Here is a 56,309-nt window from a genome sequence, read left to right on the forward strand (position 1 = left end):
CCCTGCACCACGCCTCCGGTCCCAACCGGCAGGTGAAGGATCAGACGCATACCCGCGGGTGTTTTCCTTCGTGTGCTTTGCGTCCTTCGCGGTTGAAATGTAGTTTTTAGGATAACCGGGCGGCCGCGCGGCGGCGCCCACTGGAATTAAGACAACACCGAGGTTGAAGACGCTATGTATGTGGAACAGATCATGACCCGTGAGGTGGATACCGTGACGGCGGATATGAAGCTCAGCCATGCGGCCCAGGTGATGCGGGAGAAGGGCCGGCGNTATCTGCCGGTGGTGGATGACAAGAACCACCTGGTGGGCCTGTTCAGCCAGAAGGAGCTGGACCGGGCCGAGCCCTCGGCCATCACCACCCTGTCGGTGGGCGAGGTGAACTATCTCACCTCCAAGATCACCGTCGGCGAACTGATGGTGCGCGAGGTGATCACCTGCGCCCCCGACACCCTGGTGGAGGAGGCCGGCCAGCTGATCCGCGACAAGCGCATCGGCAACCTGCCGGTGATCGACAACGGCGAACTGGTCGGCGTGGTCAGCGAGACCGATATCCTCGACTTCTTCCTCGATATCATGGGCTGCGGCCTGGATAACACCACCCGCATCGCCGTCAGCCTGCCCAACAAGGCCCGCGCCCTCGGCGGTCTGCTGCACCAGATCAACGACGCCGGCGGCTACATCGCCACCGTCGTCTCACCCGTCTCCCAGATGGGCAGCCCTCAGCGCGTCGCTATCGTGCGCTATGCTGCAGACAATCCCCAGGATGTGGATGAGAAACTGCGTCAGGACGGTTACACACTGCTGTCGGAAACACTGGCACGGCCGTGACTTTCCGGGCACACTCCGTCCCCACTGAAACGGTATCCCTTGCAACAGAAAGGACTTGGTCATCCCTGGTCCCGCGTTTAGAATAAGGTTTTTTATGTCGACAGAAACAGCACAACAGGCCGAGGCGATCGGCCATTGGATGGAGCAGCAGGACAAGTTTGCCCGACTGCTGGATATCAAACTGGATTCGGTCAAACCCGGATACGCCCGCGCATCCCTGACCGTGCGGCCGGACATGTTGAACGCGGTCAAGGTCACCCAGGGCGGCGTCACCTTTACCCTGGCGGATTTCGCCTTTGCGGTCGCCTCCAACTCCCACGGCACCACATCGCTGGCCCTGTCGACACAACTCAGTTTTCCCGGATCGAGCCGCGAAGGCGACCGTCTGATCGCCGAAGCCCGGGAGGAGAGCTCAACCAGACGCACCGGCCTCTATACTGTGGAGGTGAAGACCGGCGAGGGCCAGTTGGTGGGCCTGTTCAGCGGCACGGTATTCCGTCGATCTGACAAGATCGCGGAGTGGATGGAGAAAAATTCTTATCCCGGAGGATAAACAATGATACTGCATTCCGATTTCGAGACCATGCCAAGGGAAGAGCTGGAGGCGCTTCAGCTCAGACGCCTGAAAGCCACGGTGGAGCGCTGCTACCACACGGTTAAGTTTTATCGGAATGCGATGGACGAGCTGGGGGTGAAACCCGAGCACATCCAGCAACTGGGTGACATCCGTCACCTGCCCTTCACCAAGAAAGAACATCTGCGGGAGAACTATCCGTTCGGACTGTTTGCCGTACCCACCGAACAGGTGGTGCGGGTGCATGCCTCCTCCGGCACCACCGGCAAGCCCACCGTGGTGGGTTACACCAAGCGGGACATCCGCACCTGGGGACAACTGGTGGCACGCTGCCTCTCCGCCGCCGGCCTGCATCCGGGTGACCGATTGCACAACGCCTACGGCTACGGGCTGTTTACCGGCGGCCTGGGACTGCACTACGGCGGTGAGGAGCTGGGCGTCATGGTCACCCCGATGTCCGGCGGACAGACCCAGAAGCAGCTCATGCTGCTGCAGGATTTTGCCCCCACCGCCATCAGCTGCACCCCCTCCTACGCTCTGAACCTCGCCGAAGCCGCCGAGGAGATGGGGATCAATATCCGCAAGCTGCCGCTGCGGGTGGGTGTCCACGGTGCCGAGCCCTGGACCGAGGAGATGCGCTACGAACTGGAGTCCCGCCTGGGCATCGACTGTGTCGACATCTATGGCCTCTCCGAGGTGATGGGCCCCGGCGTCGGCAACGAATGTATCGAGGCGAAGAACGGCCTGCACATCTGGGAAGATCACTTCCTGGTGGAATGCGTGGACGTGAATACCGGCAAGGCAGTGCCTTATGGCGAAGAGGGCGAGATCGTCTTCACCTCCCTGACCAAGGAGGCGTTTCCGATCATCCGTTACCGCACGCGGGACATCTCGGTACTGGACAAGGCCCCCTGCAAGTGCGGCCGCACCCATGTGCGCATGCAACGCATCACCGGACGCAGCGACGACATGCTGATCATCCGCGGTGTCAACGTCTACCCGACCCAGGTCGAGGCGGTGTTGATGCAGAGCGAAACCCTCTCGCCCTTCTATCAGATCGAGCTGTTCCGCGAGGGCAGCATGGATACCATGGTGGTCAACGTGGAGGGCAGTCCGCCGCTGATGGAGCAGCCGCAGGAGGCCAGGGACCGCACCGCGGCGAAGGTAGTGCGTGACATCAAGGACTTTATCGGCGTCTCCTGTAAGGTGGTGATCAAGGACGTGGGCGAGGTACCCCGCTCCGAGGGCAAGGCGGTGCGGGTGATCGACCACCGAAAAAAGTGAATTCATCCTGCTTTGTAGTAGGATAGAGCGATTTCTGGGGGCTGGCTGATATGGCAGCCCCTATTGTTTCAAGCGTTAGAGGTGAACATTGTGAGTGCTGTCCCCCCATTGGCCGGTTCCAACCGGCGTTTCATGTCGGGAAACGAAGCCGTGGCACGCGGCGCCTGGGAGGCCGGCTGTAATCTCGCGGCCGCCTATCCCGGTACCCCGTCAACCGAAATCCTGGAGTTTGCCGCCCACTACCCGGAGATGTACACCGAGTGGTCGGTGAACGAAAAGGTCTCCCTGGAGGTCGCCATCGGCGCCTCTTTGGCCGGCAGCCGGGCGTTCTGCGCCATGAAGCATGTGGGCCTGAATGTCGCCTCCGATGCCCTGATGAGCCAGACCCTGGCAGGAGTCGGTGCCGGCCTGGTGATCGCCGTGGCCGATGACGTCGGCCTCTCCTCCTCTCAGAATGAGCAGGACTCCCGCTTCTGGGGCCGCTTTGCCCATGTGCCTTTGCTGGAGCCGGCCGACGCCCAGGAGGCCTACGAGTATACCCAGCGGGCATTCGAGCTCTCCGAACAGTTCAATACCCCGGTGATCCTGCGCCTGACCACCCGGATCTGCCACGTCAAGGGCGTGGTCAACTTCGGGGAACGCCGTGAGCATGAAAATGCCCAGGGCTTCGTCAAGGACCCCGGCCGCCTGATCATGACCCCCGGCGTGGCAAGACAGCGCCTGCCGATGATGTTTGAACGCGAGGCCGAAATTCAGCGCCACAGCGAATCCAGCAACCTGAATATCATCATGGACGGCAGTGACAAGCGCGTCGGTTTTATCACTTCGGGCCCCACCTACATGCATGTCAAGGAAGCCTTCCCGCATGCACCGCTGGTCAAGCTGGGACTCAGCTATCCGGTCCCCTTCGACAAGATCCGTGCACTGGCCAGCCAGGTGGACCAGTTGGTGGTGGTGGAAGAGGTGGAGCCGATCCTGGAGACCGAATTGAAGGCCGCCGGGATTGCCTTACTGGGCAAGGAGATCCTGCCCCGCATCGGCGAGCTGTCACCCAATGTGCTGCGTCCGGCCATTGCCGAACTGCTGGGCGAGGCGGTGCCGGAGACCGTGCCGGTCAAGGCGCCCATCGAGATCAAGCCACCGGCGCCGCGTATCGATCCGGCAACCGGCATCAACGTCTTTCCACGCCCGCCCACCATGTGCGTGGCCTGCCCCCACCTGGGCATCTACTACTGCCTGTCAAAAATCCGTAACACCACCATCTCGGGCGATATCGGCTGTTACACCCTGGGTGCCGGACACCCCTGGAATGCCCTGGACACCACCGTCTGCATGGGTGCCTCCATGGGTATTGCCCACGGTCTGGACAAGGGCCGGGTCGAGGCGGACAAGGATAAAAAGATTATCGCGGTGATCGGTGACTCCACCTTCATGCACATGGGCATGCAGGGACTGCTCGACATCACCTACAACAACGGCAACGTCACCATCCTGCTGCTGGACAACCGCGCGGTCGGCATGACCGGCGGCCAGGACAACCCCGCCAGTGGCCGCGACATCCACGGCAAGGAGTCGACGAAAGTCGATTTCCGCAAGCTGTGCGAGGCCCTGGGGGTAAAACCGGAGCGGATTCATGAGGTGAATCCCTATGAACTGCCGACCCTGTTTACCGCACTGCGCGACGAAGTGAAGATTGCCGAACCCTCGGTCATTATCACCAACCAGCCCTGCGTACTGATCGACTACTACGGCGCCCAACCGGCCCTGACGGTGGATGACGACAAGTGCACCGGCTGCGGCAACTGCCTGGATATCGGCTGCCCGGCGATCCTGGTCACCCGGCGCGAAACCGTGGTCAAACCGAACGGCAGCGAGAAGGAGCTGGCCTTTGTCAAGATCGAGAGCGGCGCCTGCACCGGCTGCAATCTCTGTCCCAAGACCTGTGGTCCGGACGCCATCCTGCCACTGGCCGACTACATTCGCCAGTGACCCGGAATCGATCAAAGAATTAACGAATCAGAATCGAGAACCTATTGTGAGCGAAAATACTATCACCAATATCCTGGTGGCCGGCATTGGCGGCCAGGGCGTCATGACCGCCGCGGAAGTCCTCTCCCAGACCGCCCTGTCACAAGGCTTCGATGTGAAGAAGACCGAGGTGGCGGGCATGGCCCAGCGTGGCGGCGTGGTCACCTCTCATGTGCGCTTCGGCACCCAGGTGCTGTCCCCGGCCATTCCGCCCGGTGAGGCGGACATCCTGGTGGGATTCGAGCCGGCCGAGGCGCTGCGCTGGTGCAGCCACCTGCGTCCCAGCGGCGTCGCCATGATCAACACCACGCGCCAGGAGCCACCGGTGGTGAGTCTCGGACTGTACGACTATCCGGAAGATCCGATCGGCGAGATCGCCAAAACCGGTATCGAATATCACGCCTTTGATGCCGGTGCCATCGCCAGGGAACTGGGCAATTTCAAGCTGGTCAACACGGTGATGCTCGGCGCCATCTCGGAGCTGCTGCCGTTTCCGGCCGAGGCACTGAAGAACGAGATCCTCGATCGCTTTCGCGGCCGCAAGCCGGAGCTGGTGGAGATTAATGAAAAGGCCTTCGAACTGGGCCGTCTGGCCAGCGCGGCGCATTAGGAGATGTCTGATCAATCTCCATCATTGTGAATAACCGCAAAGGACGCCAAGCAACGCGAAGCTGGTTGCGTTGGATCGGATTGATAATTCAGTCCATAAGCCAGTTGTCTGCATTTCCTTGGCGCTCCTTCGCGATCTTCGCGGTTCAGGCTTTTCTTCCGAATACCCAGGTGGCGCGTAGGTTGGGATGCGCGGAGCGAATCCCAACGCATACCGGCTCGTACAGACCGCCCCACTCCCCAAGCTGCTCGATTTCCGCTATGCTGGCCGGTGAAATGAACCGGTCGCGCAGCATCCGCACCCATCCGCTCCACCTGAACCCCGAGTCACATAGATGAATCATTGGCACCCCAAATCCTGGCAGGAGAAACCGGCCAAACAGCAGGCCAACTATCCCTCGGCGGACGCGCTCGATGCCACCCTGGAACAGCTCTCGCTGCTGCCGCCCCTGGTCACCTCCTGGGAGGTCGAGGCGTTGAAGAGTCAACTCGCGGCGGCGGCCCGGGGCGAGGCGTTCCTGCTGCAGGGTGGCGACTGCGCGGAAAACTTCAGTGACTGCAACGCCCAGATTGTTACCAACAAACTGAAAATCCTGCTGCAGATGAGCCTGCTGCTGATCCACGGACTGAACAAACCGGTCATCCGGGTCGGACGAATTGCCGGTCAGTTCGCCAAGCCCCGCTCCGCAGATACCGAGACCATCGACGGTATTACCCTGCCCAGTTATCGGGGCGATCTGATCAACGGCCCGGAGTTTACCCCGGAAGCCAGGATTCCTGACCCGGTTCGACTGCTGCGCGGATATGGACGGGCCGCCATGACCCTGAATTTTATCCGCGCCCTGTCAGACTGCGGCTTTGCCGACCTGCACCACCCGGAGAATTGGGACCTGGATTTCATGAGTCACTCCCCGCTGGCCGAGGAGTACCACCAGGTGGTGGCCGAACTGTCCCACTCGCTCAAATTCATGGAGACCCTGGGTGGCGCCAGAAACAGCGAACTCAACCGGGTGCAGTTTTTCACCAGCCACGAGGGCCTGCATCTGCACTATGAGCAGTCCCTGACCCGTCAGGTTCCCAACCGTAGCGGTTATTACAACCTGACCACCCACCTGCCCTGGATCGGTTTTCGTACCGCCGCCACCACCGACGCCCATATCGAGTACTTCAGCGGCATCCAGAATCCGGTCGGCGTCAAGGTAGGACCCGGTATGTCGGCGCAATGGATCGAGGAACTGGTGGAACGGCTGAACCCAGAAAACCAGGAGGGCAAGCTGCTGTTTATCCATCGCTTCGGTGTGGACAAAATCGCCGACGGCCTGCCGCAGCTGATCCAGGCAGTCAAACGGACCGGGCGGCATGTGCTCTGGGTCAGCGACCCGATGCACGGTAACACCGAATCGACCCAGAGCGGTTACAAGACCCGCCGTTTTGACAATATCCTCGGCGAACTGGAGCAGGCGATTGCGATCCATCAGAGCGAGGGCAGTATCCTCGGCGGCGTCCACTTTGAACTGACCGGGGATGATGTGACCGAGTGTATCGGTGGCGCCCGCGGCCTGGATGAGGCGGGGCTGAAACGGGCCTACAAAACCCAGGTAGACCCGCGCCTCAATTATGAACAGGCGCTGGAGATGGCCCTGGCAATTACCCGCAAACTGGGGCGCACATAAAGGCGGGCCTTCGAGTCTGTCCGACTCATGATCTGTAGGTTGGGGCGAGCCCGCGAACCCCAACATTTGGCATCGGGTGAAACCGGCTGTTGGGATTCGCTCCGCTCATCCCAACCTACACTCTGACCATTCCCGCAAACAACGGCCCCCGCAGGGGCAGGCCCCCGTGCCTCTCCGCGGCATAAGTCCATCCCTTCCCAAAGCCGCTCCCGGCTATCCATGGCCTCCACGGCATAAGTCCATCCCTGGACAAAAAAACAGGCCGCGTTGCGAATTCGCAATGCGGCCTGTTGCTGTTCCGTGGTCAAATCTGTCCATGGTCAGGGTGATGGGCCAAAGGCAGTATCGAAGTAGCGCGATCGCCCTGATCAACTCCTCCTTTTGGATTAAGGCCGCAACCTCCTTGCGGCCTCTTTTTTGTCATGACAATCCGATGTCTGGATCGCCAGTGCAAGCTGCCCTAGGAGTCTGTCGGACTTGACCGATCGTAGCGAGGGAAGGCCGATTTGAGACAGATTTTTTGATCTTTCGAGGCAAATAGTGGACCTATTTAACGAGGAAGATCGGAAAATATGGCCAAACCCGGCTTTTCCGCAGTAGATCAGTGTTAAGTCCGGCAGGCTCCTAGGATTCGAGCCGGGCAGGCAACGCATCCTTCAGCTTCGCCGCCATACTCCGCAGCAGCTTCTCGTTGGTTTCCCAATCGATACAGGCATCGGTCACCGAGACACCGTATTTGAGCTCACTGAGATCGGCCGGGATGGACTGGTTGCCGAACTCCAGGTTGCTCTCCAGCATCAGGCCGGTGATCGACCTGTTACCCTCGACGACCTGGTTAACCACGTTTTCCGCCACCAGTGGCTGCAACTCGGGTTTCTTGCTGGAATTTCCGTGACTGCAGTCGATCATGATGTTTTCGGGCAGTCCGGCCTTGCGCAACGCCTCTTCACAGAGTGCCACGTTCACTGAATCATAATTGGGCCCGCTATTGCCGCCACGCAGGATCACATGTCCACAGACATTGCCCTTGGTCTGGATCACCGTCACCTGCCCTTTCTGGTTAATACCGAGAAAACTGTGGGGGTTGGCGACCGACTCCAGGGCGTTGATCGCCACCGCCAGTCCACCATCGGTGCCGTTTTTAAAGCCGACCGGCATGGAGAGTCCGGAGGCCATCTCACGATGGGTCTGGGATTCGGTGGTGCGCGCGCCAATCGCCGCCCAGGAGAAGAGATCGCCCAGGTACTGGGGATTGAATGGATCCAGCGCCTCGGTCGCTACCGGCAGATCCAGTTCAGCCAGCCAGACCAGCAGCTCGCGTGCCTTGTGCAGCCCCTCCTCGATATGAAAACTGTCGTCCATGCGCGGATCGTTGATCAGTCCCTTCCAGCCGACGGTGGTTCTGGGCTTCTCAAAATAGATGCGCATCACGATATAGAGGGTATCCGCCAACTCATCATGCAGTTTTTTCAGCCGCAGGGCGTAATCTTTGGCCGCTTCCACATCATGGATGGAGCAGGGACCGGTCACCACCAGCAGGCGGTGGTCCTCCTTGTTGAGGATCCGCTTGATGGTCTGCCGCGCTTCGATGACGTGGCGTTCCCCTTCGGCTGACAGGGGCAGGTGGCGTTTCAGGTCAACGGGCGAGATCAGTACCCGCTCGGCCAGCAGATTGGTATTTGTCAGGCTGTCTTTGAACATTTTCGAGCTCGATTGTACAAAAAAGGTTCTGAAGAATAGGAGATTCGCCGGCCTTTTGCCACCTCTGGCCGGCAGAATCTGCTGCAGTCGCAGCAAAAAACCCTGGAAAGGCATTATAGTGTCGCGTCTGGCCTGTTGTGGAGCGACATGATTGCAGTATAAATTCACCCCACCGCCTCTCTCGCATGGGAAGCGCACAGCGGGTCTAATCGGCGAATTCAGCGCTCCATCACATCCACCACCCGGCCACCGGTGACCTGTTGCAGCTGTTCAAAGGTGAGCGGGACACCGGAGGCGTCGTTTCCCGCCGCCGGATAAACCAGTGGATAGTCGGCCAGACCGATATCCAGCAGCGTCTCCACCCCTTCGACCCCGAACGGACAGACGCCACCGGGACGAAAGCCGGTCACCGCCTCGGTCTCATCCCCCCTGGCCATGCGCACCTTGGTGCCGGTCTCGCTCTTCATTTTTTTGCTGCAGACCCGCCGGTCACCCGGGCAGACCGCCAGGTAGAACATGCCGTTCTTGCCCTTGAACAGCATCGATTTGGCTATCTGGCCCACCGCCACGCCAATACGCTGTGCCGCCAGCTCGGAGGTGGGCGTGCTGCCCGGTTCGAACTCCAGTGCCTTGAGGCCGTGGGTTTTCAAGATGTCACTGACTCTGTCCGGTATCACGGTCGATTCATCCGCTCCTGTTGTTGTACAAACACTATCAGTTCCGGAAAGAACTGCCTGAAATCCTGCGCCAGTTCAGGATAGTGCCGGCGCACCTCTTCCATTGCCCCGGCCAGCCGGTTTGGTTGCCGCATGCGCTGAGACATGCGCTGGTAAACCTGCCCGATCACCTCAAACTCCGCATAGGAACCGAGCCAGTCCTCCCGCTGCATGCGCGGCGCCAGAGCACGCAGTCGTGCCGGCAGGTCATTCCGTCGCCGGTCCAGGAGCCGGTAAATCTCCTGGATGAAACTTTGCCGGTCCTGCCCGCTGAACTCAGACCAGTAACTGCTGAGGAAATGGTCGTACAGTATATCGAGAATGATGCCGCTGTAGCGCCGGTAGGGGGCTGCTATACGCCGTCGGCTCTGTACGACCCAGGGGTTGTCATCGGTAAAGCGGTCCACCTGACGGTGCAGGGCGATCCCCCACATCACCCCTGGAGAATAGTCCTTGGCCAGGGTCTGCAGGCGTCCGCGGGTGAAGTCGGCGATCAGACTGCCGAGTCGTTCGTCCGGATCCTCGGATGCCAGAAACAGGTGCGCAAGATAGTTCACCGCCCAACCCGGCCGATCAACGGTAAAGTACAGAGAGCAGCTGTTCCACCACGCTCTCAAGCTCCGTTCTAGGCGGTCGGGTCTGGCCATAGAGGCGCAATCCCCGCACACCCACCAACAGAAAACGCGCCAGCGCGGCCGGATCTTTCTCCTTCGCCAGCTCACCGCTGGCCTGGGCAGCGACCAACGCATGCTGAAACTGCCGCTCATGACTGCGGAACATCTCGTCCAGGCGCCTGGTCAGCGCCTCGTCCTCCGCCTCTTCCGCCAGTTCGGTGGCGGTATTGATCATCAGGCAGCCCTTGATGGAGCTCTCATCCCCGATCTGATCCAGTAGCTGGCCAAAGAAACAGCGGATGCCCTGTAGCGGGCTGTCTCCACTCTCCAGGGCTTGCCGAATCGACTGGCTGCTGCGCTCGAAATAGAGCTCCAGGGCCGCCATGAACAGCTGACGTTTATTTTTGAAGGCGCCGTACAGACTGCCCGGGTGCAGGGCCAGCTGGTCGCTGAGACGCTGAATGGAGGTACTCGCATAGCCGTAGCGCCAGAAAATTCGCATCGATTTCTCCAGCGCCGCTTCACGATCAAATTCTATTGGACGAGCCATGACTTTACTTTAACAAGATATTGAGCGATCATTCAACTAACAATTATTGAACGATTGATCAATAACTGATCTGCCACCATCCAACCAGGAACACATCATGGGACTACAGCAGCAACTTGAAGAACAGAAAAAGAGCACCATCAACAAGGCCTCGCCGGAGATTCTTCAGACCATGGCCCAGGCAACCGCCGACCTGAAGGCATCGGGGATAGAAAACCAGGCCCTGGGAGCGGGTGATCGGGCGCCGGAATTCACCCTGCCCAACGCCCGTGGCGAGGAGATCCGCCTGACCGATCTGCTCAGTCGCGGCCCGGTGGTAGTCAATATCTATCGTGGCGGCTGGTGCCCCTACTGCAATCTGGAGTTGCGCGCACTGAAGGAGAAATTGCCAAAGATTGAAGCATTGGGCGCTTCACTGGTCGCCATTGCACCGGAAAAGCCGGACAAGGCGGCAGAGACCTCGACCCGTCATGATCTTGAATTCGAGGTATTGAGCGATCAGGGCAACCAGGTATCACGGCAGTTTGGACTGGTCTTCACGCTACCGGAATCGATACGCGCCATCTACGCCAGCTTTGGCACCGATCTGCCGGCCTACAATGGCGATGAGCGCTTTGAATTGCCCCTGCCGGCTACCTACGTGATCCGGCCGGACGGACAGATAGCCTATGCCTTTGTCGATGCCGACTACACCCGGCGCATGGAACCGGCGGAGATTATCGAGGTGCTGCGCGCACTGTAACAGCGGATACGAACAACGCTACCGGGTCGATCAAAAGTCCGCCGGCAGTTGCAGGCAGTCGCTGACCGCTTGCGGGGTCAGTGGCACCTGCCAGGGCACCAGCCCCAGGCACGGGATGTCGAGTCGCTGTTTCAGGGTTTCGATATTGGCGTCCCGTTCTTGCATAGCCGGATCCACCTGGTTGCCGATCCAGCCGGCCAGACGGGCCCCGGACGCCCGGATCGACTCCGCACTCAGCAGGGCATGATTGATACAGCCCAGTCGCAACCCCACCACCAGGATAACCGGCAATCCGAGTAACACGGCCAGATCCGAGATGCTCTGCGCCGGGCCCAGCGGCACCCGCCAGCCGCCGGCCCCCTCCACCAGCACCCGATCCGCGCCAATCGCCAGTTGATTGAAACAGCGTCCTATCTCAAGAAAGTCTATTGTCTGTCCCGCCCGCTCCGCCGCCAGGTGGGGTGCGATCGGGGGTTCAAAGCAGTAGGGATTGATCTGCCCGTAGGCAATGGCGCGTGAGGCCTGCGCCTGCAGTTGCAGGGCATCACTGTTTCTCAGGCCCGCATCGGTCTGCTCGGCACCCGCAGCCACCGGCTTCATCCCCAGCACCTGCAGCCCGCGGGATTGCAGCTGGGCCATCAACCCCAGGGTCACAACCGTCTTGCCGCTGTCGGTGTCGGTACCGGTGATGAAATAACCGCTGGCCATAGCGGTTCAGCCGCTCCGGCCGGCCCGATTCAGATCACGGCCGATACTGTCCAGGGCAATGGACGGGGCGTTGGAGCGGTGGCCCGCTTCGGGCGCCCAGGCGTGGCCGTAGACCACCTCATAGCTGGCCGGCAGCAGGCCGTCCTGATCACGGCGAAACGCCTCGTACGCGGACTGCATCGCCTGCAAGCGTCCCTTGCCGGTGAGCCCCCTTGGCCGATCATGGTTGACATTGTGGGCACCCAGGATCTTCAGATCTTTCATCAGCCCGCTGACCCGTTCGTAGGTGAGGGTCATGCGATCCACGTCCATCACCGGGTCCGCCAGCCCGGCACTCAGCAGGGCGTCCCCCACATCGTGCATGTCCATGAAGGTACTGACATGGGCGCCGCTGTCCACGGCCGCCCAGGCCGCCCGCAGCTCTTTCAGGGTGTCCGGCCCGAAGGTGGTGAACATCAGCAGCCCACCCGGCCGCAATACCCGACGGAATTCGGCAAAAGTGGTATCCAGGTCATTGCTCCACTGGATGGCGGCATTGGAGTAGATCAGATCAACACTCTGTTCCGCCACTGGCAACTGCTCCAGGTCGCCACAGATACAGCGCGGCTTACGCAGCCAGCCACCACGCTTGCGCGTCTGCAGCAGCATGGGGAAGGCAAAATCGAGTGCCAGTACCCGGGATTTGCGATAGCGCGCCGCCAGGGCGGCGGTGGCCACCCCGGTACCGGCACCGATATCCAGGATCACCTGCGGTTGCAGCCGCACCAGTTCCAGCCGCTCCAGCATGCGTTGACCGATCTCCCGCTGCAGCACCGCCACCTGGTCGTAGCGTTCGGCGGCACGGGAGAAGGCGCGACGCGCCTGCCCCTTGTCTATACGGTTGTCGATGCGGTGTTGTCGGTCAGGCATGGTCCGGTTCCAGGAAGTGATTCAGCGCTCGCAGGCACTGTCGCGGGTGGGAGAGAAACGGGGCGTGGGCGCAGCCCTGCAGGATCAGAATCTCGGCCGCCGGCATCAGCCGCTCCAGTTCGTCACAGAGATCGGCCGGCACCAGGGTGTCACGCTCGCCGAACAGCCACAGCGTAGGGCAACGGATATCCCCCAGCCCGGCCCGCAGGTCCACCGTGCGCAGCAGCTCCAGGCCATGCTCCAGCGCCAGCGGATCGGCCTCGGGGCGCAGGGCTATGTCCTGACGCAGCAGGCGCAGGGTCTCGCGGGCCGCCTCATCCCCCTGCACCTGCAGGTAGAGAAAACGCTCCAGGGTCTGATGGTGATCCCGCCTTAACGCCCGGGCAAACTGAGTCAGGGTAGCCAGCGCCATGGCGTGAGGCCAGCCGTCTCCCACCACAAAGCGGGGGCTGGCGGTCACCATCACCAGGCCACTGATCCGTTGCGGATCCCGCAAGGCCGCCCGCTGGGCCAGCTGACCGCCCAGCGACCAGCCGATCCACACCGCCCGTTCCGGTGCTGCGGCCAGGCAGGCAGTGACCCAGTCATCCAGGGTCGAAGCAGCCGGGTCGTAAGCACTCGCCCCGTGTCCCGGCAGCTCGATGACGGTGACCCGAAACGCCTGGGACAGCTCGGCAACCACCGGCGACCAGACCGCCGCATTCATGCCCCAGCCGTGCAGCAGCACCAGTTCCGACCCGTCTCCGGTTGTCTCGACGAACAGCCTCAAACACCCATCTCCCGATTGAGTTTTCCGAGCGCCTCCAGCAGCCGGTCCAACTGATCGACCGTGTGGCTGGCCGAGAGGGTCACCCGCAGGCGGGCGCTCCCTTCCGGCACGGTGGGTGGGCGGATCGCAGTCACCAACAGGCCCTGATCCTCCAGCCCCTGGCTCCAGGCAACGGCCTGTTCGGCACTGCCGGCCAGGATCGGCTGGATGGCCGTCTCCGACGCCATTAACTCGAGGCCCAGCTGAGCCGCCCCCTCCCGAAAGCGGGAGATCAGCTGCTGCAGCCGCTCACGCCGCCACCCCTCCGCCTGCACCAGGCGCAGGCTGGCGCGGGTCGCCTCCGCCACGGCGGGTGGTAGCGCGGTGGTATAGATATAGCTGCGGGATTGCTGAATCAGGGTCTCGATCAAGGCCTCGGAACCGGCCACAAAGGCGCCAAAGGTGCCGAACGCCTTGCCCAGAGTACCCATGAGAATCGGCACCGCCTGATCATCCAGACCAAAGTGATCCACGCTGCCCCGACCATCTCGCCCCAGCACGCCGATGCCGTGGGCATCATCGACCATCAGCCAGGCCTGCTGCTCCTGGCAAATTCGCGCCAGTTCCGGCAACGGGGCCAGGTCGCCATCCATGCTGAACACACCATCCACCGCCACCAGGGCGTCACCGCCGCTCTGGCAGGCCATGCGGGCAGCCAGGGCGGCCAGGTCATTGTGGGGATAGCGCTTCAGCTCGGCCCGGCTGAGCAGCCCGCCATCGATCAGCGAGGCGTGATTCAGCCGGTCCTGGTAGAGGGTATCCCCACGCCCCAGCAGGGCGGTGATGACCCCCTGGTTGGCCATGTAGCCGGTGGAGTAGAGCAGCGCGCGCGGCCGCCCGGCGAAGGCCGCCAGCTCCTCCTCCAGGGCGTGATGGGCGGCGCTGTGACCCGACACCAGATGGGCCGAGCCGCTACCGGCGCCGTACTGACCGGCGCCGCGCTGCAGGGCGGCAATCACATCGGGATGATTGGCCAGTCCCAGGTAGTCATTGCTGCAGAAGCTGAGCAGGCTCTTGCCGTCCATCTGCAGCAGTGGCCCCTGGGCACTGTCCAGCACCCGGCGTCTGCGGTAGAGATGCTCGGCCCTGCGCCGCTCCAGTTCCGGTTCCAGTGGTCGCATGGGGATTGCGTTGTCTTGTGACAGGGCTGCGATCAGGAGAACTCGGCCGCCAGGCGCACCTTACGCTTGCTGTCACACTCCTTTTCGGTGGCCTGCAACTCCCGGGTCTCCTCGAAATGGAGCCCAAGGCGTTCAAACAGCTTGCGATCGGCGTCGGCTTCCGGGTTATCCGTGGTCAACAACCGTTCGCCGTAGAACATGGAGTTAGCCCCGGCCATGAAGCAGAGCGCCTGCATCTCATCACTCATCTCGGTACGTCCGGCCGACAGGCGCACATAGGACTGCGGCATCAGGATGCGGGTTACCGCAATGGTGCGGATGAATTCGAACGGATCCAACGCGGCCGTGCCATACAGGGGCGTCCCCTCCACCTGCACCAGCATGTTGATCGGCACCGATTCCGGGTGCTTCGGCAGATTTGCCAGCTCCCGCAGCATGGAGGCACGGTCACGGCGCGACTCGCCCATGCCGAGGATACCGCCGCTGCAGACGTTGATCCCCAGATCGCGCACCCGCGCCAGGGTGTCCAGCCGGTCCTGGTAGGTACGGGTCGTTACCACGTTACCGTAGAACTCCGGCGAGGTATCCAGATTGTGATTGTAGTAGTCGAGACCCGCTTCCTTGAGGCTTTGCGCCTGCTGTTCGGTCAGCATGCCCAGGGTGACGCAGGTCTCCATGCCCATATCGTGCACGGTGCGTATCATCTCCACCACACGCTGCAGATTCTTGTCGGTGGGATTGCGCCAGGCCGCCCCCATACAGAAGCGGGTTGCCCCCTTATCCTTCGCCTCCTGGGCCGCACGTTTCACTTCATCCAGCGGCAGCAGTTTCTCCTTCTCCAGGTCGGTGGCATGCTTGGCGCTCTGGGAGCAGTAGCCACAATCCTCGGAGCAGGCGCCGGTCTTGACACTCAGCAGGGTACTCACCTGCACCCGGTTGGGGTCGAAGCGCTGACGATGAACACCCTGCGCCTGAAACATCAGGTCATTAAACGGCAAATTGAGCAGAGACTCGATCTCTTCCAGGCTCCAGTCGTGTCGTGTCGTCATATCGTTCATCTCGGACTCTGTCGGTAGTAACGGGGATAGTGGATAATGCACCGCTGGCAGGAGACACCCGGCCAGCCCGCTATGATACCGGAGCAGGAGTGCTCGTCAACCAAAACGGATTTGCATGGTTTACAACTGTATTAATAATATACTATCCCTGATCTATCCGGATTACTGTCAGCTCTGTAACGCCCCCGCGACGGACGGTATCTGCGCAGGCTGCTGGCAGGAGCTGCCACACAATAGCCACGGATGCCGGCAGTGCGGATTACCGCTGACGACAAACCGGGAAGCGGTGTGCGGCCACTGCCTGAGGCACCCACCGGCCGTTGATCGCAGCCTGATTCCATTTCTCTACACCACACCGATTGACCGGCTGATCGGACAGTTTAAATTCTCCGCAAAACTGCCCCATGGCCGCATGTTGAGCCGACTGCTGCGAGTGCATCTGGAGCAGTACGCCACAATGCCCGACCTGCTGATACCGGTTCCCCTGCATCCCAGCCGCTTGCGCCATCGCGGTTACAACCAGGCACTGGAGCTGGCTAGGCCCCTAAGCCGCCACTTTGGCATACCGCTCGATTTTCGGAGCTGTCGCAGGATTCTGCATACCCAACCTCAGAGCGAGCTGAAAAAACGCCAACGCAAACGGAATATTCATGGCGCCTTCCAGGTCACCGGCCCGCTGCCGGCAACCCATGTCGCGCTGGTGGACGATGTGGTCACCACCGGCAGTACCGTCAACGAACTGGCCAGACACCTGAAGCGGGCGGGGATAGCACGGGTGGATGTCTGGGCCGTGGCGCGCACCCCTTGAACCGATGGACTGACCGGGGGAGCGGTAACGTCAATCAGTTGCCGTGCATCATGTTATGACCGGCGTCGCCCCCTATAATCATAAGTGGTGTAACCAGACACCGAACCCACAACGACATCTCAATACCTGACACAAGGAGATAGCCATGCTCGGAGAAACACACGACATCCTCCACGAATTTCCCAACCTGGAGGAGACCATCAGAAATCTTCGCCATAACGACGTCCAATTTGCCGGACTGGTGGAGAAACACGACAACCTGGACAACGAGATCCGCAACCTGGAAGAGCTCAATCAGCCGATTGATGATTTTGAAATGGAAGAGATGAAGAAGACCCGGGCGCTATTGAAAGACCAGATCTACCAGTACCTGCGCGACAACAGATAACTTGGCGTACAAAAAATAATATCCATTTCCCCGGCTGCCCCGGAACCGGGGAAAAGCCGGTGGATACGTGGCACTTTTCGCCCCACCAGGGCAGCCATGTTGGCGCGCGGAATGGTGCTGGGTGGATAAACGTGAGCGTTTCCACCCCGGCACTGTTGTCAGTGCCGGTCAGCCGAATGGATATTCATCCCGATAACCGGGTAAAATCACCCCCGCATTTTTCATCACTGACCAAATAAAGAGCCCTATGTCACAACTGAAACTCGGTATCCCCAAGGGTAGCCTGGAGAGCGCCACTCTCTCCCTGTTCAAACAGGCCGGCTGGAATATCACGCCCCGATCACGCAACTACTTCCCGTCCATCAACGACGCTGATATCAGTTGTGCCCTGGTGCGCTCCCAGGAGATGGCACCCTATGTCGCCAACGGCACGCTCGATCTGGGACTCACCGGACACGACTGGATTCTCGAGACCGAGTCGGAAAATGAGCTGCAGGAGATCTGTGAACTGGTCTACTCCAAGAGTTCCGACCAGCCCTGCCGCTGGGTGCTGGTGGTGCCCAAGGAGTCACCGATTCAATCCATCGAGGACCTGCAGGGCAAGAAGATCTCTACCGAACTGGTCTCCTTTACCAAGCGCTATCTGGCAGAGCGGGGAGTTCAAGCCCAGGTGGAGTTTTCCTGGGGTGCAACCGAGGCCAAGGTGGTGGAGGGACTGGTCGATGCGGTGGTGGAGATCACCGAAACCGGCAGCACCATCAAGGCCCACGGCCTGCGCATCGTCTGTGACATACTGCACACCGAGACCCGCCTGATCGCCAACAAACAGGCGATGCAGGACCCGTGGAAGCGGGAGAAGATCGAACAGATCGCCACCCTGCTGCAGGCCGCGCTGACCGCCCGCCAGAAGGTGGCCCTGAAAATGAACGTGCCGGCGGACCAGCTGGAGCTGGTGGTTGGCATGCTGCCCAGCCTGCACGCCCCGACCGTCAGTCATCTATACGACCAGGAGTGGCTGGCAATAGAGACCGTGGTTAACAGCGGTGAGGTTCGTGATCTGATCCCGCGCCTGAAGGCGGCCGGTGCCGAGGGAATCCTGGAGTACGAACTGCGCAAGATGATTTGATTGCCGCGCTTGCCTCAGCCGGATTACCCACAAAGCTCAGCCAAGGTCGGAAACCGTTTATACTGATCCTGTCCCAATTGTGTGCGGGTGTTGTTTTAGCTTCGGCATTCACCCCGGATAGGGTGGCGCCTCGCCGCGAATTCAGCCCGGAGCGGGCCTCCTACAGCTCCACTCCTTAACCAATAGGTTAGGGTGAGCCTGCGAACCCCAACATGTGGCATTAACATGGAGCCGCCGTCCGTTGGGGTTCGCTCCGCTCATCCCAACCTACCCTTGCTGCTTTATCGATATTTGCGCGTATTCGTTCATTCGCGGCTTGATTTCCCGCTTTCCAGATCAGCGCGCATCCAGCCACTGGCCGATGTTGGAAGGAATCAGCGCCTGGGCCTTGCCGCTGACATAGATGCCGATATGGCCGCCGGGAAACGCCAGTTCGCTGTAGTCCTTGCTCGCGGTCAGCCCCTTCAGGGCCCGGGAAGCGGCCGGGGGCACCAGATGATCCTGCTCGCCGTAGATATTCAGTACCGGGCAGGTGATATTCTTCAGCTTTACGGTCTTTTCACCCAGGGTAATCTCGCCCCTGACCAGTCCGTTCTGCTGATAGAACTGTTTGATAAACTGGCGGAAGGTCTCACCGGCCTGGTCCGGGCTATCGAATATCCACTGCTCCATGCGCAAAAAAGTCTCCACCTGAGCATCATCCTCCAGGATATCCACCAGGTGCACGTACTTCTGGCCGGCCAGTGTAAACGGCCTCAGTGCCAGGAAGGTCCAGTTGAGGAAATCACCCGGGATATTGCCCTGCACATCCACCAGCAAGTCCACATCCAGATGCTGGACCCAGGCGCTCAACATATTGTCCGGGGTATGGAAATCGACCGGCGTCACCATGGTCACCAGATTGCGGATCTTCGGCTGGTGCAGCGCGGTATAACAGAGACTCATCGCCCCGCCCTGACAGATGCCGAGCAGATTGATTTGATCGACTTCATGCCGCTCCCGCAGATGGTCGACACAACGGTCGATATAGCCATTGATATAGTCATCCAGGGTCAGGTACCGGTCGACACTGTCCGGATAGCCCCAGTCGATCAGATAGACCGGCTGCCCCGACTCCAGCAGGTTCCTGATGGTTGAACGGTCCGCCTGCAGATCTGCCATGTAGGGACGATTGACCAGGGCGTAGACAATCAGCAGCGGCACCGGATTGGGCGTGTCAGGGGCAGTCGTGACGGGCAGATAGCGGTACAGGGTGAGCTTGTCCTCGCGGTAGACCACTTCGCGGGGAGAACTCCCGGTCCCACCACCACCGGTCGCGCACAGACGCTCGGCACCCGCCTGCAGCTTGCGACTGTAATCCACCACCTCTTCAATCAGTTTTTCCGGATTTAACTCGATGGGCGCCATACTATTTTTCCACCGGGGCCGCTTTTTTCCGGGTACCGGGTCGTTTTTTTATCGGCACCATGGCCTGCCGCATGGCAGCAACTTCGGCCCGCAGTGACTTGATGGCCTGCCGATCCTGATGCGCCCGCTGTTCCAGTGCACGTACCGCCCGGGTGGTGGGCATACCCAGGGCCGTAAAGGTCTCATCCAGCATGTCACGCATCTGCTGCTTGACCGCCATCTGGCTGTTGATCAGCTCCCCGTAGAGCTTGACGTATTCCGCTGTCATGGCCTGTTCGGCATACACGCCGTCACAAGCTGACACCCAGATATCGTAGAGCGTACGAGCAGAATCGATCCGTGCTCCCTGCCCGTCAAGACTCGCTATCTCATCCTGCAATCGACTGATAGAGCGATTACCCAGATCAGTCAAAAACAGCTCATAGGCCTGACGCGCCTTCTGATAACGCAGCAGACGGGAGATCATCTCCCGCTGCTGGGTCTGACCATGGTGTCCCAGGCCCAATCCAGGCAAGGCAAACAGCCGTTCCATATAGTCACGGGAACTGTCTATCGTCGCCTCGGACAGCAGCTCTTCCGGCAGCGGATTCATGGTGCCGGTAATAGCGGCGATAATCCCGCGCAGATCGCCGAACGTCTGCTGAACCGCCGACTGCCAGCCCGAGCCAGCCTCCGGCCCTTTCTGAGCCTCGACAAACTTTTCAGCCAGCTGGAACAGTTGACGACCCTGGGCCAGCGTCTTCTCCAACAGCTCCTGGATCTGCAGTGGTGCGGTGGGTGCCAGGGTCTGCCACCACTGATTGAGCGCCTGCTCCCAGGGATTTGCGGAGGATTCTCCTGCGGTACCTTCCTTTCCGACACGCGCCGACCACTCAGCCCAGTAGTTACGCTGAGCCTCGAGCCAGTCATCGTTCAAGAAGCCACCGTCTCCCATTAACCATTAACCCTACTATCATTACAACGCTGCATACTAGCACGCAAACCGGTGTAGTGCGGTGCAGCAATTTGCATTACACTGGAGCGTATGTAGTAGAACTGAATACTCCGGGCGCCATCCGGCGCAACCATCCAAGGGGTGTCGGCTGCACCAGGATTTCGCGGCCCCCCCTGCCCATGACAGCAAAAGGTAATGCGTATGAGTGATAACATCGTAATCGTCGCGGCAGGCAGAACCGCTATCGGCAGCTTCTCCGGAACCCTGTCCGGCATCCCTGCCAGTGAGCTGGGCGCCAAAGTGATCGCCGGCCTCCTGGAACGCACCAAACTCTCACCTGAGCAGATCGATGAAGTGATCCTGGGTCAGGTGCTGACTGCCGGCTGCGGACAGAATCCTGCACGCCAGGCCACCCTGGGCGCCGGCCTGCCGCAAGAGGTTCCCGCCATGACCATCAACAAGGTGTGCGGCAGCGGCCTGAAAGCCGTGCATCTGGCCATGCAGGCGGTCGCTTGTGGCGACTCGGAAATCGTCATCGCTGGCGGCCAGGAGAACATGAGCCTGGCCCCCCACGTGGTACCCGGCTCCCGCAAGGGCCAGATGATGGGCGACTGGAAACTGAAAGACAGCATGATAGTCGACGGCCTGTGGGACGCCTTTAACCAGTACCACATGGGCGTTACCGCCGAGAATGTTGCGAATAAGTTCAAGTTCAGCCGCGAGGCCCAGGACCAGTTCGCCGCCGCCTCACAGCAGAAAGCCGAAGCCGCACAGAAGGCCAATCGCTTCCAGGACGAGATCATCCCGCTGGAGATCCCGCAACGAAAGGGCGATCCGGTCATTTTCAGCAGTGACGAATTTCCACGCCACGGCACCACCGCCGAGACCCTGGGCAAACTGCGTCCCGCCTTCGATCGTGACGGCACGGTCACCGCCGGTAACGCCTCAGGCCTTAATGACGGTGCTGCTGCGGTGATCGTCATGAAGGAGAGCAAGGCCCTGGAGTTGGGACTGACCCCGATGGCGCGCATCAAGGCGTTTGCCGCCAGCGGCGTCGATCCCGCCATTATGGGTACCGGGCCGATCACCGCTACCACCAAATGCCTGGAAAAAGCCGGCTGGTCGGTCAGCGACCTGGATCTGGTCGAAGCCAATGAGGCGTTTGCCGCCCAGGCCATGTCGGTCAACAAGGAGCTGGGCTGGGATGCGGAGAAGATCAACGTGAATGGTGGCGCCATCGCGCTGGGCCATCCGATCGGTGCATCCGGCGCCAGAATCCTGGTCTCCCTGCTGCACGAAATGGCTAAACGTGACGCCAAGAAGGGGCTGGCAACCCTGTGTATCGGCGGCGGTATGGGTGTAGCCCTGGCCGTTGAACGCGCCTAGTAAATCGCTGGAACCGCGGGGCTGACCTGGGATCTCTCCAGATCAGCTCCGCTTTTTCCCCTTCCCTGCCCACCGAGAATGATTTAAACGGCCGTGACGGGCATCCCCTCAGCTATTTTTCAAACCACACAGACCAAAGAGTTTTCCCTTTGCCAATATTCCCGGGTAAACTGTAACTGCAGATGTGATTTCATGTTGAGGATCCCGCTTGATGTCTAGTACCAGAATTATAAAAAAGTACCCTAATCGTCGCCTCTACGATACGGAATTGAGTCGCTATATCACCCTGAGCGACATCCGGGAACTGGTTATGAAGGGAACGGATTTTCAGGTGGTTGACACCAATACCAACGAAGACCTTACCCGCTCAATCCTGCTGCAGATCATGCTGGACGAAGAGTCCGGCGGCGAGCCGCTGTTCAGCGCCAAGATGCTGTCCCAGATCATCCGTTTCTATGGCGGCACGGTACAGGGCATCCTGGCCCGCTACCTGGAAGAGAGCCTCTCCATGTTCGTGCAGCAGCAGGATCAGCTTAACAACACCGTCGGCACCGATCCGGTGAAGGCGATCACCAACATGGCTGAACAGAACATGCGCATGTGGGCCGACATGCAGAAGAATTTTTTCAAAGCAGCCGGTCTTGCCGGTGCCGGCAACAGAAAAAAAGAAGAATAATCCTCAAGCCATCCCACATTAACCATCTAGTAAGAGCTTCTCCGCCGTCGGTCCGGCCTGCCACGGCGCTGATCCAAGCGATACGGATTGTGCGTCGCACAATTTTTTTCGGACCCCCTATTGACACGACCCCCTCCACCTTTTATGCTGCAATGCAATATTATTGCAACGCACAATTCCTGGAGAGCGCGCAATGAAAGATCCAAAGGCAAATCTTGAACTGATCAAAGAGTTCGGTATCAACGGCTACGAAAATATCCGGACCCTGGCGGAAATCAACCTGCGCACCTGGGAAAAATTGATCGAAAAACAGATGGATACTTTCGGCCTGTTGGTGGATACCGGTATCGAGCAACTCTCGGTCAACAGCAAATCCAGTGACCCAAAGGAGCTGTTCAACAGCCAGGTCGCCTTGAGCAAGAGCCTCAGCGAAAACCTCGCCGGCAAGGGTCGTGACGCAGTCAACCTGGCAACTCAGGCCGGAAATGAGTATCGCAGCTGGCTGGAAAACGGCATCAATACCTTCAACAGCAAAGTAACTGCCGCGGCTGAAGAGGCGTTGAAACAGTAACTATTGTCCGCATCCGCCGTTGCGGATGCGATGAAATCCCGAAGGCCTCTGGCGGCCTTCAGGCAGAAATCCTCCTCTCTCTGAACAGTGCATAGAGAGATTTTCGCCCGGCTCCCCGCCGGGCATTTTTTTTAAAACCTCATTAATTACCGCCAAGCACGCAAAGAACACAAAGGAAAACAGTAGCTTGTATTCGTGACATCCTTCCTCTACCAGGCGGGACAAAAGGAATACACGCCATTGCATCGCTTGGCGTACTCTGCGTTCTTCGCGGTTGAATCAAAAAACCAAGGGTCGCGGACAGTTCACATCCAGCCACCGCTCGCATACCCCAATTACCCAGTGGTTTACTTGGTATTGGTTTGATCTATCATCATCGTCAAGCCCCCATAGATAGGCGGGCCACACTCTAAAGGCAGTCCCGGAGCGACATCTCGACTCAATATTCCGGGTGACTGGTAATTTTGGGAGGAGCAGTATGACAAAACCAATGCATGATACCCCGATGCTGGATCAGCTGGAGGGAGGTCCTTGGCCGAGCTTTGTTACCGGCCTGAAGCGTCTGGCAAAAAACAGCGACATGATGGTCGACCTGCTGGGTCAACTCGAAACCTCGTACGAAACCCGAAAAGGCTACTGGAAAGGCGGCACCGTCGGTGTCATGGGCTACGGCGGTGGTATTATCCCCCGCTTTACCGAATTGAAGGACGCCAACAACAAGCCGCTGTTTCCCGCGGCTGCCGAGTTCCACACCCTGCGCGTCATACCGCCACCCGGCATGCACTATGACACCAAGACCATCCGTCATCTTTGCGACATCTGGGAGAAATACGGATCCGGCCTGATCGCCTTCCACGGCCAGTCCGGCGATATCATGTTCCAGGGCTGTACCACGGAAAATGTGCAAAAGGCGTTTGATGAGATCAACAAGGCGGGCTTCGACCTGGGTGGCGCCGGCCCGGCCGTGCGTACCGGCATGTCCTGTGTCGGCGCGGCGCGTTGCGAGCAGTCCTGTTATGACGAGGCGCGGGCCATGCGCACCTGCGTGAATGCCAATCTGGACGACATGCACCGTCCGGCTCTGCCTTACAAGCTCAAGTTCAAGGCATCCGGTTGCGCCAACGACTGCATGAACTCGATCCAGCGGGCCGACGTGGCGATGATCGGTACCTGGCGTGATGACATGAAGGTGGATCAGGCGGAAGTCCAGGCATTCGTGGCAAAGAAGGGTCGCAAGTACACCATCGATAACGTGATCACCCGCTGCCCGACCCAGGCACTCTCCCTCAACGATGACGACACGCTGGTGGTGGACAACCACAACTGTGTGCGCTGCATGCACTGTATTAATGTCATGACCAAGGCGCTCTCACCCGGTGACGACAAGGGTGTGACCATCCTGGTGGGCGGCAAGCGCACGCTGAAAATTGGCGATCTGATGGGCACGGTAGTCGTGCCGTTTCATAAGCTGGAGACCGACGAGGATTTCGAGTGGCTGGAAGAACTGAGCACCAACATCCTCGACTTCTTTGCCGAAAATGCCCTGGAGCACGAGCGTACCGGTGAGATGATCGAGCGTATCGGCCTGATCAACTTCCTGGAAGGCCTCGGTCTGGAGATCGAGCCGGAGATGATCTCCCAACCACGCACCAACCCCTATGTCCGCACCGACGACTGGGATGAGCAAGCGGCGAAATGGAACGAGCGTAAATCAGGGGCTATCTGACCCTATCCCATCTCATGGAACGGATACCCGACCTTCATGTCGGGTATTCTTACTTTGGCGTTATGTGCAGTTCCGTATTGTCGATATGGGCGATCAGCACCATCAGAAACTTGAACAGGTATTGCAGCCGGGCACGTACGTCGATGGCGGCGGAATTGAGGTTGAGCTTCTTAAGCACCGCCACCCGTTCATAGGCTTTATGGATCAGCTGTCCGGTTGACCACCCATGATATTTCTCAAACTCTTTCACGCCACCATAGGTACGTCGTGCAAGGCACTTCTTCTGGATCGAATCGAGAGGGGTGCCCTTTTCATTGGCTCGCCTGTACTGCCCCTCTTCCAGACCGGCAATAATCGTTGAATCATCCAGTCGCTCCGCCAGCCCGGCACGCAGAAAGGCAAGATTCTGCCTCAGCTCCATCACCAGCAGGTTTTTTGAGGAGCGCCGGTCCAGGTGTCTGGCGTATTCATTATCGAAAATATGGTACAGGTCCTGAATAATAGTCACGATCTTTCGTTATTCCGCCCCTGGCTCCGTCACGCCAGCAGATAATCCAGCAACAGCCCAAAGAAAATCACCATGCCGACACAGTTGTTGTTCAGGAAGGCGGTGAAACAGGCGGCAGGCTCGCGATTCCGGATCAAGGCCTGCTGCCGCACAAACAGCAGGCCCGCCACGACCAGGCCCAGGTAGTAAGCCAGACCCAGCCCCACCTCTACGCCGACCAGAACCAGCAGTACCAGCATGGTCAGCTGCAACAGACCGATAATCAGACGATCCTGCCGGCCAAACAGGATGGCGGTGGATTTGACCCCGATACGCAGATCATCTTCCCGATCTACCATGGCGTATTCGGTGTCATAGACCAGCGCCCAGATGATAGCCGCCAGATAAAGCAGCCAGGCAATGGCCGGGATGTTACCCAACAGGGCCATGTAGGCCATCGGTACCGCCCAGCCGAACGCCATGCCCAGAACCAACTGCGGCAGATGGGTATAGCGCTTCATAAACGGGTAGAGTGCCGCGAGCAGCACGGCCACGACCGACATCAGCACAGTCTGCCGGTTGAGCAGCAGCACCAGACCGAAGGCGACCAGACAGAGCGCGCCAAAGACCCAGAGCGCCGCTTTTGGCGACACTGCGCCGGTGGCAATTGGCCGACCACAGGTCCGTTTTACCTGGCCGTCGATATGCCGGTCGGCATAGTCATTGATGGCACAACCGGCGGAACGCATTAGCGCCACACCCAGAATGAAGACCAGCACCACCCCCCAGCGCGGCTCACCGGCGCCGGCCAGCCACAGGGCCCAGAGTGCCGGCCACAGCAACAGCAGGATACCGATCGGCTTGTCCAGCCGCACCAGACGAATGTAACCATCCAGTTGTTGGCGCAGGGTACGGGGCGCCGTGACTGCCTTGATATCAAATTCCGAATGACTCATGAACTACTCGTTGGGATATCGGGTAAAAACAGTTCATTCACCAGCAGTGGCTTGCCTGCCAGGTGAAACAGGGTCCGCCGCCCCCAGATCGCCTCCGCGGTTTGCAGATTCACCATTGCAGATGAAAACAGGGCGTGTCCAGGCAGCAGGCGCGCGATTTGGGTGACCCCACGCCGCATGGAGGGATCGGTAAACAGCACCTCACCCAACGGCCGTTCCCCCAGCACGGCCAATCGCCGGGCCGGCCCCTTCAGGCTGCGGACCGGAATCAGGGTGCGGGCGAATACCCACGGCACCCCGCCACAGAGCAACTCCACCTCGCGCAGCATGGCAATCCCGCCCCGGCGCATGCCCAGCAACCGACGTTCGCTATCCAGCGGCCTGGCCCAGCCCTGACGCAGCAGATTGACCCGAAAATCACCCTGCGCGGTTCGCTTCAGGCGCGCCGTCAACGATCCGCCATCCCGCAGCCACTGCTCGATTTCCGCAGGCACCTGATGGTGCCGAAACCGGCACCAGGGGGTCCAGTTGGGTTCACCACGGCTGTAATAACGCTTCAATGGCCACTTCCGGTGACGGCAAAGCTGCCATTATCACCGATTTTTAGCCCGGTTTCCCCTCTAAATGCATTTCGCCGCACTCATGGACTGTGCCCGCCGACGGCGCCCACGGGGCGCCCTATGACGTTTTTTCGGGGTAGGATCAGGGGCGTTTATGGCACTGTCACCTCAGGCATTGATATAGTGTTGCCGATCACCGATCCAGCGCCGCACCAGCGGCGTGACCCGTTCCGGATACTGTTCCAGCAGCAGTTGGGCAGCCTGCTGCACCTCTTCCAGCAGGGGCTGATCACGCAGCAGATCGGCAATGCGAAACTGCATCTCGCCGGTCTGGCGAGTACCCAGCACTTCGCCGGGACCCCGCAGTTCCAGATCCTTGCGGGCAATCAGAAAGCCGTCATTGGTCTCTCGCATGACACCCAACCGCTGCTGCGCGTGCTGGGACAGCGGCGGGTGGTACATCAGGACACAGTGACTCTCCACCGCCCCACGGCCAACCCGTCCACGCAGCTGATGCAGCTGGGCCAGCCCCAGGCGTTCCGGGTTTTCAATAATCATCAGGCTGGCGTTGGGCACGTCAACCCCGACCTCGATCACCGTGGTGGCCACCAGCAGATCCAGTTCAGCCTGCTTGAAAGCAGCCATCACAGTCTCTTTTTCCAAGGGTTTCAAACGTCCGTGCACCAGCCCGATACGCAGCTCCGGCAGTACTTCCTGGAGCATACGCACCGTATCCTCGGCCGCCTGGCACTGCAGCGCCTCGGACTCCTCGATCAGGGTGCAGACCCAGTAAGTCTGACGTCCGGCCACACAGGCGCTGCGCACCCGCTCCACCACTTCAGCACGCCGGCTGTCCGGTATCACCACGGTCGCGACGGGGGTGCGTCCGGGCGGCAGCTCATCAATGATCGACAGGTCCAGATCAGCGTAGGCGGTCATCGCCAGGGTGCGGGGAATAGGCGTGGCGGTCATGATCAACTGATGGGGTAAGGCGCTGCCACTCCCCTTCTCCCGCAACGCCATACGCTGGTGCACACCGAAACGGTGCTGCTCATCAATAATAACAAGACCCAGCGCATGGAAAGTGACATCAGCCTGGAACAGGGCGTGCGTGCCCACCACAATGCGGACCCGCCCGGCTCGCAGATCATCCAGCAGCTGTTCCCGCACCTTGCCCTTATGCCGTCCCGTCAGCCAGGCCACCTCCAGACCCAGTGGCTCCAACCACTCCTGGAATACCCGCAGATGCTGTTCCGCCAGCAGTTCGGTAGGCGCCATCAGGGCGACCTGATGGCCCGCCTCCAGTGCCTGCAGGGCCGCCAGCGCCGCCACCACGGTCTTGCCCGATCCCACATCGCCCTGCACCAGACGCATCATGGGATGGGGCTGCTGCAGATCCCGGGCGATCTCCTGCAACACCCGCCGTTGCGCGTCGGTCAGGCTGAAACCCAGACGCTTGAGAAACGGCCGCGTCCACTCTGCCGTGGCCGACAGAATCGGTGCGTCCAGGTGTTTTTGTCGCAGACGGGTCTCTCGCAGGCTGAGCTGGTGCGCCATCAACTCTTCAAAGGCGAGGCGCTGTTGGGCCGGGTGACTGCCGGCCAACAGCTGCTGCTGCGGGGCATCCGGCGGCGGCCGGTGCAGATAACCGAGGGCGTCCGTCAGATCGGGCAGTCGGAAACGCCGCAGCAGCTCATCCGGCAGCCACTCCGGCAGGGCGGCCGGATCGGCCTGCAGCAGTGCCAGAGCCCTGCCTGCCATGGCGCGCCAACTGAGCTGGTGCATCCCCTCGGTGGTGGGGTAGACCGGGGTCAGGCTCTCCTCCACCTGCGGACTCTCCCCTTCAGTTATGCGCAGATATTCCGGATGAACCATCTCATAGCCGGCGGGGCCGGGACGCACCTCGCCATAACAACGCAGACAGCTGCCACGGCTCAGCGCCGATTTCTGGGCCGCCGAGAAATGGAAAAAGCGCAGGGTCAGGGCGCCGCTGCCATCGGCCAGTCTGACCAACAGCGAGCGGCGCCGTCCAAAGCGGATATCCGCCAGCTCTATCTCGCCCTCGACCACCACGCTGTCACCGGGACGCAGCGAGCCAATCGGCACCACCCGGGTACGATCCTGATAGCGAAACGGCAGGTGGAAGAGAATATCCTGAACGGTCCGGATACCGATCTTGGCCAGTTTTTCGCTGTTGCGCGAGCCGACACCCTTGAGGGCGGTTACCGGCATCTGGTCCAATCCTGTAGTCCGGCCGTTTTTATTCAAGGGCACCTCTGACATCCTCCGCATCCCTCTGTGAGTGATCTGCTCTATCGGACCCCGGCGTGACCGAGGCCGGAGTCAGCCCCCCCGGCCAACTCCCTGGTTCATCCGACCCAAGCGCAGCCAGACACCGTCCACTGATTTAATGTGGTAATCATGGCCGGCGGCGCATCCCTGTGCCACGCTTAACCTGACAAATATACTTGGCAGATTTATCCGGCCGACGGCCAATTAAGGCGTGATAATATTACCAGATAATTTCGTATGGAAAACCTATAGAGAACAAATAGAGGAGACCGTCCATGTCCGTATTGCTGGAGTTTGCCATGTTTCCGACCGACAAGGGGGAGAGTGTGAGCGCCTATGTCAGCCAGGTGATCCAGATGATCCGCGACAGCGGCAGCGACTATCAACTGACCCCCATGGGGACCATTATAGAGACCGACAGCCTGGCACAGGCCCTGGCGTTGGTGGAGGCGGCCTATGGAATACTGGATCAGGCCGGCTGCGAGCGGGTCTACTCCTCGCTGAAACTGGATATTCGCAAGGGCAAGAAGAACAGGATGCAAGGCAAGGTGGCGTCGATACGGGAGAAGATCGGCGACGTGCGCAGCTGAATCCCTTTTCGGAGATCGGATCATGATCCATCAGGTAATACTACAGATTCAGTGCAACGGCAGGGGCACCTACAACATCACCCGGGAAGTGGAGCGGGTAGTCAGTGATTCCGATATTAATACCGGTTTATGTCATGTGTTCAGTCACCATACCAGCGCCTCCCTCACCCTGTGCGAGAACGCCGACCCGGCAGTGCGACGGGATCTGGAACAGTTCATGGAAAGGCTGGTACCGGATGGCGACCCAGCCTATGAACACAGCCTGGAGGGACCCGATGACATGCCAGCCCATATCCGTTCGATCCTGACCAATATGGACCTGACTCTGCCGGTCACCGCCGGGCGCTGTGCCCGTGGCACCTGGCAGGGGATCTATCTGTGGGAACACCGCACCACTCCGCTACGCCGTCAGATCACCGTCACCCTGCAGGGCGAGTAAACGCGCTGCTGATGTAAGGAAGCGCCTGTCGGGCTTAACCGATCGTAGCGAGGAAGAGCTGAGGGGAGACAGGTTTTTTGATCTTTCCCCACGAGGTCAGTGTTAAACCCTGCAGGCTCCTAAAGCACCATCACCGCATCCATCTCCACGGCCGCCCCTTTGGGCAACTGGGCCACACCGATCGCGGCCCGGGCCGGATAGGGCTGGGAGAAGTATTCCGCCATCACGCTGTTTACCAGCGGAAAGTGCGTCAGGTCCGTGAGAAAAGCATTCAGCTTCACCACATCGCTGAGCTCACCGCCGGCCGCCCTGGCCACCGCCTGCAGGTTATCGAATACGCGCCGGATCTGGGCCTCCATATCCCCCTCCACCATCTCCATGGTCTCCGGCACCAGCGGAATCTGCCCGGACAGATAGACGGTGTTTCCCACCTTGACCGCCTGTGAATAGGTCCCGATCGCCTGGGGCGCCAGGTCTGTTCGAATAATCTCTTTTTCCATATCTGTTCTCTACCTCTACTTATCCGACCCGATGTATCCGCAACACCGAACTCAACTGCCGCAGGCGGCGCATGATGTTGGCCAGATGGACACGGCTATCCACCGCCACCACAAAATGCAGCGTGGAGGTGAGTCCGTCCCGCTCCTCCATGATGACGTTCTTGATATTGGAGCCCATCTCCGAGATGGCCGATGCGACCGAGGCCAGGGCACCCCGCTTGTTCCCGACATCCACCTTGATCTCGGTGGTAAAATCACCCACCGGCTCCTTCTCCCACTTTACATCCAGCCAGCTGTCGCTCTTACGGAAGTCACCGAGATTGCGGCATTCATGCCGATGCACCACGATGCCCCTGCCCGGATTAAAAATCGCCACGATCTCATCGCCTGGTAACGGCCGACAGCATTTGGCAAACCGTACCACCATGCCTTCGGTGCCGGTAATGGCCAACGGAGCCGATCCCGCCTGCTGCGGTAAATCCTCTCTGGGCAGGTCGGTATCCGAATCGGTCAGCCGCCGGGCCACCAGCAGCGGCATACGGTTACCCAGGCCGATCTCCTCCAGCAACGCCTCCTTGCTGGTCAGGTGAAAGTCCTCCAGCAACCTGCCGAGCTGGCTATCCGGTATCTGGTCGATAGTCAGATCATGTTGCGCCAGATCCTTGTTCAACAGCCGCCGCCCCAGCGTCACGGCTTCCTGGTGGCGCAGATTCTTCAGATAACCACGGATGTTGGCCCGCGCCTTGCCCGTTACCACAAAATTGAGCCAGGCGGCACTGGGGTTGGCGGTATCGGAGGTGATGATCTCCACCGTCTGGCCGCTATACAACCGGGTACGTAACGGCACCATGTGCCGGTCTACCCGAGCCGCCACCGTATGGTTTCCCACATCGGAATGTACCGCATAGGCAAAATCAATCACCGTGGCCCCCTTGGCCAGCACCATGATCTTTCCCCGGGGAGTGAATACGTAGACCTCATCCGGGAACAGATCCACCTTGACATGTTCCAGGAACTCCATGGAGTCGCCCGCATCTTTCTGCAACTCCAGCAGATTCTTCAGCCAGTTGGAGGCGTCGGCGTGCGCCTCGCCACTCTGGTTCTCGCTGGATTTATACAACCAGTGTGCCGCAATGCCCGATTCCGCCATGCGGTCCATCTCCACGGTGCGGATCTGTATCTCGATCGGCAGACCATGAGGACCGAACAGCAGGGTATGCAGTGACTGGTAACCGTTCGCCTTGGGTATGGCAATATAGTCCTTGAAGCGCCCGGGTACCGGTTTATAAAGATTGTGCACCACCCCCAGTGCCCGGTAACAGGTATCCAGGCGGTCGACAATGATACGGAAGGCATAGACATCCACCACCTCGGAGAACGAGAGTTTCTTGTCCCGCATCTTGGTGTAGATACTGTAGAGGTGTTTTTCCCGTCCCCTTACCACGCCGACAATGCCTTCCTGTTCCAATCGCCCGACCAGAGCGGCATCGATATTCCCCATCACCTCCTTGCGGTTGCCTCTGGCAGCCCGCACCGCTTCCTTCAGGGCACGGTAACGCATCGGCCAATAGGCGGCGAAACAGAGCTCTTCCAGCTCGGTGCGCAGCCGGTAGATGCCCAGTCGATGGGCTATGGGGGCATAGATCTCCAGGGTCTCGCGGGCAATCCGCCGACACTTCTCCGGCCGCATCACCTCCAGGGTGCGCATGTTGTGCAAGCGGTCCGCAAGTTTGATCAGGATAATGCGGATATCCTGCGTCATGGCCAACAGCATTTTGCGGAAACTGGCAGCCTGCGCTTCAGCCTTGGAGGGGAAATTGATCTGATTCAGTTTGCTGACGCCATCCACCAGGGTGGCCACCTCTTCACCGAACTCCTCTTCCAGCTGGGCCTTGGTGACCGGCGTATCCTCCAGCACGTCGTGCATAATCGCGGCCATGAGGCAGCGGGAGTCAAGCCGGATATCGGCCAGAATCCGGGCCACGGCCAGGGGATGGTAGATGTAGGGCTCGCCACTGAGACGCTTCTGTCCTTCGTGCGCCTCGGCACTGAAAACGTAAGCGCGATAGACTTCGCGAATCTGTTCAACACTCAGATAGGATTCGAGGTAGACGCAGAGATCGCTGATCAGGAAGCGGGGTTTACTGCTAGGTTCGGAAGGCTGGATGCTGGCCGGACTGTTCATACAACGGTCCGGTCAGGGGCCGCGCCATAGACCGGCGCAGCCTCTCTAAACTGTGGGCTGAAAATTTTTCTTGAAAGGCCTCTGGTGCACATTCCCTATTTGGCAAATGCCTGTTCATCCACCAGCTCATCCGAGCCGAAATTCTCTTCCAAAGCACTCATATCGACCTCGGTGTCGGACTTTGGCGCCACTACATGATCATCGACCAGTCCGGCAGCAATTTCCCGCAGGGCTACCACCGTCGCCTTGTCATTCTCCCAGGCCAGCATTGGCGCCACGCCATGGCTCAGCTGACGCGCACGCTTGGTTGCCAGCAAAACCAGGTCAAAACGGTTATCCACATGTTCAAGGCAATCTTCAACTGTAACGCGGGCCATGTTCAATATACTCCGAAGGTCTAATCCCCGGATACACTTTCAGCGGGGAAGAAAATAATGCGGTTATGTCAGCCGTTACGGCCGGAACATTAAATAGTATAACAATACAAGCCCACACACCAGATGCGTAGCCAGCTATATCAAGACTCCCTGCCAATTATGTGTTGGTATTATTTTGACTTAACGAATCATACCGGTGGAAGGGGCCACTCTCTGCGAACCCGCCCCCTCGGAGCCGGTATCCTGCGTTGAGGGTAGATGCGAGAATCTGCCGGTACTTCCTCTTGGGAGCGAAGCGGTTCCAGCATCCATGCCGATCTTTCAATGTGACACCCTCAAAGACGCCAAGATCGCACAGATAAAGATGCACCTTGTGCTTAAGGGGTCCAACTACCCTTTTCGTTGAAGCAACCGTTCACTTCAGCAGCGAACGCAGCCGCTCCTGCAGCCGTTCCGCCTGGATCGGCTGGCGCAGGCGTTGCGCCGTGATAATCGCCCTGAGCTCACCGAGCGCCTGATCAAACAGGTCATTGACCACTATGTAGTCATATTCGGGATAGTGCGACATCTCTTCCCTTGCCTCACCCAGTCGCCGCTGTATCACCGCTTCGCTGTCCTGTCCCCGGTTGCCCAGCCGCTGCCGCAGTGCCTCCGGCGTGGGGGGGAGAATAAAAACAGACACCGTTCCCGGAAAGCGCGCGCGGACCTGCTGCGCACCCTGCCAGTCGATCTCCAGGATCACATCATTGCCTTGTTCCATCTGCTCGCGGATACCGGCTTCGGAAGTACCATAATAATTGCCAAACACCTCCGCGTGCTCCAGAAACGCACCGGCTTCCACCATTCCCGTGAAGGTATCCTGAGCCACAAAATGGTAATCCAGGGCATCAGTCTCACCCGGCCTTTTGGGCCGGGTAGTGTGCGAGATGGAAACCCGCACACGCTCTTCGGTCTCTACCAGCGCCTTCAGCAGGCTGGTCTTTCCCGCCCCGGACGGGGCGGACACTATAAACAGGGTGCCTGTACTCATGCTCTTTCCACTTTTCCTTGCTGTCGTTTTATCAATAGCCGGGGCGCAGCGCGCCTACTCGATATTCTGGATCTGCTCGCGCATCTGCTCGATCAACACCTTCAGTTCCACCGACACCCGGGTCATTTCCACATCATTGGACTTTGAGCCCAAGGTATTGGCCTCCCGGTTGAGTTCCTGCATGAGAAAATCCAGACGGCGTCCCACCGGCTCATCCCTGGCGAGCACCGCCTCGACTTCATCCAGATGGGTCTGCAGCCGGTCCATCTCCTCATCCACATCGAGCCGCTGGGTCAGCAATACCATCTCCTGTTCAATGCGCCCCTCGTCCAATTCGGCGGTCAGTTCGGCCAGCCGGGCACGCAGCCGGTCACGCAGTGACACCAGCAGCTGCGGCATCAGCTGCTTCACCTTGGCCACCTCTTCGCGCATTGCCCCGCAGCGCTGGATGATCAGTTCGGCCAGCCGACCACCCTCTCGATGGCGGGATTCCACCAGGCCATCCAGGGTCTCATCCAGCAAGGCCGCCGCCCGCTTATGCACCGGCGTCAAATCCAGCTCTTCGGTCTCCAGCACACCAGGCCAGCGCAGGATATCTATCGCGCGGGGCGGCACGGACTCATGGAGCAGAAGACCCACCTCCCCGGCCGCATCAATGATCTGTTGGGCGAAACGTTCATTCACCGCCACCCCGGCGGTAGCACTTTTGGACGGCACGAAGCGAAACAGGCAATCCACCTTGCCACGTCCCAGCCGGGCGGCAACCCGCTCCCTGACCAGCGGCTCCAGGGCACGCAACTCCTCGGGTAACCGGACAAACAGCTCCAGGTAACGGTGATTCACCGAGCGTAGCTCGCATACCAGCTCACCCAGTTCGTCCCGGCTCTCTCTTCTCGAAAATGAGGTCATACTGCTTATCATGTGCGCACCTGTTATTTATCCTTGGAGGCATACTGCGTATCATCGGTTAAACGCAGACGTTGAGTATCCGCCAGTTCACCGGGCCGTCCATCTCCTGTCGACACCCCTGACGTGGTAACCTGTATCATAATGCGCATTCAGACAGAGTGCATCTGGAGCCGACTATTTCTTCACCCACGGAACAGAACAGGGACAGCCTACCATCCGGTACCGTCATCGACTGTTACTCGATCATCAAGCTGATCGGGAGTGGCGGTTTCAGCCTGATTTACCTGGCGGAGGACGAGGATAGCCAGGATCACGTGGTGATCAAGGAGTACCTGCCGAAGAAGCTGGCGGTACGGGACCGCGCCGGCATGGTGCAGGTCAGCGGCGACAAGCAGAGCGATGCCTTCCATAACGGACGCAAACTCTTCTACCAGGAAGCGAAGGCGCTGGCCACCCTGCGCCACCCCAATATCGTCAATGTCCGCACCTTCTTCCTGGCCAACAACACCGCCTATCTGGTGATGGACTATGAGCACGGGAAGAACCTCGGCAGCTATGTAAAAAAGCGCAACGGCGGGCTCAGCACCACCTTTCTGCTGACGGTGTTTCCGGCGGTGCTCGACGCCCTCAACCTGATCCACTCAGAGGGACAGCTGCACCTGGATATCAAGCCCAGCAATATCCACCTGCGCCCGGGGGGCAATCCGCTGCTGCTGGATTTTGGCGCCGTACATCAGTTCGCGACCACACGCAGCCGGCAATCCTCCCAGGTGGTGACTCCCGGATTTGCCCCGGTCGAGCAGTATTACTCCTCCGGTTACGTGGGTCCCTGGAGCGATGTCTACGCCATCGGCGCCACCATGCGCTCCTGCATCGAGGGCAAGCCACCACCCTCTGCCATTGAACGGCATGCTAAAGATTCCATGAAACCGATCGCAAGCCTGTACAAGAAGCAGTATCCGGCCTATCTGTTGGAGGTGATCGACTGGGCGATGGAGGTGGACCCGCTGCTCCGGCCTCAGAATGCCGGCATTATGCTGGAGGCACTGACCCAGCAACGGGGGCGTCCGGCCAACAACCGCCAGCCACAGCTGGAGTCGGCTGACGAGCTGTTCAAGGAGAAACACCCTGAATGAGTATACAACCCGGTGAATTCGCCTCCAGCAGCCTGATAGGCGACCGCAAGATCAACCAGGACCGCTGCATCCGGGTGGATGACGGTAATGTAGTCCTGCTGGGATTGGGCGACGGTATGGGCGGCCATCCACGCGGTGAGACGGCGGCACAGGTGTTGATCGACACCTGCCAGAATTATTTCAATCGCACCCCCCATCCAATCCTCAACCCAAGCAGCTTTCTCACTCGCCTGCTGCATAAAGCGCATGAGAACATCGTCGCCTTCGGTTATGAGCAGCGGCCGGCTATCGACCCCAGAACCACGGCGGTAGCCTGCCTGATCCAGAAGAATGTCGCCCACTGGGCACATGCCGGCGACAGCCGGCTCTATCTGTTGCGGGAACAACGGATACTCGCCAAGACCATAGACCACTCCTATGTAGAGCGGCTGAAACAGCAGGGCGTGATCACCGCCCGGCAGCAGAAGAATCACCCGCAGCGAAACTATGTCACCCGCTGCCTCGGGGGTGCACTGGTTTCCCCGGACATCACCCTGGGAAAACACAAGCTGGCGGCCGGGGATATCCTGCTGCTCTGCAGCGACGGACTCTGGGGAAGCATCAGCGAATCCGAGATGCTGACCACCCTGTTCAGTCGGCTGCCGCTATCGGAAGCGGTGCGGACACTGTCCGAACAGGCGGCACACAAAGCCTTTCCAGACAGTGACAACATCACCCTTATTGCCCTCAGGATGCAGCCGCTGGACGAGGAGACTGACGGCGAACCACGGAACAACAAACAGGAGCGCGCCGAAGAGGGCAACCTGGCCCAGGCCATTGCCGACCTTCAGAACGCCATCAGCAATTTTGAAACAGAAACCAGGCAGGATAAAGAATGAGACCCAGTGGCCGTACACCCGAGCAAATGCGCAATGTCCGCATTACCCGACATTTCACCAAACATGCAGAGGGCTCGGTACTGGTCGCCTTCGGCGACACCCAGGTTATCTGCACCGCCTCGATTGAGGAGCGCGTCCCCCCCTTCCTCAAGGGTACCGGTCAGGGCTGGGTCACTGCAGAGTACGGCATGCTGCCCCGTTCCACCAACAGCCGCATGGCACGGGAAGCGAGCAGAGGCAAACAGGGCGGCCGCACCCTGGAAATCCAACGACTGATTGGGCGCAGCCTGCGGGCAGTGACCGATCTTCAGGCCCTGGGGGAACGCACCATCACCCTGGATTGTGACGTGATCCAGGCTGATGGCGGAACCCGCACGGCGTCCATCTCGGGCGCTTACGTCGCACTGTGCGACGCCATCAGCAATCTGCAGACATCAGGCAAACTCGCCACCGACCCGATTCATGGCCAGCTCGCCTCCGTTTCGGTGGGTATCTATCAGGGCACACCGGTACTGGATCTGGATTATGCCGAGGACTCCCAGGCCGAGACCGACATGAACGTGGTGATGAACAATGCCGGAGCCTTTATCGAGGTTCAGGGCACAGCAGAGGGCCACGCCTTTCATCTGCAGGAGCTCAATGCCATGCTGGCATTGGCGGATAGCGGAATACGGGAGATCATGACGGTACAGCAGGAAGCATTGGTCAGCTAGGTTTTAACGGCAGAAAACGCTCCCGCGACAAGGTGTCCGGGAGCGGCTTCAGCCGCGCTGCCCCCTACACCAACATCAGCTCGGGCACAGGTTGGGTACAGACCCGGTTTCGCCCCTGCTCCTTGGCCTGATAGAGCGCCCTGTCGGCCCTCACCATGGCCGGCTCAATAGACACATCACCCGCAGCGAACCCGCTGATACCGATGCTGATGGTCACCATAATCTCCGTTTCACCAACCTGGATGCGCAGATTTTCGATCGCAGACCGGACGCGCTCTGCGGTTGCTCCGGCGGACGGCTCATCGGTCGACGGCAACAGAACGGCAAACTCCTCGCCGCCAATCCGACCCAAAATATCCTCTTCACGCAGCGCCGAAACAATGGCCTGTGCGACGAATTTCAGCACCCGGTCACCGGCCGGGTGACCGTGGTTGTCATTCACCTGCTTGAAATAATCCACATCCAGCAACATCACCGACAACTCGCCCTGATGGCGCAGCCGCCGCGCCACCTCCATTTTCGCCCGCTTCATGAACTCGCGGCGGTTGATCACTCCGGTCAGGGAATCAATACTGGCAAGCCGCTTGTACTCCTCGCCCTCCGCCGTGCTGCGCTTCAATGCCAGGACATGCCGACTCACAGCCAGCGGCCCCAGTTGCTCGCCCATCGTCAGCATATCGGTGCGTATCAGTTTACGGCGGAAAGTCTCGTAGGCCTGCACCATATCCCCCAACTCATCCTTGCGCTTGGCAAACGGAATACGGTAAGACTTATCATCCGCGGTCAGCGCCCGCATACCATCGGTCAGGCTGAGGATGGGAAGCCGGATTGACCTGGCCAGCTGCAGTGCCACAAAACCGATCAACAGCACCATGGCTCCCCCGCCAAAGACCGTCGCCATGAACGTGATGGTGGAGAGACTGCGCTGACGCCCCATCTCATCCAGCAACTGATTGATCAACTGCTGTTGAAATTCGCTGATAAGATTGATGCGCTGCGTGGCGACCTTGAACCAGGTGAAGCTGTCTATCGAGACCACCCCGTCTCCACTGCCGTGTTCCAGAGCGTAGTCACTGAGACGCTGGTAGGCGATCACATCATTCACCGCATAGTGCGACCGCCAACGAACCCTCTGTTCTTCGGAAAGAAACGAGTGAAACTGTCTCTCCAATGTCGCCTGTTCCGAGACCAGAGAGACCAGCTGCCGATACTCCTGCCGGGTGAAGGAGCCCCTGCCGAACGCCGAGGAAACGACCGCTCGCTCACGCCCGCCCATCTCGGCAAACTGAATCAAAATAGCATTGGCCTGAAACAACTCGGAGGCGCCCTGGCGTCGTGAAATAATGGCGATCTGATTGGTTAGTCCGATCAACTCCGCGATCAGTCCGGTAAAGCCCTCAAAGCTCTCCTGGGACGAGAGTGATCGCTGATCAACCTGGTTACGGTAGCGCTCCAATGCCTCCATGCGAACCGCCACCTTTGTCGCCAGATTACCGATCTGTGCCAACCGGCCCTCCAGTTTCCGGGCTTCCTGGCTCACCCTGAATATCTCCAGTTCACGATCACTGCGGCTGCGCTGCAGCTTCAGTGCAGTTTTGAAAGCAGGGTCATCGCTGGTCAGGAAACCGGCACTGAGTCCGCGTTCTTTCTGCAGTTCATGGGCGAGATTGCCCACCTCCTGACTGAATGAGGCAAGCTGAGCAACGTCACCCGCACCCACTGCCTCCTGCCAGGACTGATACATAATCATTCCGGCAAAAATCAACATCGGCAACAGGGAGATGACCACCAGCATCTCGAGGCCCCGGACGAAGGATAGCTTCTGGAATTTGAGCACCAGAAATTCCGCCAGGGAATGGTTCTTTACCTCTCGTTCAGCCAGCAGGGGCGCCAGATCCAGATCCTGATCAATAATGTGGTTGATCAGCAGTTTGACCAGCGATTCGGTCACATCGATCAGGGACCCCCCCAGATCGTCAGATCGTAACTGGCTTCTCGCTTCGATTATGGCCGACAGGAAATCGCTGTGCTCGCGCCGCTGCTCCTCTTTAAAATCCTCACCGGCGGTGGCGCTGAGCATCTCCTCATGGCGACTGTGCGCCGTAGCCAGCTGCTCCAGCTCATCCAGAATCCGATGCACCTGCTCCGCATCGGGCGCTTCGTCGATCAGATCAATGAGTCGGTTCAGGAGTGAGATAAGCTGCCGGTGCTCACCATCCAGCCCAGGATCACCAATACTAAGCCCTTCATCCCAGTGGATTTTCTTCATAACAGGTCATTCAGGCGCCAATCTGGTCACCTGCTGGATTAATCTCATGCACTTGCGGATTGCGCCATTCAGCCGCGCCCGCGCCCAACGTACACCCGGCTTGTAACCGGAGTACCCACTGATAGCGGCCCCGTCACCGATTTCTGAAGTAGATACGACACATGGATGATGTTTTTTATTTCCAATCTGTAACGTTTACAGGGTGGGAAAGGCGTAGCTGCTCCCTTCGCGCACGGATGCAGAGGGCCAGCGCTGGGTGATGGTCTTGCGCCGCGTATAGAAACGCACCGCGTCAGGACCATAGGCATGGAGATCGCCGAACAGCGAGCGTTTCCAGCCCCCAAAGCTGTGGTAGGCGACAGGTACAGGCAGAGGGATATTCACTCCCACCATGCCGACCCGGATATGGTCACTGAAGAAGCGGGCCGCCTCACCATCCCGGGTAAAGATGCATGTGCCGTTGCCGTACTCGTGGTTATCGATCAGGGTCATCGCCTGCTGCAGGTTTTCCACCCGCACTACACAGAGCACCGGCCCGAATATCTCATCACGGTAGATCGACATCTCCGGCGTGACCCGGTCAAACAGACAGCCACCCAGAAAGAACCCTTCCGCATGGCCTTCGACCCGCTGACCCCGGCCATCCACCACCAGCTCAGCCCCTTCATCCAGACCCCGATCCACATAGCCCCGCACCTTCCGCAGATGCTGTGCAGTCACCAGCGGACCCATTTCGCTTCCCGACTCACGACCCGGTCCCACTTTCAGGTGCGCCAGCTTTTCCGCCAGCCCGCCAACCACGGCATCCGCCACCGTATCGCCGACACAGACCACCACCGAAATGGCCATGCAGCGCTCACCGCAGGAGCCATAGGCCGCCCCCATCAGGGCATTGACCGCATTGTCCAGATCAGCGTCCGGCATCACCACCGCATGATTCTTAGCGCCACCCAGCGCCTGCACCCGCTTGCCGGCCGCAGTACCGGTGTGATAGATGTACTCCGCCACCATGGTGGAACCGACAAAGCTGGCCGCCTGCACCCGGGGATCATTCAGTAACGTGTCCACCGCCTCTTTGTCGCCGTTAACCAGATTGAACACACCGTCCGGCAGCCCAGCCTGCTGCAACAATTCGGCTATGCGCAGAGCCGCCGAGGGATCCCGTTCGGAGGGCTTAAGAATAAAGGTATTGCCGCAGATAATTGCCATTGGGAACATCCACATCGGCACCATCACGGGGAAATTGAATGGCGTGATCCCCACCACCACCCCCAGTGGTTGAAACTCGGACCAGGAGTCGATAGCCGGGCCGACACTCTTGGAGTATTCCCCCTTCAGCAGTTCCGGCGCGCCACAGGCGTACTCCACCACCTCAATGCCGCGCATCAGTTCGCCCATGGCATCATCCAGCACCTTGCCGTGTTCATCGGTGATCAGTCCACAGATCTCCTCGGCATGCTGTTCAAGCAGCTGTTTGTAGCGGAACATCACCTGGGCCCGCTTCAGGGGTGGGGTTTCCCGCCAGGCCGGGAAGGCCGCCTCGGCGGCGGCAATCGCCCGCTCAACCGTGGCCCGGGAGGCCAGCGCCACCTGCCGCGATGTCTCACCGGTGGCCGGATTGTAGATCGGCTGGGTCCGCTGATCGTCGTTGACAATCTCGCCGTTAATGAAATGACCAATGGTATTCATAAGCTGCTCCTGGCAGAACGAGCCGCGACGGGCTCTCTGGTTATCATCCTGAAGCCCCCTGTTGCGATACAAATACGCCAAAACAGGCGTGAGCTGTTTCAGGCTGGATCGCAAATCAGGGGATCAAATCGCCTTGAGGCTGTCCCCCACGACGTTGATCAGCCGATCAATCTCTTCCTTCTCGATAGTCATGGCCGGTCCGAACTGAATGGTGTCGCCGCCATAGCGTACATAGACACCCCGCTCCCAGCAGCGCATGGCGATCTCCCAGGGGCGGCGTGCCGGTTCATCCGGGTAGGGGGCAATCTGCAACGCACCCGCCAGGCCGAAGTTGCGGATATCGGTAATGTGCGGACCACCCCGAAGACTGTGCAGGCCCGACTCAAAATAGGGCGCCATATCGCGAGCCCGTTCCGCCAGCCGATCCTGTTCAAACAGCGTCAGCGCGGCCAGTCCCGCTGCACAAGCCAGGGGGTGGGCCGAGTAGGTATAGCCATGGGGGAACTCCACCATATATTCCGGACCGCCGTGTGTCATGAAGGTCTGGTAGATATCTTCCCGCACGACCGTTGCCCCCATCGGCACTGCCCCGTTGGTCAATCCCTTCGCCAGGGTCATGATGTCCGGCACAACACCGAAGGCATCCGCGCCGAAGGCATGTCCAGTACGGCCGAAACCGGTAATCACTTCATCAAAAATGAGCAGAATTGCGTGCTTGTCGCAGATCTCCCGCAGTCGTCGCAGATAACCCTCGGGCGGCACGATCACACCCGCTGACCCGGCAACGGGCTCAACAATCACGGCGGCAATATTGGAGGCGTCATGCAGCGCCACCAACTCCTCCAGCTGATCCGCCAGAGCGACGCCATGCTCCGGTATGCCACGACTGAAGGCATTCTCCGGCAACAGGGTGTGGGGCAGGTGATCTGCATCCAGCAGGGTGCCGAACAGTTTGCGGTTCGGCCCGATGCCACCCACACTGATACCGCCAAGATTGACCCCGTGATAACCCTTGGCCCGCCCAATCAACTTGGTCTTGCCCGGCATGCCCTTCAGACGCCAGTAGCCGCGCGCCATTTTCAGTGCAGTCTCTACCGCCTCGGAACCGGAATTGGAGAAAAACAGATAATCCAGGCCTGGCGGCGTCAGCTGCCTGAGACGATTGGCCAGTTCAAACGCGAGCGGATGACCGAACTGGAATCCCGGGGCATAATCCATGCGGCCCAGTTGGGCAGTGATCGCCTCACTGATCTCCTGTCGGTTGTGTCCGGCCCCGCAGCACCAAAGGCCGGACACCCCATCCAGAATCCGCCGGCCATCGGCACTCCGGTAATAATTGCCCTCGGCGGCCACCACCATGCGGGGATTCTGTTTAAAATCCCGGTTGCCGGTGAACGGCATCCAGAGGGCTTCCAGTGCCTCACGGCCCAGGCCGGCACTGAGCCGGGAATCGAAATCTGACATGGGGATATCCTTGATCCATCAGTGAATATAAGCCTAGTCCGGCTATAGAAATAAGTTAAATAAATTTGAATTTTTCAGCATCCGTAGCCACTTAAACATAGATATCGAATGAGGCCGGGGGTTTAGTCACCTCAGCCCTTTCGGTGGCCAGATAAGTAATATCGATATCCACCAGCTTTGCATCTTTCGGGCAGTGGTGGCACGCTGGCCGAGCTTGAGCGCCCGATCCCGGAATTCCTCACGAAACAGCCGTTGGAAAAACTCCGCTTATTTATGCTATCGTTCCGAATCAAGTTTGATAAAATATTACACTATTGTCATAAGTAATACTGATCGACATTGTCGTATCAGGCTCTCTACCAGAGTCGACACAACACCTTTCCTTAACAGCGCCCTGAGCCGGGCAACAGAACCAGGAAAACACCATGATTTCACCGAACCTACGAGCGACTGTCATCGGAGTCACCGCGACACTCCTCTCCACTTATGCCATCGAATCCAACGCCTGGCGCAAGGATATCGAGACCTCTGGTCGTATCAAAAACACCACCTGCAAGTATGAACCGGAGGCGCAATGCTCCTGGGCGGTACGGATCGGCGCCCAGATCCCCGGCGTCGATATGCATGAGGCCTCCATGGCCTCCATGCGGCTGGACAACGCCAATCTGCAGGGCGCCAATCTCTCTCGCGCCACTCTGCACCTGGCAAATCTGCAGGGCGCCAACCTGATGCTAAGCAACCTGGAATATGCGGCACTGCATGCTGTGAACCTGCAGGGCGCCAACCTGATGCTGGCAAATCTGAAAGGCGCCAACTTCCTGGATGCGGACCTCAGCGGCGCCAATCTTCGGGGCGCCAATCTCGAGGGTACCATTCTGATTGCGGCCAAGCTGGATAACGCCACCTGGACCGATGGGCGTGTCTGCGCTGTCGGCTCCAAAGGTGAGTGCCTGTAGTCAGAATATGACCTGACTCTGCTCCCGACCATTCCTGAAAAAAAAGGCCTTACCCGCGAGGGGAAGGCCTTTTTTCTCTTCCGAATGTGGAGTGAAGTTAAGGAATTACCGAGTCAATCACCAACTCCACCACCGCCTGATCACTGACAGTCACCGGAGACACTTCTCCCAACAGATCGCCACTGGCGGCAATGGCATTACCGGATCGTGAGATCCGGGCTCCTACCACCACCTGCGGAAACTTCGACAGATTCATCCCCGGCACCATCGCCTGGGCATCACTTAATTCAACCGTGGTCGGCAGATCACCCGCTTTCAGACGCACCGCGGCCAGGGGCATTTTCGGGCCCGTCAGGGCACGAGCATAAATAAACAGGCTCTCTTCCGGCTTTACCTGGGCCGCCAGCTCGGCAGAAAGGGAAATGCGGGCAGTGATAGCCGTACCTGACGGGATGGCCGCCGCCGGTTTTTCCGGCACGCTGTCCGAACCCGACGCGGTCAGCTGGCGTTCGGCCACCGCAATCAGCCTATCGACCTGTTGGGTTGCATCCGGGTCATCCGCCAGCATCGGCTTGAGATGACGCCAGTGTTCCAGGGCGCGGGCATAATTGCCCGATTGATTTTCCGCCATACCCGCCAGCCAGAGCGCTGTCTGATCTTCAGGCGCCAGGGTAACCGCCTTGCGGATCAGTTCGGCAGGGCGCCCCTGCATATCCCCACCCGCCGACATCGCCAGGGCATCGGCCAGCGCCAACATGATAGAGGGCTGCTCACCGGCAAGCTGGTTCAGCTTGTCAAAGGCAAAGGCTGCGCTCTGATAATCCTTCATCGCCATGTGAGTACGCCCCAGCAGATACCACCCTTCTGCATCCTCGGGATTCTCTTTCAGACGCTCCACCAGGGTGGTCATCATCTCCTCAATTGAGGGCAGTTTCTTGTCTGACGACTGTTGCGCCACCACAACCTGCGGATCAACCAGTTGCGGCGTCCCCAGATAGAGATAGACCGAGATCGTAGCGGCCACCACAAACAGGGCCGAGAACAGCAGGACCAGGAGGCCGCCCTTACCGGCCCCCGCAGCGCCACCCGAATCACCACTGGATTCCAGGTCTATCAACAGCGCCTGCTCCAACTCAAGCTTGGTCTGTTCGTACTCTTCGTCCGACAGGGAACCGGCGGCATGCTCCTTGTTCAGTTCGGCCAGCCGCTCGCGGGCAATCACCACATTCTGTTTATCGCGATCCGATTCCTGCAGCTCCGACGCGCGCAGCAGGGACGGGGCAATAAACGCTAGCGCGACCAGTATCATGGCCGCCGAAATTATCCAGAAAATTGTCATGTATTATTATCTTCTTCGCCAAGCAATGTCTTGGCTCTCTGCAAGTCGTTATCACTGATCTGGTTATCAGCCAGTTTGCCTTTTCCCCGAATGAATATAAACAGGATGGCGACACCACCCGCCAGGATGCCAAACGGCCCCAGCCAGAGCAGCAGGGTCGACAACTGGAACGGTGGGCGATAGAGCACGAAATCCCCATAGCGCTTGACCATGTAGGCGACCACATCGTCGCTACTGGCGCCACTCTGCACCAACTCGTAAGTCTTGCGGCGCATATCCTGGGCCAGCTCGGCATTGGAGTCGGCCAGGTTCTGATTCTGGCAAACCAGACAGCGTAACTCCGCGACCAGCTGTTTGTAGCGGGCCTCCTTCTCCGGGTCATCGAACTGAGTTGCCTCAATGGCTGCCTGGGAGAACAGCGGTATCAACAGCAACACAAACAGCCAGGCCCGGATCATGACTCACCCTCCAGCTGTTGCAGCAGAGGCTTGAACTCATCCTCCCACACCTGCTGGTAAAGGGGGCCGGTGTGTTTCTTGCGTATCATTCCCTGCTTGTCGATCACAAAGGTCTCCGGTGCGCCATAGACGCCCCAGTCCATGATCGCCTCGCTTTCGGGATCGAATCCAACCGCGGCAAACGGGTTGCCTTTCTTGGCCAGGAAGGCCTGTGCCTCAGCCCGATCATCGCGCCAGTCGATACCGATAATGGTGACGCCCTCGGTTTTTGCCAGACGATTGAGAAACTCATGTTCACGCCAGCACTCCGGACACCAGGTTCCCCAGACATTCAGCAACCATACCTTGCCCTTCAAGGCATCGGAACTGACCGTTTTCTCCGGATCAAACAGATCCGGAAGATTAAATGTCGGTGCCCGCTCATTGATCAGCACCGACGGTACATCACGCGGATTCAGTGTCAGGCCGATACCAAGCAGCAGCGCCAGGACCAGAAAGATGCCCAGCGGTATCAAAAAACGCGCTTTCATGCTGTACCCACCGTGACCCCGTCAACGCCCACACTGGCCTTGCGTTTCAATCGATAATAGCGACGATCGGTGGCCGCCAGCAGGCCACCCAACGCCATGAACAGGCCGCCCAGCCAGACCCAGCGAACAAACGGTTTGTGGTAGAGACGCACACTCCAGGCACCTTCATTACCCAGAGGCTCGCCCAGAGCGACAAACAGATCACGGAACAACCCTGCGTCGATACCCGCTTCGGTCATCGGCATACCACTCTTGTAGTTGCGTTTCTCCGGGCTGAGGTGCGTAATCTTGGTGTCGCTCAGGTAGATGTCCACCTCACCCCTAAATGCCAGGTAGTTGGGTCCCTGGGTTTTTTTCACCCCCTGGAACTGAAAATCATATCCGCCCAGCGAATAAGTCTCGCCCGGCGCAAGCCGCACGTCCTTCTCCTCGCTGTAGACGCTGGTCAGGATGATACCGACCACAAACACGGCCAACCCGGTATGAGCCAGCATCATGCCCCAACCGGAGCGGGGAGTATTGGCCAGGGTCTGGGTAAAGGCGCGCCCGGCGGTGTGCCGGTCAAACAGCCACTGCAGGGTGCTGAGGACCACCCAGACGGCCAGCACCAGAGCCAAGTTTGCACCCCACGAGTAGTAGGGGGCCAGCAGCATCAGGCCGGATCCGGCAATCAGACTGAACAACAATGACAGCCGCAGCTTTGTAAACAACCGCTGACCGCTGTCGTGCCGCCACCTCGCCAGTGCGCCAACACCCACTAACGCAGCCAGCGGAGCGGTCAGGGGAATAAACACCGAATTGAAATAGGGAGGTCCAACCGAGATCTTGCCCAGACCCAGGGCATCGATCGCCAACGGATAGAGCGTTCCCAGCAATACACTGCAGGCAGCCACCACCAGGATCACATTATTCAGCAGCAACGCCGTCTCCTTGGAGATCAATTTGAAGCTGACGCTGCTGCGGATCTGCGAGGCACGCCAGGAGTACAGCAGCAGGGAGCCGCCAATGACCACCACCAGGAAGGCGAGGATAAAGATACCCCGTCCCGGATCGGTGGCGAAGGCATGTACCGAGGTGAGTACACCGGAACGCACCAGGAAGGTACCCAGGAGGCTCAGCGAGAAGGCAAAGATGGCCAGCAGTACGGTCCAGGCCTTGAATGCGCCTCGCTTCTCGGTCACCGCCAAGGAGTGAATCAGCGCCGTGCCCACCAGCCAGGGCATGAAGGAGGCGTTCTCCACCGGGTCCCAGAACCACCAGCCGCCCCAGCCCAACTCATAGTAGGCCCACCAGCTGCCCAGCACGATACCCAGGGTGAGGAACATCCAGGCGATATTGGTCCAGGGACGTGACCAGCGCGCCCAGGCCGCATCCAACTGACCGCCCAGCATGGCGGCAATGGCAAAGGCGAACGCTACCGAGAACCCGACATAGCCCATATAGAGCATCGGCGGGTGAATCGCCAGACCGGGGTCTTGCAGCAAGGGGTTCAGGTCCCGACCCTCAATGGGTGGATTTACCAGCCGGTCAAACGGATTCGAGGTGAACAACATAAACAGCAGGAAGCCGACACTGATCATGCCCATCACGCCGACCACCCGGGCCAGCATGATCTCCGGCATGCTGCGGCTGAACAACACCACCGCACCGGTCCAGACGGAGAGAATCACCGCCCAAAGCAGCAGAGAACCCTCATGGGCACCCCAGACCCCGGAGATCAGGTAGAGCGTCGGAAGGTGGGTGTTGGAGTTTGACGCCACATAGGTGACCGAAAAATCGTGCACCAGGAAGGCATAGGTCAGACAGCCGTAGGAGATCAGCATGAACAGCAGCTGTCCCAGCGCCGCAGGCTTGGCCACTGCCACCCAGCTGGCAATACGGCGATGGGCGCCGATAATCGGCAGAGTGGCCTGAATCAGCGCCAGCGACAGCGCCAGGATCAGCGCCACATGTCCGAGTTCGGGAATCATTTGTTGGCTACTCCGGTTGGTGCGCCCTTGTGCGCCTTGTCCAGGGCGTCCGCCACCTCGGGTGGCATGTAGTTCTCATCATGCTTGGCCAGCACCTCATCGGCGACAAATACCCCATCCGGGCCCATGCGTCCCTGGGCGATCACACCCTGGCCCTCGGCAAACAGATCCGGCAGGATACCGGTATAGGCGACCTTCACGGCATGGGCGGTATCGGTCACCAGAAAGCGCACCGTCAGCTCCTGGCCACGCTCAAGACTGCCTGTCTGTACCATGCCACCAAGACGATAGACGTGATCGGCCGGCGCCTTGTTCTGTACCACATCGCTGGGCGAGAAGAAGTAGGAGAGATTACTGTCCAGCGCATTGAATACCAGCCAGGCGGCCAACCCGAGTCCCGCCAGTCCGGCGACCAGAAATCCGAATCGCTTGTGTCTTGCCTTCATACCTTCTCTCCTGCCTTGATCCGGATGATCCTGGCAATGCGTTGCAATACGGCACGCCGATGATTTCGCAGCATAATCGGCTCAAGTATCATCAAGAGTGCGGATACGCCAAACGAGCCCCACACATAGAGGGCATAGCCGCCCATGTCCAAAAATTCCGCCACGCTCATAGCCTCACCTCTGCCAATTCACTGACCCAGGTGGTGTCTGCCTCCCGCTCCAGGATGATCGAGCGAACCCGGGCCAACGCCACGGCAATGGTGTAGGCCCAGAAACCCAGCGCCATGATCAGCATGGTCCAGAGCATGGTAACACCCATTTTTGACCCGTTATCCATGCTGATAGTGGCCCCTTGATGAAGAGTATTCCACCATTGCACCGAGTAATAGATGATCGGAATATTTACCACACCGACCAGCACCAACAGGGCGCCTGCCCGGTCTGCCCGCCGCGTGTCATCAATGGCCCCCTGCAGGGCCAGATAGCCGAGATAGAGAAACAGCAGAATCAGTTCCGACGTCAGCCGCGCATCCCATACCCACCAGGTGCCCCACATCGGCTTGCCCCAGAAGGCGCCGGTCCAGAGCGCCAGAAAGGCGAAAATGGCGCCGGTCGGCGCCAGGGCCCGGGTCATCATGCCCGACAGGCGGGTGTTGAACACCAGGCCGAGCGCCGCCCAGAAAGCCATGATCAGATAGATAAACATGGACATCCAGGCAGCAGGCACATGAACGAAAATAATTCGATAACCTTCACCCTGCTTGTAATCCGTCGGCGCCACGAAGAAACTCATGTAGAGTCCAACGCCAATCAGAGCAAGTGCGAGTACGGCAAAAATCGGAACCAGACGACCCGCCAAAGGATAGAAGGTGGCTGGTGATGAAAATTTAAACCAGTTAATTAATCTTGAATTCATTGGATAGTGTAGGCCAGCTGTTCCGGGGGTTTGATAGTACAAATAGGGTTTGGTTCCCGTGACTTCATTAAATTTTGCAACGGGAGGCATTTATACCCAACTCGGTCACACACGGGCATTGACCGAAAGCAAAACCGCACCCAACAATAGCGCCATTCATTCCCACTATTCTACGGAAATCCTCAGCGCCGCGGAGGCGGCCAGCGGAGCAAGCAGCAAGGATAATACCAGAATGGCGCCGAGCATGGAGATATGTCCCTGGCCACCGAGACCGGATGCGGTCGCCTCCACCGCCCCCGAACCGAAGATCAATACCGGGATATAGAGTGGCAGAACCAGTAGTGAAACCAGCACACCGCCCCCGCGCAGACCCAGCGTAAGCGCCGCGCCGATTGCACCGATCAGGCTTAGCGCCGGCGTTCCCAGCAGCAACGACAGCACCATCACGCCCAGGGCCTCGCTGGAGAGGTCATACTGCAGTCCCAGCAGGGGCGCCATCAGCACCAGCGGCAGACCGGTCACCAGCCAGTGGGCGGTCACCTTGGCCAGCACCAGAACAAACAGCGGCTGCGGGGCAAGCAGCATCTGTTCCAGGGCTCCATCCTCATAATCCACTGCAAACAGGCGCTCCAGTGCCAGCATCGAGGCGAGCAGTGCCGCTACCCAGAAGACACCCGGCGCGATAAGCCGGAGTGTATTCATCTCCGGTCCGATGCCAAGCGGAAACAGGCTCACCACGATGACAAAAAAGAACAGGGTGGTGAACAGGTCCGAACGCCGGCGCATCGCCAGCAGCAGATCGCGTCCCATCAGTGTCCTGAAGGCGCTAAACATGCCCGACCTCCTTCCAGCCAAGCTGCAGTTCCTTGACCTGCTCGCGGGTGATCCTGACCTCCTGGTGGGTGGTCAGTATGACCATACCGCCACTGTTAATATGGTCTCGGATGATGGACTGGAGAAAGTCAACCGCCGCCACATCCAGCGCGGTAAAGGGTTCATCCAGCACCCAGAGCCGCGACTTGTTCACCAGCAGCCGGGCCAATGCCACCCTTCGCTTCTGGCCCTGGGAGAGCACGCGGCTGGGCAGGTCCTCATGCCCCATCAGCCCCATCCGCTCCAGCGCATCCCAGGCCTGCCGCTCAGTGATCGGATTGCCATCGAGGGCACTGCAGACGCGCAGATTTTCCACTCCGGTCAGATCATCCTTAATACCGTTCTTATGCCCGATGTAGACCACATCCCGGGTAAAATCCTCCCCCAGACGATGGATCGACTCGCCGTTCCAGCGGATCTCACCATCACTCTCCTTCATCAGGCCACACACTGTGCGCATCAGGGTGGTCTTGCCACTGCCGTTGTGGCCGTGCAGGTGCAACAGCTCTCCCGCCTCGAGCCTGAAACTGAGATCGGAAAACAGTTTGCGGTCACCCCGTATGCAGGCCAGCCCCGCCACCTCGAGCATCGAAAGCACCCTAATAACAGTCAAAAACCGCCCGATTGTACACAGCCTGACCCCGCTTTCCCATAAGAGCTCGCGAAAGAATAAGTTCCTGTATTCGCCCCCCTGGGCCCCGCTGCAGGCGTTACGCCTTTTGGTAAGGGAACAGCCATTGCCTGCAAGGCGTGCCTTGCCCGCATGACCCAGGAACGCCCTCGGTACGACGGAATTATTCTTTCGCGAGCCCTAAGTCATGTTCCGGGGTAGAATCCCGGTATTCAATTCACAGCAGGAAACCGTGTCATGACAGCGAGTCATCGTGGAGAAAAGGTGGTACTGGCGAGCAATAACGCCGGCAAGGTACGTGAAATCAATCAGTTGCTGGCACAACAGGAGATTCAGGTAATCCCCCAAAGCCAGTTCGACACACCGGAAGCCGAGGAGACCGGCCTGACCTTCGTGGAAAATGCCATTCTCAAGGCACGCAACGCCGCCCGGCACAGCGGCCTGCCGGCCATCGCTGATGATTCAGGCATCGAAGTCGACGCACTCAACGGGGCGCCCGGCATCTACTCAGCACGCTTTGCCGGACCCGCCTGCGACGACCAGGCGAATAACGAAAAGCTGCTGGCCGACCTGCAAGGGGTGGCGGACGAAGATCGCACCGCCCGCTTCCAATGTGTGCTGGTCTATCTGCGTCACGCCGACGATCCGACTCCGATCATCTGCCAGGGGACCTGGGAGGGGCGCATTCTGCACGCAGCCCAGGGCGAGAACGGTTTTGGCTATGATCCGCTGTTTCTGGTGCCGCAGTTCGGCTGCAGCTCCGCCGAGCTCACCTCGGATCAGAAGAACTCCCTGAGTCACCGGGGGCAGGCGTTGCGCCAACTGGTAGCCGCCCTGGCCTGAGGCAATAAATCCTTAACCGCAGCGCAACTGAACTGAAACCAGACTTCGATAGCCTTCTGTTCTGAAACCAAGAACTAACAGAAAGGGATCGAACATGAGCCATAACCACGCGTGCCCGAATAACCCTGTCAATCTGCTGCTGCCGGCCCAGATCGGCTACCACGGACGCACTTTTTCCGCCACACTGGGTAGCCTGACTGCAGAAGGCGCGCTGCTCGAGACCCATGCCTTGACCCTGCCCGTCGGCATGGAGGTGGAGTTGTCGGTGGCCCTGGGCCAGTCGACCTGGCAGATCAAGGCGGTCATTACCCATACCACTCCGCATGAGATCGGTATTCTGTTTAGAAAGACCCAGCACAAACTCCATGCAGCAGCCCGTAATGAATTCCAGCCCGGCTTCAGATCCATCCCCTGCACGATCATGGAACCCGCTGCAATAGGCTGACCGTCACTCCTCCAGCAGCCAGTTCAAGACTGTCTCGGTATCCGCACCAAGCAGTGGCGGCGCCCCCTGGTACTCCACCGGGGTGCGCGAAAACTTTACCGGATTGGCTACCTGGGGCACGTGGCCGGCGACAGGATGGGGCAGATCCAGCCGCATACCCCGGGACAGCACCTGCGGATCACGGAACACCTGGTCAATGCTGTTGATCGGTCCGCAGGGCACCTGCTCCGCCGCCAGTAGTGCGCGCCATTCGGTGGTGGTTTTCTGCCTGAACAGCGGTTCCAGCAGCAAGATCAGCTGTTCACGATATTTCACCCGCTGCCGATTGGTGACGAAGCGCGGGTCCTGCGCCAGCTCCGGTTGACCCAACACCTTGCAGCAGGCGGCAAACTGCCGGTCATTACCGACCGCCAACATCAGGAAACCGTCGCCAGTCGGCAGTGCCTGGTAAGGCACGATATTGGGGTGTGCCGTACCCTGTCGGACCGGCGCCTCACCGCCGATCAGGTAATTCATGCCCTGGTTGGCCAGCCAGGCCACCTGGGTATCCAACAGGCCCAGATCGATCTGCTGCCCCTCCCCGCTCTTCTCGCGGTGATGCAGGGCCGCCAGTATGGCGCTGACCGCATACATCCCGGCCATCAGATCCGCCACCGCCACCCCGACTTTCTGCGGGCCGGCCCCGGGCAGGCCGTCACGTTCACCGGTGATGCTCATGAGGCCGCCCCGTGCCTGCACCATGGCGTCATAACCGGCCAACCCGGCATCCGGGCCGGTCTGGCCAAACCCGGTGATCGAGCAGTAGATCAAGCCGGGATGCTCTGCGGAGAGGGTGGCATAGTCCAGACCGTACTTTTCCAGCCCACCCACTTTGAAATTTTCCACCAGAATGTCGGCCCGGGCGACCAGCTTCCGGATAATGGCCTGGCCTGACTCTGTGGTGATGTCCACCGCAATGGATTGTTTTCCCCGGTTGGTGGAGAGGTAGTAAGCGGATTCGGCCGTATCGATCCCCTGTGGGTCCTTGAGAAACGGGGGACCCCAGTGACGCGTGTCATCCCCCACTTCGGGCCGCTCGATTTTCCAGATGGTGGCCCCGTAATCGGCCAGCAGTTGCGTTGCCCAGGGCCCGGCCAGAATACGGCTCAGGTCCAGTACCCTTATCCCCTTCAGTGGTCCCATGGCGTGTCTGACTCCGAAAACAGGTTAACGAGGAGCTTATTGTGCCATCCCGCCGCCAATCTCGCCCCGACATCGCAAGTTGTTTCAATCACTCTCGTGGGGCGGGGTTCATCCAGGCTAAGGTGCTGCAGCTGATCCGAAATCATGGGGCGAGGCGAATTTCGCGACTGAAACCACTCCTGGCGCTACGCTTGGCCGCCGCAGAGGGCTTTGAACTGCAGGAGGCCCGCCCCGGGCCGAATTCGCGGCGGGGCGCCGCTCCTACAGGGCGAATCGCCAAGCCAAGCCAAAACAGGACCAACAACTAATTGGGGCAGAGCATAAAAAAGCATCGCAGACTTACTAACGGTACCCGACCATAGCCGAGCCGGGCAGGCATATGGAGTCGAGTCAATAGATGGCACTCTCCAGCCGCCGGAAAAATTCACCCCGTTCGAAGGGTTTGGCCATGAACCCCGTGGCGCCGATTTTCCGCACCCAGGTCTGAATCGTGGCCTGCCGGTTGCCGCTGATGATGATCACCGGGATACCCTGGGTATCCACATCGGTCTGCAGTTTTCGTGTCGCCTGGAACCCATCCATACCCGGCATCATCACATCCATGAAGATCAGATTCGGTTTATGGTTGCGCGCCAGTTCGATTCCCCGCGCACCATCTTCCGCCTCCAGTGTCTGATAGCCGGACTGGTGTAACATGCTGCTCATTATCCGGCGTACCGTTTTGGAGTCATCCACGATCAGCACCGTGGTACCTTCCGCCGGCATCACTCGGCGATTGGTCCGACGATCTTTGTTAATGGCGGGACGATTGCGCTGGAATAGTCTGTAAAAACTTGAGAATCCCATCTCTATCTGCACTCTGAAATACGCGGTTGAAAATTACGCTAATGTTAACCGAAACAGCCCGGATGACTATAGGCACAATCTGAAAATCAGGCTGTCTGCGAAACATTGGCTAAAAGACCAACTCTCCACGCGCCCGGCGCTCCAGGGGCAGCAGTGCATCGGTAATCAGTTGATGCGTCGGCGTGGCTACCCCATAACGTCTTCCCAGGCGCACAACAGCGCCATTCCAGGCATCGATTTCCGACGGCCTGCCGGCTGTGATATCCCGCTGCAGGGAACTGGTACCACTCGGCTCCAGCGCCTGGGTAAATTCCCAGGTCCGGGAGATGATATCTTGCGGAAAGACAATTCCTACCGCTGCAGCCACGGCCACTGTTTCATGCAGGCAGGCATCGATAATGGCGCGCGTGCCCGGCTCTTCACGCAGAATACCGATCGGGGCCCGGCTGATCGCACCCAGGCCACCCCAACCGGTGATAAACAGGAATTTTCTCCAGATCTCAAGAAGAATAGAATCAGGCAGCTCTATGGTGATTCCGGCGTCGGTGAGCATGGTGGCCAGCGCGTCCAGGCGCCGACTGGGCGCCCCGTCAAGCTCACCCAGCATTAACGTCGGCTCATGGCCGATATGCCGGATCAACCCGGGGCGCTCGATAAAACTGAAAATTTTCGCCACCCCACCCAGCACCCGTTCTTTGCCGAGTATCTCACCGAGCAGATCAGGTGCCTCTACGCCGTTGAGCAGGGAGACGACACAGGTTTCCGGGCCGATCAGGGGCTTCATCGCCCGGGCCACCTCCGGTACCTGCCAGTTCTTGACACAAACCAGGACCGCATCAACTGGTCCGATCTCCGTCGGGTCGTCAGTTACGAACGGTGAGGTGATGGTGAAATCACCCTTGATACTTTCGACCGCCAGCCCCTGCTGTCGCATTGCCTGTAGATGCGCACCCCGGGCAATAAACGCCACCTCGTGACCGGCTCTGGCCACCCGGCCGCCAAAATAGCCACCCACACCACCACTGCCATACACCGCTATTTTCATCAGGATACCCTCGATCTCACATCAGTCCGAACCCTTGCGACACGGTAAGCATAGCGCATTGGACCGGACCCAAAAAACCAAGGCGGAAAAGGTCATCGACGGGAGGTGGGGCAACTGGGGAAACGCTCTATACGCTCCCGGTTTTCATCGGCGCCGCTCCTCACAGCGCGGAAGGAGCGGCGATGGATATCTGGAGATTAGTTGGATTTGGACGCCCAATGGGCCTTGACGTACATGAGCGTAATGGCGTTCATCCGCTTCATGATGTCATCGGTGGTCACAAAAATGGTCACCGGATAACCCACCTCACTGTTGTCAGTAAAATAGTGCCGGATGGTCTTCCACAGATTCTCCACTCCTTTCAGCTCCCGGTTGATCTTTTCCGAATTCAGGCTGTTACTCTCGAG

General features: G+C 59.4%; 58 protein-coding genes (1 of these 58 running past the window's edge). 22 read left to right on the forward strand and 36 right to left on the reverse strand.

Annotated features, from left to right (window positions below):
- The first annotated feature begins 192 nt into the window (after positions 1-192).
- The 6 genes from A3GO_RS0108720 (at position 193) to A3GO_RS0108750 (ending at position 6,999) form a co-directional block, all read left to right on the forward strand.
- Positions 193-831 (forward strand): CBS domain-containing protein, encoded by a 639-nt coding sequence (locus tag A3GO_RS0108720; RefSeq protein WP_470406611.1) that lies wholly within the window; start codon positions 193-195, stop codon positions 829-831.
- 94 nt (positions 832-925) lie between these two features.
- Entirely contained in the window at positions 926-1,384 is a 459-nt protein-coding gene (locus A3GO_RS23235; protein ID WP_051302031.1) for a hotdog fold thioesterase, read from the forward strand.
- Between the two features lie 3 nt (positions 1,385-1,387).
- A complete protein-coding gene (locus A3GO_RS0108730) occupies positions 1,388-2,689 on the forward strand; it encodes a phenylacetate--CoA ligase family protein (RefSeq protein WP_029133072.1) in 1,302 nt (433 codons plus the stop codon).
- Between the two features lie 90 nt (positions 2,690-2,779).
- Positions 2,780-4,678: a thiamine pyrophosphate-dependent enzyme gene (locus A3GO_RS0108735; protein WP_029133073.1), complete on the forward strand. Its 1,899-nt coding sequence runs from the start codon at positions 2,780-2,782 to the stop codon at positions 4,676-4,678.
- Between the two features lie 46 nt (positions 4,679-4,724).
- Positions 4,725-5,327 carry an indolepyruvate oxidoreductase subunit beta gene (locus A3GO_RS0108740; RefSeq protein WP_037375005.1) on the forward strand — a complete coding sequence of 201 codons (603 nt, stop codon included), beginning with the start codon at positions 4,725-4,727 and terminating at the stop codon, positions 5,325-5,327.
- Positions 5,328-5,661: 334 nt separating this feature from the next.
- Complete coding sequence (locus A3GO_RS0108750) at positions 5,662-6,999, forward strand: class II 3-deoxy-7-phosphoheptulonate synthase (RefSeq protein WP_029133076.1); 1,338 nt, start codon at positions 5,662-5,664, stop codon at positions 6,997-6,999.
- Positions 7,000-7,623: 624 nt separating this feature from the next.
- Here the strand turns inward: A3GO_RS0108750 and A3GO_RS0108755 are convergent.
- From A3GO_RS0108755 to A3GO_RS0108770, 4 genes are all read right to left on the reverse strand, one after another.
- Positions 7,624-8,700: a 3-deoxy-7-phosphoheptulonate synthase gene (locus A3GO_RS0108755; RefSeq protein WP_029133077.1), complete on the reverse strand. Its 1,077-nt coding sequence runs from the start codon at positions 8,698-8,700 to the stop codon at positions 7,624-7,626.
- A 218-nt stretch (positions 8,701-8,918) separates the two neighbouring features.
- The gene (locus tag A3GO_RS0108760; protein WP_029133078.1) at positions 8,919-9,377 is read right to left on the reverse strand and encodes a YbaK/EbsC family protein; all 459 of its coding nucleotides are present in this window, start codon (positions 9,375-9,377) and stop codon (positions 8,919-8,921) included.
- A complete protein-coding gene (locus tag A3GO_RS0108765; RefSeq protein WP_029133079.1) occupies positions 9,374-9,973 on the reverse strand; it encodes an acyl carrier protein phosphodiesterase in 600 nt (199 codons plus the stop codon). Before A3GO_RS0108765 ends, A3GO_RS0108760 begins: the two co-directional genes overlap by 4 nt.
- Positions 9,974-9,989: 16 nt before the next feature.
- On the reverse strand, positions 9,990-10,580 hold the full coding sequence (locus A3GO_RS0108770; RefSeq protein ID WP_084609957.1) for a TetR/AcrR family transcriptional regulator: 591 nt from the start codon (positions 10,578-10,580) through the stop codon (positions 9,990-9,992).
- Between the two features lie 97 nt (positions 10,581-10,677).
- Here A3GO_RS0108770 and A3GO_RS0108775 point away from each other — a divergent pair, with 97 nt between their 5' ends.
- On the forward strand, positions 10,678-11,322 hold the full coding sequence (locus A3GO_RS0108775; RefSeq protein ID WP_029133081.1) for a peroxiredoxin-like family protein: 645 nt from the start codon (positions 10,678-10,680) through the stop codon (positions 11,320-11,322).
- Positions 11,323-11,352: 30 nt separating this feature from the next.
- Here the strand turns inward: A3GO_RS0108775 and bioD are convergent, their stop codons facing one another.
- Genes bioD through bioB form a run of 5 tightly spaced genes read right to left on the reverse strand, consistent with a single transcriptional unit; the run spans position 11,353 to position 15,917 of the window.
- The gene (gene bioD / locus A3GO_RS0108780; protein ID WP_029133082.1) at positions 11,353-12,030 is read right to left on the reverse strand and encodes a dethiobiotin synthase; all 678 of its coding nucleotides are present in this window, start codon (positions 12,028-12,030) and stop codon (positions 11,353-11,355) included.
- Between the two features lie 6 nt (positions 12,031-12,036).
- A complete protein-coding gene (bioC, locus tag A3GO_RS0108785; protein WP_029133083.1) occupies positions 12,037-12,939 on the reverse strand; it encodes a malonyl-ACP O-methyltransferase BioC in 903 nt (300 codons plus the stop codon).
- On the reverse strand, positions 12,932-13,708 hold the full coding sequence (bioH, locus tag A3GO_RS23240; RefSeq protein ID WP_037375006.1) for a pimeloyl-ACP methyl ester esterase BioH: 777 nt from the start codon (positions 13,706-13,708) through the stop codon (positions 12,932-12,934). Before bioH ends, bioC begins: the two co-directional genes overlap by 8 nt.
- Positions 13,705-14,868, reverse strand: coding sequence for an 8-amino-7-oxononanoate synthase (gene bioF, locus A3GO_RS0108800; protein ID WP_029133084.1), 1,164 nt, complete (start codon positions 14,866-14,868; stop codon positions 13,705-13,707). Before bioF ends, bioH begins: the two co-directional genes overlap by 4 nt.
- 32 nt (positions 14,869-14,900) lie before the next feature.
- Positions 14,901-15,917, reverse strand: coding sequence for a biotin synthase BioB (gene bioB / locus A3GO_RS23245; RefSeq protein WP_051302109.1), 1,017 nt, complete (start codon positions 15,915-15,917; stop codon positions 14,901-14,903).
- 124 nt (positions 15,918-16,041) lie between these two features.
- On the opposite strand from bioB, the gene A3GO_RS0108810 reads away from it, so the two are divergent.
- The 3 genes from A3GO_RS0108810 to hisG all read left to right on the forward strand — a co-directional run bounded on the left by A3GO_RS0108810 (position 16,042) and on the right by hisG (position 18,248).
- The gene (locus tag A3GO_RS0108810; RefSeq protein WP_037375007.1) at positions 16,042-16,734 is read left to right on the forward strand and encodes a ComF family protein; all 693 of its coding nucleotides are present in this window, start codon (positions 16,042-16,044) and stop codon (positions 16,732-16,734) included.
- 145 nt (positions 16,735-16,879) lie between these two features.
- Positions 16,880-17,122, forward strand: coding sequence for a YdcH family protein (locus tag A3GO_RS0108815; protein WP_029133086.1), 243 nt, complete (start codon positions 16,880-16,882; stop codon positions 17,120-17,122).
- A gap of 247 nt (positions 17,123-17,369) precedes the next feature.
- A complete protein-coding gene (gene hisG / locus A3GO_RS0108820; RefSeq protein ID WP_029133087.1) occupies positions 17,370-18,248 on the forward strand; it encodes an ATP phosphoribosyltransferase in 879 nt (292 codons plus the stop codon).
- A 336-nt stretch (positions 18,249-18,584) separates the two neighbouring features.
- Here hisG and A3GO_RS0108825 read toward each other — a convergent pair whose 3' ends face one another.
- Together A3GO_RS0108825 and A3GO_RS23250 are read right to left on the reverse strand one after the other, a co-directional pair.
- Positions 18,585-19,655 (reverse strand): class III poly(R)-hydroxyalkanoic acid synthase subunit PhaC, encoded by a 1,071-nt coding sequence (locus A3GO_RS0108825; protein ID WP_029133088.1) that lies wholly within the window; start codon positions 19,653-19,655, stop codon positions 18,585-18,587.
- Between the two features lies 1 nt (position 19,656).
- Positions 19,657-20,571, reverse strand: coding sequence for a poly(R)-hydroxyalkanoic acid synthase subunit PhaE (locus A3GO_RS23250; RefSeq protein WP_169720390.1), 915 nt, complete (start codon positions 20,569-20,571; stop codon positions 19,657-19,659).
- 219 nt (positions 20,572-20,790) lie between these two features.
- Between A3GO_RS23250 and A3GO_RS0108835 the strand changes: the two genes are divergently transcribed.
- From A3GO_RS0108835 to dsrA, 4 genes are all read left to right on the forward strand, one after another.
- Positions 20,791-21,975, forward strand: a complete 1,185-nt coding sequence (locus A3GO_RS0108835) for an acetyl-CoA C-acetyltransferase (protein WP_029133089.1) — start codon at positions 20,791-20,793, stop codon at positions 21,973-21,975.
- Positions 21,976-22,186: 211 nt separating this feature from the next.
- Complete coding sequence (gene phaR, locus A3GO_RS0108840) at positions 22,187-22,651, forward strand: polyhydroxyalkanoate synthesis repressor PhaR (protein WP_029133090.1); 465 nt, start codon at positions 22,187-22,189, stop codon at positions 22,649-22,651.
- Positions 22,652-22,844: 193 nt separating this feature from the next.
- Positions 22,845-23,222: a phasin family protein gene (locus A3GO_RS0108845; RefSeq protein ID WP_029133091.1), complete on the forward strand. Its 378-nt coding sequence runs from the start codon at positions 22,845-22,847 to the stop codon at positions 23,220-23,222.
- Between the two features lie 478 nt (positions 23,223-23,700).
- Complete coding sequence (dsrA, locus tag A3GO_RS0108850; RefSeq protein WP_029133092.1) at positions 23,701-24,948, forward strand: dissimilatory-type sulfite reductase subunit alpha; 1,248 nt, start codon at positions 23,701-23,703, stop codon at positions 24,946-24,948.
- Between the two features lie 49 nt (positions 24,949-24,997).
- Here dsrA and A3GO_RS0108855 read toward each other — a convergent pair whose 3' ends face one another.
- The 4 genes from A3GO_RS0108855 to recG form a co-directional block, all read right to left on the reverse strand.
- A complete protein-coding gene (locus tag A3GO_RS0108855) occupies positions 24,998-25,456 on the reverse strand; it encodes a hypothetical protein (RefSeq protein WP_029133093.1) in 459 nt (152 codons plus the stop codon).
- 29 nt (positions 25,457-25,485) lie between these two features.
- The gene (ubiA, locus tag A3GO_RS0108860; protein ID WP_029133094.1) at positions 25,486-26,391 is read right to left on the reverse strand and encodes a 4-hydroxybenzoate octaprenyltransferase; all 906 of its coding nucleotides are present in this window, start codon (positions 26,389-26,391) and stop codon (positions 25,486-25,488) included.
- Positions 26,388-26,951, reverse strand: a complete 564-nt coding sequence (locus A3GO_RS0108865; protein WP_037375012.1) for a chorismate--pyruvate lyase family protein — start codon at positions 26,949-26,951, stop codon at positions 26,388-26,390. Before A3GO_RS0108865 ends, ubiA begins: the two co-directional genes overlap by 4 nt.
- A 168-nt stretch (positions 26,952-27,119) precedes the next feature.
- Positions 27,120-29,183 (reverse strand): ATP-dependent DNA helicase RecG, encoded by a 2,064-nt coding sequence (gene recG, locus A3GO_RS0108870; protein ID WP_037375013.1) that lies wholly within the window; start codon positions 29,181-29,183, stop codon positions 27,120-27,122.
- Positions 29,184-29,518: 335 nt separating this feature from the next.
- On the opposite strand from recG, the gene A3GO_RS0108875 reads away from it, so the two are divergent.
- Together A3GO_RS0108875 and A3GO_RS0108880 are read left to right on the forward strand one after the other, a co-directional pair.
- The gene (locus A3GO_RS0108875; protein WP_029133097.1) at positions 29,519-29,833 is read left to right on the forward strand and encodes an MTH1187 family thiamine-binding protein; all 315 of its coding nucleotides are present in this window, start codon (positions 29,519-29,521) and stop codon (positions 29,831-29,833) included.
- A gap of 22 nt (positions 29,834-29,855) precedes the next feature.
- Positions 29,856-30,272: a secondary thiamine-phosphate synthase enzyme YjbQ gene (locus tag A3GO_RS0108880; RefSeq protein WP_029133098.1), complete on the forward strand. Its 417-nt coding sequence runs from the start codon at positions 29,856-29,858 to the stop codon at positions 30,270-30,272.
- 119 nt (positions 30,273-30,391) lie between these two features.
- On the opposite strand, the gene A3GO_RS0108885 is transcribed toward A3GO_RS0108880, so the two are convergent.
- The 5 genes from A3GO_RS0108885 to A3GO_RS0108905 all read right to left on the reverse strand — a co-directional run bounded on the left by A3GO_RS0108885 (position 30,392) and on the right by A3GO_RS0108905 (position 35,273).
- Positions 30,392-30,772 carry a RidA family protein gene (locus tag A3GO_RS0108885; RefSeq protein WP_029133099.1) on the reverse strand — a complete coding sequence of 127 codons (381 nt, stop codon included), beginning with the start codon at positions 30,770-30,772 and terminating at the stop codon, positions 30,392-30,394.
- A 19-nt stretch (positions 30,773-30,791) separates the two neighbouring features.
- Positions 30,792-32,957: a bifunctional GTP diphosphokinase/guanosine-3',5'-bis pyrophosphate 3'-pyrophosphohydrolase gene (gene spoT, locus A3GO_RS0108890; RefSeq protein ID WP_037375015.1), complete on the reverse strand. Its 2,166-nt coding sequence runs from the start codon at positions 32,955-32,957 to the stop codon at positions 30,792-30,794.
- Between the two features lie 95 nt (positions 32,958-33,052).
- Positions 33,053-33,334 carry a DNA-directed RNA polymerase subunit omega gene (gene rpoZ, locus A3GO_RS0108895; RefSeq protein ID WP_029133101.1) on the reverse strand — a complete coding sequence of 94 codons (282 nt, stop codon included), beginning with the start codon at positions 33,332-33,334 and terminating at the stop codon, positions 33,053-33,055.
- A gap of 415 nt (positions 33,335-33,749) precedes the next feature.
- Positions 33,750-34,364: a guanylate kinase gene (gmk, locus tag A3GO_RS0108900; RefSeq protein WP_029133102.1), complete on the reverse strand. Its 615-nt coding sequence runs from the start codon at positions 34,362-34,364 to the stop codon at positions 33,750-33,752.
- Between the two features lie 54 nt (positions 34,365-34,418).
- Positions 34,419-35,273 (reverse strand): YicC/YloC family endoribonuclease, encoded by an 855-nt coding sequence (locus tag A3GO_RS0108905; RefSeq protein ID WP_245621697.1) that lies wholly within the window; start codon positions 35,271-35,273, stop codon positions 34,419-34,421.
- 158 nt (positions 35,274-35,431) lie between these two features.
- Here A3GO_RS0108905 and A3GO_RS23255 point away from each other — a divergent pair, with 158 nt between their 5' ends.
- From A3GO_RS23255 to rph, 3 genes are read left to right on the forward strand one after another with little or no spacing between them, the layout of a single operon-like run.
- Entirely contained in the window at positions 35,432-36,409 is a 978-nt protein-coding gene (locus tag A3GO_RS23255) for a serine/threonine protein kinase (protein WP_245621698.1), read from the forward strand.
- Positions 36,406-37,287, forward strand: a complete 882-nt coding sequence (locus A3GO_RS23260) for a PP2C family protein-serine/threonine phosphatase (protein ID WP_051302035.1) — start codon at positions 36,406-36,408, stop codon at positions 37,285-37,287. Before A3GO_RS23255 ends, A3GO_RS23260 begins: the two co-directional genes overlap by 4 nt.
- Positions 37,284-38,000 carry a ribonuclease PH gene (rph, locus tag A3GO_RS0108920; protein WP_029133104.1) on the forward strand — a complete coding sequence of 239 codons (717 nt, stop codon included), beginning with the start codon at positions 37,284-37,286 and terminating at the stop codon, positions 37,998-38,000. The genes A3GO_RS23260 and rph overlap by 4 nt, the downstream gene beginning before the upstream one ends.
- Positions 38,001-38,064: 64 nt before the next feature.
- Here rph and A3GO_RS25305 read toward each other — a convergent pair whose 3' ends face one another.
- The 3 genes from A3GO_RS25305 to aptA form a co-directional block, all read right to left on the reverse strand.
- On the reverse strand, positions 38,065-40,269 hold the full coding sequence (locus tag A3GO_RS25305; RefSeq protein ID WP_051302037.1) for a diguanylate cyclase: 2,205 nt from the start codon (positions 40,267-40,269) through the stop codon (positions 38,065-38,067).
- Positions 40,270-40,464: 195 nt separating this feature from the next.
- Positions 40,465-41,958: a CoA-acylating methylmalonate-semialdehyde dehydrogenase gene (locus A3GO_RS0108930; protein WP_029133105.1), complete on the reverse strand. Its 1,494-nt coding sequence runs from the start codon at positions 41,956-41,958 to the stop codon at positions 40,465-40,467.
- A gap of 123 nt (positions 41,959-42,081) precedes the next feature.
- Positions 42,082-43,422, reverse strand: coding sequence for an omega-aminotransferase AptA (gene aptA, locus A3GO_RS0108935; protein ID WP_029133106.1), 1,341 nt, complete (start codon positions 43,420-43,422; stop codon positions 42,082-42,084).
- Positions 43,423-43,847: 425 nt separating this feature from the next.
- Here aptA and A3GO_RS23270 point away from each other — a divergent pair, with 425 nt between their 5' ends.
- A complete protein-coding gene (locus A3GO_RS23270; protein ID WP_051302043.1) occupies positions 43,848-44,378 on the forward strand; it encodes a pentapeptide repeat-containing protein in 531 nt (176 codons plus the stop codon).
- Positions 44,379-44,475: 97 nt separating this feature from the next.
- On the opposite strand, the gene ccmI is transcribed toward A3GO_RS23270, so the two are convergent.
- From ccmI to ccmA, 9 genes are all read right to left on the reverse strand, one after another.
- The gene (gene ccmI, locus A3GO_RS0108945) at positions 44,476-45,717 is read right to left on the reverse strand and encodes a c-type cytochrome biogenesis protein CcmI (protein WP_029133107.1); all 1,242 of its coding nucleotides are present in this window, start codon (positions 45,715-45,717) and stop codon (positions 44,476-44,478) included.
- Positions 45,714-46,175, reverse strand: coding sequence for a cytochrome c-type biogenesis protein (locus A3GO_RS0108950; RefSeq protein WP_029133108.1), 462 nt, complete (start codon positions 46,173-46,175; stop codon positions 45,714-45,716). Before A3GO_RS0108950 ends, ccmI begins: the two co-directional genes overlap by 4 nt.
- Positions 46,172-46,705 carry a DsbE family thiol:disulfide interchange protein gene (locus A3GO_RS0108955; RefSeq protein ID WP_029133109.1) on the reverse strand — a complete coding sequence of 178 codons (534 nt, stop codon included), beginning with the start codon at positions 46,703-46,705 and terminating at the stop codon, positions 46,172-46,174. The genes A3GO_RS0108950 and A3GO_RS0108955 overlap by 4 nt, the downstream gene beginning before the upstream one ends.
- Positions 46,702-48,675: a heme lyase CcmF/NrfE family subunit gene (locus A3GO_RS0108960; protein WP_029133110.1), complete on the reverse strand. Its 1,974-nt coding sequence runs from the start codon at positions 48,673-48,675 to the stop codon at positions 46,702-46,704. The genes A3GO_RS0108955 and A3GO_RS0108960 overlap by 4 nt, the downstream gene beginning before the upstream one ends.
- Entirely contained in the window at positions 48,672-49,121 is a 450-nt protein-coding gene (gene ccmE, locus A3GO_RS0108965) for a cytochrome c maturation protein CcmE (protein WP_029133111.1), read from the reverse strand. Before ccmE ends, A3GO_RS0108960 begins: the two co-directional genes overlap by 4 nt.
- On the reverse strand, positions 49,118-49,291 hold the full coding sequence (gene ccmD, locus A3GO_RS0108970) for a heme exporter protein CcmD (protein ID WP_037375017.1): 174 nt from the start codon (positions 49,289-49,291) through the stop codon (positions 49,118-49,120). The genes ccmE and ccmD overlap by 4 nt, the downstream gene beginning before the upstream one ends.
- Positions 49,288-50,037 (reverse strand): heme ABC transporter permease, encoded by a 750-nt coding sequence (locus tag A3GO_RS0108975; RefSeq protein WP_029133113.1) that lies wholly within the window; start codon positions 50,035-50,037, stop codon positions 49,288-49,290. The genes ccmD and A3GO_RS0108975 overlap by 4 nt, the downstream gene beginning before the upstream one ends.
- Before the next feature lie 165 nt (positions 50,038-50,202).
- Entirely contained in the window at positions 50,203-50,871 is a 669-nt protein-coding gene (gene ccmB / locus A3GO_RS0108980) for a heme exporter protein CcmB (RefSeq protein WP_029133114.1), read from the reverse strand.
- On the reverse strand, positions 50,864-51,499 hold the full coding sequence (gene ccmA, locus A3GO_RS0108985; protein WP_029133115.1) for a cytochrome c biogenesis heme-transporting ATPase CcmA: 636 nt from the start codon (positions 51,497-51,499) through the stop codon (positions 50,864-50,866). Before ccmA ends, ccmB begins: the two co-directional genes overlap by 8 nt.
- A gap of 279 nt (positions 51,500-51,778) precedes the next feature.
- On the opposite strand from ccmA, the gene A3GO_RS0108990 reads away from it, so the two are divergent.
- Together A3GO_RS0108990 and A3GO_RS0108995 are read left to right on the forward strand one after the other, a co-directional pair.
- Entirely contained in the window at positions 51,779-52,384 is a 606-nt protein-coding gene (locus A3GO_RS0108990) for an XTP/dITP diphosphatase (RefSeq protein WP_029133116.1), read from the forward strand.
- Between the two features lie 94 nt (positions 52,385-52,478).
- The gene (locus tag A3GO_RS0108995) at positions 52,479-52,829 is read left to right on the forward strand and encodes a hypothetical protein (protein WP_029133117.1); all 351 of its coding nucleotides are present in this window, start codon (positions 52,479-52,481) and stop codon (positions 52,827-52,829) included.
- Between the two features lie 3 nt (positions 52,830-52,832).
- Here the strand turns inward: A3GO_RS0108995 and A3GO_RS0109000 are convergent, their stop codons facing one another.
- The 4 genes from A3GO_RS0109000 to A3GO_RS0109020 form a co-directional block, all read right to left on the reverse strand.
- Positions 52,833-54,011 carry a CaiB/BaiF CoA transferase family protein gene (locus tag A3GO_RS0109000; protein WP_029133118.1) on the reverse strand — a complete coding sequence of 393 codons (1,179 nt, stop codon included), beginning with the start codon at positions 54,009-54,011 and terminating at the stop codon, positions 52,833-52,835.
- Between the two features lie 390 nt (positions 54,012-54,401).
- Entirely contained in the window at positions 54,402-54,857 is a 456-nt protein-coding gene (locus tag A3GO_RS23275) for a response regulator (RefSeq protein WP_051302045.1), read from the reverse strand.
- A gap of 109 nt (positions 54,858-54,966) precedes the next feature.
- Positions 54,967-55,902, reverse strand: a complete 936-nt coding sequence (locus A3GO_RS0109015; RefSeq protein ID WP_029133119.1) for a 2-dehydropantoate 2-reductase — start codon at positions 55,900-55,902, stop codon at positions 54,967-54,969.
- A gap of 197 nt (positions 55,903-56,099) precedes the next feature.
- Positions 56,100-56,309, reverse strand: partial view of a type IV pili methyl-accepting chemotaxis transducer N-terminal domain-containing protein gene (locus tag A3GO_RS0109020; RefSeq protein ID WP_029133120.1) — the 3' end only. Its footprint extends 591 nt past the window's final position; the window shows 210 of its 801 coding nt (coding positions 592-801); its start codon lies off the right edge, out of view; the stop codon is at positions 56,100-56,102.

This window comes from Sedimenticola selenatireducens DSM 17993, assembly GCF_000428045.1.
Taxonomy (GTDB): Bacteria; Pseudomonadota; Gammaproteobacteria; order Chromatiales; family Chromatiaceae; genus Sedimenticola; species Sedimenticola selenatireducens.

Excerpts from the sequence above, each read along its gene's own strand:
- rpoZ (WP_029133101.1), bottom strand. The coding sequence starts at position 33,334 with ATGGCCCGCGTTACAGTTGAAGATTGCCTTGAACATGTGGATAACCGT.
- rph (WP_029133104.1), top strand. The coding sequence starts at position 37,284 with ATGAGACCCAGTGGCCGTACACCCGAGCAAATGCGCAATGTCCGCATT.
- A3GO_RS0108995 (WP_029133117.1), top strand. The coding sequence starts at position 52,479 with ATGAGCCATAACCACGCGTGCCCGAATAACCCTGTCAATCTGCTGCTG.
- A3GO_RS23270 (WP_051302043.1), top strand. The coding sequence starts at position 43,848 with ATGATTTCACCGAACCTACGAGCGACTGTCATCGGAGTCACCGCGACA.
- A3GO_RS0108755 (WP_029133077.1), bottom strand. The coding sequence starts at position 8,700 with ATGTTCAAAGACAGCCTGACAAATACCAATCTGCTGGCCGAGCGGGTA.
- spoT (WP_037375015.1), bottom strand. The coding sequence starts at position 32,957 with ATGAACAGTCCGGCCAGCATCCAGCCTTCCGAACCTAGCAGTAAACCC.
- A3GO_RS0108880 (WP_029133098.1), top strand. The coding sequence starts at position 29,856 with ATGATCCATCAGGTAATACTACAGATTCAGTGCAACGGCAGGGGCACC.
- phaR (WP_029133090.1), top strand. The coding sequence starts at position 22,187 with ATGTCTAGTACCAGAATTATAAAAAAGTACCCTAATCGTCGCCTCTAC.
- bioB (WP_051302109.1), bottom strand. The coding sequence starts at position 15,917 with ATGACGACACGACACGACTGGAGCCTGGAAGAGATCGAGTCTCTGCTC.
- ccmB (WP_029133114.1), bottom strand. The coding sequence starts at position 50,871 with ATGTTTAGCGCCTTCAGGACACTGATGGGACGCGATCTGCTGCTGGCG.
- A3GO_RS0108950 (WP_029133108.1), bottom strand. The coding sequence starts at position 46,175 with ATGATCCGGGCCTGGCTGTTTGTGTTGCTGTTGATACCGCTGTTCTCC.
- A3GO_RS23275 (WP_051302045.1), bottom strand. The coding sequence starts at position 54,857 with ATGGGATTCTCAAGTTTTTACAGACTATTCCAGCGCAATCGTCCCGCC.
- ccmE (WP_029133111.1), bottom strand. The coding sequence starts at position 49,121 with ATGAAGGCAAGACACAAGCGATTCGGATTTCTGGTCGCCGGACTGGCG.
- A3GO_RS0109015 (WP_029133119.1), bottom strand. The coding sequence starts at position 55,902 with ATGAAAATAGCGGTGTATGGCAGTGGTGGTGTGGGTGGCTATTTTGGC.
- ccmA (WP_029133115.1), bottom strand. The coding sequence starts at position 51,499 with ATGCTCGAGGTGGCGGGGCTGGCCTGCATACGGGGTGACCGCAAACTG.
- bioC (WP_029133083.1), bottom strand. The coding sequence starts at position 12,939 with ATGCCTGACCGACAACACCGCATCGACAACCGTATAGACAAGGGGCAG.
- A3GO_RS0108990 (WP_029133116.1), top strand. The coding sequence starts at position 51,779 with ATGACAGCGAGTCATCGTGGAGAAAAGGTGGTACTGGCGAGCAATAAC.
- A3GO_RS0108770 (WP_084609957.1), bottom strand. The coding sequence starts at position 10,580 with ATGGCTCGTCCAATAGAATTTGATCGTGAAGCGGCGCTGGAGAAATCG.
- A3GO_RS0108810 (WP_037375007.1), top strand. The coding sequence starts at position 16,042 with ATGGTTTACAACTGTATTAATAATATACTATCCCTGATCTATCCGGAT.
- A3GO_RS0108875 (WP_029133097.1), top strand. The coding sequence starts at position 29,519 with ATGTCCGTATTGCTGGAGTTTGCCATGTTTCCGACCGACAAGGGGGAG.
- A3GO_RS0108815 (WP_029133086.1), top strand. The coding sequence starts at position 16,880 with ATGCTCGGAGAAACACACGACATCCTCCACGAATTTCCCAACCTGGAG.
- ubiA (WP_029133094.1), bottom strand. The coding sequence starts at position 26,391 with ATGAGTCATTCGGAATTTGATATCAAGGCAGTCACGGCGCCCCGTACC.
- ccmD (WP_037375017.1), bottom strand. The coding sequence starts at position 49,291 with ATGAGCGTGGCGGAATTTTTGGACATGGGCGGCTATGCCCTCTATGTG.
- A3GO_RS0108905 (WP_245621697.1), bottom strand. The coding sequence starts at position 35,273 with ATGACCTCATTTTCGAGAAGAGAGAGCCGGGACGAACTGGGTGAGCTG.
- hisG (WP_029133087.1), top strand. The coding sequence starts at position 17,370 with ATGTCACAACTGAAACTCGGTATCCCCAAGGGTAGCCTGGAGAGCGCC.
- A3GO_RS0108835 (WP_029133089.1), top strand. The coding sequence starts at position 20,791 with ATGAGTGATAACATCGTAATCGTCGCGGCAGGCAGAACCGCTATCGGC.
- A3GO_RS0108955 (WP_029133109.1), bottom strand. The coding sequence starts at position 46,705 with ATGAAAGCGCGTTTTTTGATACCGCTGGGCATCTTTCTGGTCCTGGCG.
- A3GO_RS23260 (WP_051302035.1), top strand. The coding sequence starts at position 36,406 with ATGAGTATACAACCCGGTGAATTCGCCTCCAGCAGCCTGATAGGCGAC.
- A3GO_RS0108825 (WP_029133088.1), bottom strand. The coding sequence starts at position 19,655 with ATGGCGCCCATCGAGTTAAATCCGGAAAAACTGATTGAAGAGGTGGTG.
- A3GO_RS0108960 (WP_029133110.1), bottom strand. The coding sequence starts at position 48,675 with ATGATTCCCGAACTCGGACATGTGGCGCTGATCCTGGCGCTGTCGCTG.
- aptA (WP_029133106.1), bottom strand. The coding sequence starts at position 43,422 with ATGTCAGATTTCGATTCCCGGCTCAGTGCCGGCCTGGGCCGTGAGGCA.
- A3GO_RS0108730 (WP_029133072.1), top strand. The coding sequence starts at position 1,388 with ATGATACTGCATTCCGATTTCGAGACCATGCCAAGGGAAGAGCTGGAG.
- dsrA (WP_029133092.1), top strand. The coding sequence starts at position 23,701 with ATGACAAAACCAATGCATGATACCCCGATGCTGGATCAGCTGGAGGGA.
- bioF (WP_029133084.1), bottom strand. The coding sequence starts at position 14,868 with ATGCGACCACTGGAACCGGAACTGGAGCGGCGCAGGGCCGAGCATCTC.
- ccmI (WP_029133107.1), bottom strand. The coding sequence starts at position 45,717 with ATGACAATTTTCTGGATAATTTCGGCGGCCATGATACTGGTCGCGCTA.
- A3GO_RS0108885 (WP_029133099.1), bottom strand. The coding sequence starts at position 30,772 with ATGGAAAAAGAGATTATTCGAACAGACCTGGCGCCCCAGGCGATCGGG.
- gmk (WP_029133102.1), bottom strand. The coding sequence starts at position 34,364 with ATGAGTACAGGCACCCTGTTTATAGTGTCCGCCCCGTCCGGGGCGGGA.
- A3GO_RS25305 (WP_051302037.1), bottom strand. The coding sequence starts at position 40,269 with ATGAAGAAAATCCACTGGGATGAAGGGCTTAGTATTGGTGATCCTGGG.
- bioD (WP_029133082.1), bottom strand. The coding sequence starts at position 12,030 with ATGGCCAGCGGTTATTTCATCACCGGTACCGACACCGACAGCGGCAAG.
- A3GO_RS0108975 (WP_029133113.1), bottom strand. The coding sequence starts at position 50,037 with ATGAATTCAAGATTAATTAACTGGTTTAAATTTTCATCACCAGCCACC.
- A3GO_RS0108930 (WP_029133105.1), bottom strand. The coding sequence starts at position 41,958 with ATGAATACCATTGGTCATTTCATTAACGGCGAGATTGTCAACGACGAT.
- A3GO_RS0108750 (WP_029133076.1), top strand. The coding sequence starts at position 5,662 with ATGAATCATTGGCACCCCAAATCCTGGCAGGAGAAACCGGCCAAACAG.
- A3GO_RS0108775 (WP_029133081.1), top strand. The coding sequence starts at position 10,678 with ATGGGACTACAGCAGCAACTTGAAGAACAGAAAAAGAGCACCATCAAC.
- recG (WP_037375013.1), bottom strand. The coding sequence starts at position 29,183 with ATGCCGGTAACCGCCCTCAAGGGTGTCGGCTCGCGCAACAGCGAAAAA.
- A3GO_RS23235 (WP_051302031.1), top strand. The coding sequence starts at position 926 with ATGTCGACAGAAACAGCACAACAGGCCGAGGCGATCGGCCATTGGATG.
- A3GO_RS0109000 (WP_029133118.1), bottom strand. The coding sequence starts at position 54,011 with ATGGGACCACTGAAGGGGATAAGGGTACTGGACCTGAGCCGTATTCTG.
- A3GO_RS0108845 (WP_029133091.1), top strand. The coding sequence starts at position 22,845 with ATGAAAGATCCAAAGGCAAATCTTGAACTGATCAAAGAGTTCGGTATC.